This is a genomic window from Pseudoalteromonas sp. P1-11 (assembly GCF_001399995.1).
GTDB classification, from domain to species: domain Bacteria; phylum Pseudomonadota; class Gammaproteobacteria; order Enterobacterales; family Alteromonadaceae; genus Pseudoalteromonas; species Pseudoalteromonas atlantica.
Genome location: NZ_LJSP01000006.1, coordinates 161,047 through 214,706, shown reverse-complemented (window position 1 = coordinate 214,706; position 53,660 = coordinate 161,047). Strand labels below are relative to the sequence as shown.

Annotated in this window: 52 protein-coding genes and 1 riboswitch; of the genes, 35 read left to right on the top strand and 17 right to left on the bottom strand. The window is 41.5% G+C overall.

Features of this window, described 5'->3' with window-relative positions; translation table 11 throughout:
- Positions 1 to 207: 207 nt before the first annotated feature.
- The 3 genes from AN390_RS12680 to tolC all read right to left on the bottom strand — a co-directional run bounded on the left by AN390_RS12680 (position 208) and on the right by tolC (position 3,201).
- The gene (locus AN390_RS12680) at positions 208 to 780 is read right to left on the bottom strand and encodes a TcpQ domain-containing protein (RefSeq protein ID WP_004587959.1); all 573 of its coding nucleotides are present in this window, start codon (positions 778 to 780) and stop codon (positions 208 to 210) included.
- 38 nt (positions 781 to 818) lie between these two features.
- Positions 819 to 1,748: an LpxL/LpxP family Kdo(2)-lipid IV(A) lauroyl/palmitoleoyl acyltransferase gene (gene lpxL, locus AN390_RS12675; protein ID WP_054983765.1), complete on the bottom strand. Its 930-nt coding sequence runs from the start codon at positions 1,746 to 1,748 to the stop codon at positions 819 to 821.
- A gap of 97 nt (positions 1,749 to 1,845) precedes the next feature.
- Entirely contained in the window at positions 1,846 to 3,201 is a 1,356-nt protein-coding gene (gene tolC / locus AN390_RS12670; RefSeq protein ID WP_055254878.1) for an outer membrane channel protein TolC, read from the bottom strand.
- 150 nt (positions 3,202 to 3,351) lie between these two features.
- Between tolC and AN390_RS12665 the strand changes: the two genes are divergently transcribed.
- From AN390_RS12665 to AN390_RS12620, 10 genes are all read left to right on the top strand, one after another.
- Complete coding sequence (locus AN390_RS12665; protein WP_055254875.1) at positions 3,352 to 3,978, top strand: NUDIX domain-containing protein; 627 nt, start codon at positions 3,352 to 3,354, stop codon at positions 3,976 to 3,978.
- 26 nt (positions 3,979 to 4,004) lie between these two features.
- Entirely contained in the window at positions 4,005 to 4,463 is a 459-nt protein-coding gene (locus AN390_RS12660) for a DUF1249 domain-containing protein (RefSeq protein ID WP_024031550.1), read from the top strand.
- A complete protein-coding gene (locus AN390_RS12655) occupies positions 4,450 to 5,235 on the top strand; it encodes a metallophosphoesterase (RefSeq protein ID WP_055254873.1) in 786 nt (261 codons plus the stop codon). The genes AN390_RS12660 and AN390_RS12655 overlap by 14 nt, the downstream gene beginning before the upstream one ends.
- The gene (locus AN390_RS12650) at positions 5,220 to 5,789 is read left to right on the top strand and encodes a YqiA/YcfP family alpha/beta fold hydrolase (RefSeq protein ID WP_004587965.1); all 570 of its coding nucleotides are present in this window, start codon (positions 5,220 to 5,222) and stop codon (positions 5,787 to 5,789) included. The genes AN390_RS12655 and AN390_RS12650 overlap by 16 nt, the downstream gene beginning before the upstream one ends.
- 26 nt (positions 5,790 to 5,815) lie before the next feature.
- On the top strand, positions 5,816 to 7,705 hold the full coding sequence (parE, locus tag AN390_RS12645) for a DNA topoisomerase IV subunit B (RefSeq protein ID WP_055254871.1): 1,890 nt from the start codon (positions 5,816 to 5,818) through the stop codon (positions 7,703 to 7,705).
- Between the two features lie 30 nt (positions 7,706 to 7,735).
- Complete coding sequence (locus tag AN390_RS12640; protein ID WP_004587967.1) at positions 7,736 to 8,830, top strand: sorbosone dehydrogenase family protein; 1,095 nt, start codon at positions 7,736 to 7,738, stop codon at positions 8,828 to 8,830.
- Positions 8,831 to 8,840: 10 nt separating this feature from the next.
- Positions 8,841 to 11,135 carry a DNA topoisomerase IV subunit A gene (gene parC / locus AN390_RS12635; protein WP_054983759.1) on the top strand — a complete coding sequence of 765 codons (2,295 nt, stop codon included), beginning with the start codon at positions 8,841 to 8,843 and terminating at the stop codon, positions 11,133 to 11,135.
- Between the two features lie 169 nt (positions 11,136 to 11,304).
- Complete coding sequence (locus AN390_RS12630; RefSeq protein ID WP_029772377.1) at positions 11,305 to 12,018, top strand: 1-acylglycerol-3-phosphate O-acyltransferase; 714 nt, start codon at positions 11,305 to 11,307, stop codon at positions 12,016 to 12,018.
- Positions 12,018 to 12,353, top strand: coding sequence for a ribonuclease E inhibitor RraB (rraB, locus tag AN390_RS12625; RefSeq protein ID WP_004587970.1), 336 nt, complete (start codon positions 12,018 to 12,020; stop codon positions 12,351 to 12,353). Before AN390_RS12630 ends, rraB begins: the two co-directional genes overlap by 1 nt.
- A 681-nt stretch (positions 12,354 to 13,034) precedes the next feature.
- Complete coding sequence (locus tag AN390_RS12620; RefSeq protein WP_055254869.1) at positions 13,035 to 14,210, top strand: polysaccharide lyase family 7 protein; 1,176 nt, start codon at positions 13,035 to 13,037, stop codon at positions 14,208 to 14,210.
- A gap of 54 nt (positions 14,211 to 14,264) precedes the next feature.
- On the opposite strand, the gene AN390_RS12615 is transcribed toward AN390_RS12620, so the two are convergent.
- Positions 14,265 to 15,236 carry a zinc transporter ZntB gene (locus AN390_RS12615; protein ID WP_029772374.1) on the bottom strand — a complete coding sequence of 324 codons (972 nt, stop codon included), beginning with the start codon at positions 15,234 to 15,236 and terminating at the stop codon, positions 14,265 to 14,267.
- 278 nt (positions 15,237 to 15,514) lie between these two features.
- On the opposite strand from AN390_RS12615, the gene AN390_RS12610 reads away from it, so the two are divergent.
- From AN390_RS12610 to AN390_RS12600, 3 genes are read left to right on the top strand one after another with little or no spacing between them, the layout of a single operon-like run.
- Positions 15,515 to 15,943 carry an ATP-dependent zinc protease gene (locus AN390_RS12610; protein WP_024031556.1) on the top strand — a complete coding sequence of 143 codons (429 nt, stop codon included), beginning with the start codon at positions 15,515 to 15,517 and terminating at the stop codon, positions 15,941 to 15,943.
- A 10-nt stretch (positions 15,944 to 15,953) separates the two neighbouring features.
- Positions 15,954 to 16,859: a 30S ribosomal protein S6--L-glutamate ligase gene (gene rimK / locus AN390_RS12605; protein WP_004587974.1), complete on the top strand. Its 906-nt coding sequence runs from the start codon at positions 15,954 to 15,956 to the stop codon at positions 16,857 to 16,859.
- Positions 16,846 to 17,904, top strand: coding sequence for a succinylglutamate desuccinylase/aspartoacylase family protein (locus AN390_RS12600; protein WP_055254867.1), 1,059 nt, complete (start codon positions 16,846 to 16,848; stop codon positions 17,902 to 17,904). Before rimK ends, AN390_RS12600 begins: the two co-directional genes overlap by 14 nt.
- Positions 17,905 to 17,978: 74 nt before the next feature.
- On the opposite strand, the gene AN390_RS12595 is transcribed toward AN390_RS12600, so the two are convergent.
- The 4 genes from AN390_RS12595 to recQ form a co-directional block, all read right to left on the bottom strand.
- Positions 17,979 to 18,551, bottom strand: coding sequence for a mechanosensitive ion channel domain-containing protein (locus AN390_RS12595; protein WP_055254865.1), 573 nt, complete (start codon positions 18,549 to 18,551; stop codon positions 17,979 to 17,981).
- Positions 18,552 to 18,621: 70 nt separating this feature from the next.
- Positions 18,622 to 20,331 carry a ShlB/FhaC/HecB family hemolysin secretion/activation protein gene (locus AN390_RS12590; RefSeq protein WP_055254862.1) on the bottom strand — a complete coding sequence of 570 codons (1,710 nt, stop codon included), beginning with the start codon at positions 20,329 to 20,331 and terminating at the stop codon, positions 18,622 to 18,624.
- Positions 20,332 to 20,477: 146 nt separating this feature from the next.
- Complete coding sequence (locus AN390_RS12585) at positions 20,478 to 20,762, bottom strand: DUF3630 family protein (protein WP_029772370.1); 285 nt, start codon at positions 20,760 to 20,762, stop codon at positions 20,478 to 20,480.
- A gap of 7 nt (positions 20,763 to 20,769) precedes the next feature.
- The gene (gene recQ / locus AN390_RS12580; protein ID WP_054983758.1) at positions 20,770 to 22,593 is read right to left on the bottom strand and encodes a DNA helicase RecQ; all 1,824 of its coding nucleotides are present in this window, start codon (positions 22,591 to 22,593) and stop codon (positions 20,770 to 20,772) included.
- Between the two features lie 134 nt (positions 22,594 to 22,727).
- On the opposite strand from recQ, the gene AN390_RS12575 reads away from it, so the two are divergent.
- Both AN390_RS12575 and rarD read left to right on the top strand, forming a co-directional pair.
- A complete protein-coding gene (locus AN390_RS12575) occupies positions 22,728 to 23,183 on the top strand; it encodes a thioesterase family protein (protein ID WP_024031562.1) in 456 nt (151 codons plus the stop codon).
- 134 nt (positions 23,184 to 23,317) lie between these two features.
- Positions 23,318 to 24,235, top strand: a complete 918-nt coding sequence (rarD, locus tag AN390_RS12570) for an EamA family transporter RarD (RefSeq protein WP_004587981.1) — start codon at positions 23,318 to 23,320, stop codon at positions 24,233 to 24,235.
- 52 nt (positions 24,236 to 24,287) lie between these two features.
- Here the strand turns inward: rarD and AN390_RS12565 are convergent, their stop codons facing one another.
- Complete coding sequence (locus AN390_RS12565) at positions 24,288 to 25,523, bottom strand: response regulator (RefSeq protein WP_039972264.1); 1,236 nt, start codon at positions 25,521 to 25,523, stop codon at positions 24,288 to 24,290.
- An 87-nt stretch (positions 25,524 to 25,610) separates the two neighbouring features.
- Entirely contained in the window at positions 25,611 to 25,985 is a 375-nt protein-coding gene (locus AN390_RS12560; RefSeq protein WP_055254859.1) for a DUF413 domain-containing protein, read from the bottom strand.
- 90 nt (positions 25,986 to 26,075) lie between these two features.
- Here AN390_RS12560 and AN390_RS12555 point away from each other — a divergent pair, with 90 nt between their 5' ends.
- The 8 genes from AN390_RS12555 to ung all read left to right on the top strand — a co-directional run bounded on the left by AN390_RS12555 (position 26,076) and on the right by ung (position 33,791).
- Positions 26,076 to 26,945 carry a LysR family transcriptional regulator gene (locus AN390_RS12555; protein ID WP_004587984.1) on the top strand — a complete coding sequence of 290 codons (870 nt, stop codon included), beginning with the start codon at positions 26,076 to 26,078 and terminating at the stop codon, positions 26,943 to 26,945.
- Positions 26,946 to 27,143: 198 nt separating this feature from the next.
- Positions 27,144 to 28,076: a porin gene (locus AN390_RS12550; RefSeq protein WP_055254857.1), complete on the top strand. Its 933-nt coding sequence runs from the start codon at positions 27,144 to 27,146 to the stop codon at positions 28,074 to 28,076.
- A gap of 46 nt (positions 28,077 to 28,122) precedes the next feature.
- Positions 28,123 to 28,263, top strand: a riboswitch (cobalamin riboswitch).
- Between the two features lie 111 nt (positions 28,264 to 28,374).
- Entirely contained in the window at positions 28,375 to 29,184 is an 810-nt protein-coding gene (locus AN390_RS12545; protein ID WP_055254856.1) for an ABC transporter ATP-binding protein, read from the top strand.
- Positions 29,185 to 29,188: 4 nt separating this feature from the next.
- Complete coding sequence (locus tag AN390_RS12540) at positions 29,189 to 30,193, top strand: iron ABC transporter permease (RefSeq protein WP_055254854.1); 1,005 nt, start codon at positions 29,189 to 29,191, stop codon at positions 30,191 to 30,193.
- 5 nt (positions 30,194 to 30,198) lie between these two features.
- A complete protein-coding gene (locus AN390_RS12535; protein ID WP_055254852.1) occupies positions 30,199 to 31,689 on the top strand; it encodes a cobyric acid synthase in 1,491 nt (496 codons plus the stop codon).
- Positions 31,673 to 32,272, top strand: coding sequence for a cob(I)yrinic acid a,c-diamide adenosyltransferase (gene cobO / locus AN390_RS12530; RefSeq protein ID WP_055254850.1), 600 nt, complete (start codon positions 31,673 to 31,675; stop codon positions 32,270 to 32,272). Before AN390_RS12535 ends, cobO begins: the two co-directional genes overlap by 17 nt.
- Complete coding sequence (locus AN390_RS12525) at positions 32,272 to 33,132, top strand: cobalamin-binding protein (protein WP_055254848.1); 861 nt, start codon at positions 32,272 to 32,274, stop codon at positions 33,130 to 33,132. Before cobO ends, AN390_RS12525 begins: the two co-directional genes overlap by 1 nt.
- On the top strand, positions 33,129 to 33,791 hold the full coding sequence (gene ung, locus AN390_RS12520) for a uracil-DNA glycosylase (RefSeq protein ID WP_055254846.1): 663 nt from the start codon (positions 33,129 to 33,131) through the stop codon (positions 33,789 to 33,791). Before AN390_RS12525 ends, ung begins: the two co-directional genes overlap by 4 nt.
- A gap of 180 nt (positions 33,792 to 33,971) precedes the next feature.
- Here the strand turns inward: ung and AN390_RS12515 are convergent, their stop codons facing one another.
- Both AN390_RS12515 and tal read right to left on the bottom strand, forming a co-directional pair.
- A complete protein-coding gene (locus tag AN390_RS12515; RefSeq protein ID WP_004587992.1) occupies positions 33,972 to 34,160 on the bottom strand; it encodes a DUF3545 family protein in 189 nt (62 codons plus the stop codon).
- A 304-nt stretch (positions 34,161 to 34,464) separates the two neighbouring features.
- Positions 34,465 to 35,415, bottom strand: coding sequence for a transaldolase (gene tal, locus AN390_RS12510; protein ID WP_004587993.1), 951 nt, complete (start codon positions 35,413 to 35,415; stop codon positions 34,465 to 34,467).
- A 254-nt stretch (positions 35,416 to 35,669) separates the two neighbouring features.
- On the opposite strand from tal, the gene yaaA reads away from it, so the two are divergent.
- On the top strand, positions 35,670 to 36,449 hold the full coding sequence (gene yaaA / locus AN390_RS12505; protein ID WP_024031572.1) for a peroxide stress protein YaaA: 780 nt from the start codon (positions 35,670 to 35,672) through the stop codon (positions 36,447 to 36,449).
- Positions 36,450 to 36,572: 123 nt separating this feature from the next.
- Complete coding sequence (locus tag AN390_RS12500) at positions 36,573 to 37,529, top strand: mechanosensitive ion channel family protein (protein ID WP_029774207.1); 957 nt, start codon at positions 36,573 to 36,575, stop codon at positions 37,527 to 37,529.
- Between the two features lie 166 nt (positions 37,530 to 37,695).
- Here AN390_RS12500 and AN390_RS19740 read toward each other — a convergent pair whose 3' ends face one another.
- From AN390_RS19740 to srmB, 3 genes are all read right to left on the bottom strand, one after another.
- The gene (locus AN390_RS19740) at positions 37,696 to 37,872 is read right to left on the bottom strand and encodes a hypothetical protein (protein WP_157686047.1); all 177 of its coding nucleotides are present in this window, start codon (positions 37,870 to 37,872) and stop codon (positions 37,696 to 37,698) included.
- Between the two features lie 426 nt (positions 37,873 to 38,298).
- Positions 38,299 to 38,619: a BON domain-containing protein gene (locus AN390_RS12495; protein WP_004587996.1), complete on the bottom strand. Its 321-nt coding sequence runs from the start codon at positions 38,617 to 38,619 to the stop codon at positions 38,299 to 38,301.
- Between the two features lie 229 nt (positions 38,620 to 38,848).
- Entirely contained in the window at positions 38,849 to 40,078 is a 1,230-nt protein-coding gene (srmB, locus tag AN390_RS12490) for an ATP-dependent RNA helicase SrmB (RefSeq protein WP_055016341.1), read from the bottom strand.
- 76 nt (positions 40,079 to 40,154) lie between these two features.
- Between srmB and AN390_RS12485 the strand changes: the two genes are divergently transcribed.
- From AN390_RS12485 to AN390_RS12475, 3 genes are all read left to right on the top strand, one after another.
- A complete protein-coding gene (locus AN390_RS12485; protein ID WP_055254844.1) occupies positions 40,155 to 40,853 on the top strand; it encodes a tRNA1(Val) (adenine(37)-N6)-methyltransferase in 699 nt (232 codons plus the stop codon).
- A 155-nt stretch (positions 40,854 to 41,008) separates the two neighbouring features.
- Positions 41,009 to 43,015, top strand: a complete 2,007-nt coding sequence (locus tag AN390_RS12480) for an alpha-amylase family protein (protein WP_055254843.1) — start codon at positions 41,009 to 41,011, stop codon at positions 43,013 to 43,015.
- 179 nt (positions 43,016 to 43,194) lie between these two features.
- Entirely contained in the window at positions 43,195 to 43,641 is a 447-nt protein-coding gene (locus AN390_RS12475) for a DUF2147 domain-containing protein (protein WP_055254841.1), read from the top strand.
- A gap of 2 nt (positions 43,642 to 43,643) precedes the next feature.
- Here the strand turns inward: AN390_RS12475 and AN390_RS12470 are convergent, their stop codons facing one another.
- Positions 43,644 to 44,558 carry a LysR substrate-binding domain-containing protein gene (locus AN390_RS12470; RefSeq protein WP_055254839.1) on the bottom strand — a complete coding sequence of 305 codons (915 nt, stop codon included), beginning with the start codon at positions 44,556 to 44,558 and terminating at the stop codon, positions 43,644 to 43,646.
- Between the two features lie 192 nt (positions 44,559 to 44,750).
- Between AN390_RS12470 and AN390_RS12465 the strand changes: the two genes are divergently transcribed.
- Entirely contained in the window at positions 44,751 to 45,698 is a 948-nt protein-coding gene (locus AN390_RS12465; protein WP_055254837.1) for a DMT family transporter, read from the top strand.
- A gap of 34 nt (positions 45,699 to 45,732) precedes the next feature.
- Here the strand turns inward: AN390_RS12465 and fldB are convergent, their stop codons facing one another.
- A complete protein-coding gene (fldB, locus tag AN390_RS12460) occupies positions 45,733 to 46,254 on the bottom strand; it encodes a flavodoxin FldB (RefSeq protein ID WP_004588002.1) in 522 nt (173 codons plus the stop codon).
- A 106-nt stretch (positions 46,255 to 46,360) separates the two neighbouring features.
- Between fldB and xerD the strand changes: the two genes are divergently transcribed.
- The 6 genes from xerD (at position 46,361) to AN390_RS12430 (ending at position 53,484) form a co-directional block, all read left to right on the top strand.
- Positions 46,361 to 47,287 carry a site-specific tyrosine recombinase XerD gene (xerD, locus tag AN390_RS12455; protein WP_055254835.1) on the top strand — a complete coding sequence of 309 codons (927 nt, stop codon included), beginning with the start codon at positions 46,361 to 46,363 and terminating at the stop codon, positions 47,285 to 47,287.
- Positions 47,288 to 47,347: 60 nt separating this feature from the next.
- The gene (gene dsbC, locus AN390_RS12450) at positions 47,348 to 48,076 is read left to right on the top strand and encodes a bifunctional protein-disulfide isomerase/oxidoreductase DsbC (RefSeq protein ID WP_054983743.1); all 729 of its coding nucleotides are present in this window, start codon (positions 47,348 to 47,350) and stop codon (positions 48,074 to 48,076) included.
- A 302-nt stretch (positions 48,077 to 48,378) separates the two neighbouring features.
- Entirely contained in the window at positions 48,379 to 50,100 is a 1,722-nt protein-coding gene (gene recJ / locus AN390_RS12445; RefSeq protein WP_055254968.1) for a single-stranded-DNA-specific exonuclease RecJ, read from the top strand.
- A gap of 144 nt (positions 50,101 to 50,244) precedes the next feature.
- Positions 50,245 to 51,343 (top strand): peptide chain release factor 2 gene (gene prfB, locus AN390_RS12440; protein WP_096041210.1). Its coding sequence is split into 2 segments (ribosomal slippage): positions 50,245 to 50,319 and positions 50,321 to 51,343, totalling 1,098 coding nucleotides; the frame shifts between segments, so codons are not numbered across the junction.
- Between the two features lie 26 nt (positions 51,344 to 51,369).
- A complete protein-coding gene (gene lysS, locus AN390_RS12435; protein ID WP_004588007.1) occupies positions 51,370 to 52,905 on the top strand; it encodes a lysine--tRNA ligase in 1,536 nt (511 codons plus the stop codon).
- 396 nt (positions 52,906 to 53,301) lie between these two features.
- A complete protein-coding gene (locus tag AN390_RS12430) occupies positions 53,302 to 53,484 on the top strand; it encodes a hypothetical protein (RefSeq protein WP_024031585.1) in 183 nt (60 codons plus the stop codon).
- Positions 53,485 to 53,660 lie beyond the last annotated feature (176 nt).

The window sequence follows — 53,660 nt, the reverse complement described above, 5'->3', positions numbered from 1 at the left end:
AAGGGCAGCGCATGTTTGGCATTTATGCTGCGTTATCGCCTATTTATGTGGAATAACCACACTTCATAGGCTCTGTCTTGCCTAAAAACCAAACATTCTGCTGCAAATTCAACCATCAAAGTTCAACACGCCCTCGAAACATAAACACTAAAAACCCAAGCACAGGCTTGGGTTTTTATTATCTATGGGTTTGGTTTATTTACGCTGCTAAGTATTAAGCTTTAAACAATTGCTGCGCACAAATTCAGAAGGTAATTCAGTGATCACCGCTGCGCGCTGTCTGAAGCAAAAAAAAGTATAAACTTCATTTTCAAAGTCATCATTAATTGCACTACCAACTTGGTAAAGCGCTGAGGTAAAACTGCTATCAACCCTAAAATAATCTTTTACAACGTAGTCTTTACTCAAATACCAATATAATTGAATACCTTCGCTTTTAGCGTATTGGTCCAGTACGCCTTTTAACGTTGAGCCGTTTTCAAAGCGTCTTGGTTCACTTGTTCCTGTCCAGCTAGCAGGCATAGGGTCAACGGCTCTGCCGCGCTCTGCTAAAACACGATCAAGTGTTTGCTCTGGCTTTTTAAGCTGCAGTACAAACTTATCGCGCTCCTTATCGGATTTAACTTGGTTACGGATAGACGAATAAAAGCGAGAAAGCCCCTCGGCAGCTGCGTTTTTAGTCTCTTTTATGTCAAACAATGGTCCCGCTCCGACTAACACATAGATAGCCAGTAAAATTAATGCAACTGCTAGTATTAAATGCTTAACCCAAAACCACATAACTCATGCTCATTTATTATCATTATTTATTTATACCACTACTTTTTATAAAAAGAAGGAGTATTTTTATCTGGGCGTGTTTTAAAACGGCGGTGCAGCCACATGTATTGCTCAGGTGCAGCGTTAATTGATTGCTCAACGCGCTGATTTACACGTGTTACATCTGCTTTATCATCGCCGCTTGGGAAATTTTCAAGCTCAGGTACTATTTCTAAATGGTATTTACCGTGCTCATCACGACGACTAATTAGGCTCATGGTTTCGCAGTGTTTACTTGCTGCAAAAAGTAATGTGCCTGTGGTGGTGGCTGTATCTGGCACTGCGTAAAAAGGCACAAATTCACAGCGGTTACGGCCGTAGTCTTGGTCGGGTAGGTAATAACACACCTTTTTATTTTTTAGTGACTTTAACAAGCCTTTTACGTCCTTTCGTCCAATTAAATACTCGTTAGAACGAAGGCGGCCATTGGTTGTAAAGTATTCCATGAGTGCATTGTTATGTGGGCGGTAAAACCCCAGCCCTTGGCATTTGGTGCCCATAACACGACTCGCCATTTCTAAATGCAAAATATGCGGCACCAATAGCAGTACGCCTTTACCTTGAGCCTGCACGCGCTCAAAGTGCTCTAATCCTTTAATAGAGCCATACGCTTTTTTAACGCGCCACTGCGGCCACCACCAAGCCATGCCAGTTTCCACCATGGCAATTCCGGTGTTTTCCATATTTTTTAGCACAAGCTGTTGTTGCTCTGCTTCGCTCATATCAGGAAAACACAGCTTTATATTAACCTCGGCAATATGGCGACGACGTTTCATAAATTTATGTACTAAGCGCCCCAATAACTTACCTAAGCTAAGCTGAATTTTTTGTGGCAACCACGAAATCAAATACAAAAAGAAAACGCCAATCCACGTTAGCCAATAACGAGGGCCTAAAAACGAGGCTTTAAAAGGAGATGAGGTGACCACAAAATACTCTCTAAAATAAAAACGCTAGTTTAACGCTTAGTGTTATAAAATACAAAAAGCCAGCAATGGCTGGCTTTAAACGTTACTTTTTAACTTATTAGGCTTTTTTTAAGCCTTGGTTAATACCCAGTAAATCGGCAGTTGTTAGTGTACCTGCAGCTTGCTTTAAGCGAAGCGTAGATAACACGTAACGATAGCGTACATCAGCTAGGTTACGTTTTGCATCGTACAGGTTTTGCGTGCTTACAAGCACATCAACAATAGTACGCGTGCCTACTTCAAAGCCAGCTTCTGTTGCTTTAAGCGCACTTTGCGCTGATACCACAGCTTGCTCTAGAGCTTTGTAAGTTGCGATGTCTGATACAACCTGGTTGTATGAGGTAATAACGGTACGCGTTACGGCGCGGTAATTTGTTTCGTAATCTTGGCTGGCTGAAACATAAAACGCACGGGCTTGTTTAGTTGCAGCTACGGTTGCGCCGCCTGTGTACAGAGGAACACTTAAATTAACGGCAACCGATGTTGAGTCGGCACGTGGTTGGTCGTTAAAGCTTAAACCATTTATATTTTGGTCAGTTAAAGAATCACCGTAGCTGGCATCAAGTGTTAGCTTTGGGTAGTGGCCAGCTTTAGCAAGCGTGATCTGATCCTTAGCAATATCAACCGTGACTTTAGCCACTTGTAAGCTGATATTATTGTTCTCAGCTACTTTTACAAAGTCAGTCGATTTTTTAACCGGTTTTACTGTTGAAAATGTTTCGGTGTTTAAAAAATCAAGTTTTGCGTGGTATTTACCGGTTATTTCACGCAGTTGCTCGCGTGCGGTTTCAACGGCATTACTGGCAATAATTTCTTGTGCTACTGAGTTATCGTATTGTGCTTGCGCTTCGTGAACATCTGTAATTGCTGTAAGGCCAACTGCGTAACGCTGTTTTGTTTGCTCTAACTGGCGTTCAATGGCACGCTTTTCGGCTTGCACAAATTCAAGGTTATCAATGGCGCTTAATACGTTAAAATAGCCTTCAGCAACGCGCACAATTAAGTTTTGTTTTGCGTTATCGTATTGCGCATTGGCTTGCAGCGCTTGTTTTTCGGCAATATCAAGTGTATTCCATGCGCCTAAGTCGAATAAGGTTTGGCTTAAACTAACACCACGCGTGAATTGGTCGGTATCGCTGTTTATTTTAACTTGGTCAGCTAAGTCACCAACGCTCTGAAAAGAGGTAGAATCGCTTTTTTCATAGCCCATGCTTACGCCAATTTGCGGCAATAATGCACTCATTGCTAAATCGCTTTCGTAAGATTGCGCATCTGCTTGGGCTTTTGCTTTTAAAACAGTGGGATCGTTAGCAGTAGCAATTTCAAAAACTTGCATTAAATCTTCAGCACTTGCTGTGGTTGTGCCTAATGCGCACGACAAACTAACGAGCGCTGCAAGGATGTTCTTTTTCATGTTAGGTTCAGTCCTTAGACAAATTTTGTACTAAAAGCATGGTAACGTGTTTTGCTTAATAACTAAAAAAGAAATTAGTAAAACTGTATGTTCAAATGTAACAGAATATATTAACAAACTTTAATCGTTTAAATAAGCGGGATGTATAATATGGCAGATAAAAGCTTGGTTCAATTTACACATAAAGATGTGAGCTTAAAAGCAGTTAAAAGTCTGTATAATGGCTTTTTTAAGGTGGATATGTATGAGTTTGAGCATAGCCTGTTTAATGGTGGTACATCGCAACTTATAAAGCGCGAAATACTAGAGCGGGGCGATGCCATTGCTGTTCTACCTTATGATGTAACTACGCAAAGTGTACTTTTAATAGAGCAAATACGTATTGGCGCTATTAACAGCAAACACTCGCCCTGGCTGCTAGAATGTATAGCCGGTATGACCGATGGCAGTACCGATTACGAAGGGGTGGTAAAAAAAGAAGCCTATGAAGAGGCTGGACTTGAGCTTACTGACCTTGAATTTATGCTCTCTTACCTTTCAAGTCCGGGCGGTACCACTGAGCGCTTACATTTATACTTAGCGCGGGCAGATTTAAGCCAAGTACAAAGTGGTGTATATGGCCTTGAAAGCGAAGGTGAAGACATTAAAACCCATATTTTGAGCCTTGATGATGCGCTTTTGCGCCTCAATAACGGTGAAATAGATAATGCGGCAACGGTAATCTGTTTACAGTGGTTGGCGTTAAATCGTGAAAAAATAAGCAGTAAGTGGACATAATTTTAACTTTTTAATACGGCGGTACTTTGACAGCACTTTTAGCAACCCAACGATATATTCAGAGCCTCCCAAAGTACATGACGCTTTGCGAGCATAATTACGTACGTCTTTCAAAACTATTACCTAAAGAGCGCAGCGCTAATAGTGTGCGTAAAGTTAAATTAGGTCATAGTGAATTTGCCATTATCATTGACGATAGTGCTAAGTACACACTGGATATTTCTATCAAACAGCTAACAGGGATGGTTAAAGGCGTTTCTCCTTTGTATTTAACAGTCAGGCTTTATCAAGATGCAAAAGTGGCTGAAATTATTCACCACGATTACCATCAACGGATAAAGCCATCTTATGGTTATCCAAATCCTAAAATGCACCAAAAAGATGAAAAGTATCAACTTAATGCATTTTTATATGACTGGTTAGTAGCCTGTGTAGAGCATGGCCGAGCAGTACTAAACTGGGATATAAACAATGGCTTGGTTTGATGAGCATTATCACTTTAACCGCTCATCGCTGCGTGTTGCGCATATAACCGATAGCCATTTATTTGCCGACCCTAACGCTGAGTACTTTAACGTAAACACCGCCGCACATTTTGCACAAGCATTAGCGCACATGGCCACGCAGTCATTAGATGCGGTTATATTTGGTGGTGATTTAACACAAGATCATAGTTTTGAATCTTATTTATTATTTGCTGAGCTTATTAATAACGCTGATTTGACCTGCCCAGTATTCTGGGTACCAGGCAATCATGATGAGATTGCCATGCTTAATCGTATCAGTGGTGGGCAAATAGTGTCAGCTAAACGCATTATCGCACAAGGATTTGAGCTGCTACTTATAAACTCAAAAGGCCCTACACCTGCAGGGTGGGTGTCTAGTGAGCACTTAAATGAAATCACTGATTGTTTAGCAAGTTCGCAATCGCAGCATGTAGTGTTTTGTCATCACAACCCGCTTGCTATTAATGGCTATCTTGATAAACACATGCTTGAAAACGGCCCGCAGTTATTAAACGTGTTAGTTAATAGCGCTAATGTAGCGGCGTTGCTGCACGGTCATGTGCATAATCACTATACGCAAACTTTTAGAGAGCTGAGTATTTATGCAACGCCCGCCAGTTCGGTGCAATTTACAAAAAATTGCCCGCAATGGCAGCAAGAAAACCACGGCCCCGCTTATCGAATGTTGCATTTAACTACACAGGACAATGCTTTAACAGTTAAAACGGATGTTGTATGGTTAAACGCGTAATTTATATTCATGGCTTTAATAGTTCTGAAAAATCATATAAAGCTGTGCGCTTTGGCGAGCTTATGGCAAACTATGACGTTGACTATTGCGTACCGCGTTTAAATCACGAGCCCTTACAAGCTATTTTACAGCTTGAGCATTTATTAACGCCAGATACCGCGTTACTTGGGAGCTCACTAGGTGGATTTTATGCCACCTATTTGTCGCAGCGTTATAACCTGCGAGCAGCATTAATAAACCCAGCAGTAGCACCGTTTAACTTATTAGCGCCGCTTATTGGCCACAATTATAATCCGTACCAAGATTATCATTATGAGTTAAATACCAGCCACATGGATGCTTTAAAAGCATTGTATGTGCCTAAATTAACATCCCCCGAATTGCTCTATTTGTTGCAGCAAACGGGAGATGAAGTGTTAAATTATCAACACGCAGTAAATTATTTTTCACAATGCAAACAGTTAGTTGAGTTTGGTGGCGATCACAGCTTTGTTGGTTTTGAACGCACCTTAGATAGTATTGTAGAGTTTCTTAAATTACCTAAAACAAATTAGCCTAAGCGCATATAAAGATAAAAATTATGAGTCAGCAAAATTATAACGCCGAAGCCATTGAGGTTCTCAATGGATTAGAGCCGGTAAAACGCCGCCCTGGTATGTATACCGACACGGTACGTCCAAATCATTTAGGCCAAGAGGTTATCGATAACAGTGTCGATGAAGCCATGGCGGGCCATGCCACTAAAATTGATGTGATCTTACACGAAGATAACTCTCTTGAAGTTATAGACGATGGCCGTGGTATGCCTATAGATATTCACCCTGAGGAAGGTATTCCTGGGGTGGAGCTGATTTTTACCAAGCTGCATGCAGGTGGTAAATTCTCTAACAAAAACTATCAGTTTTCGGGCGGTTTACACGGGGTAGGTATTTCGGTTGTAAATGCGTTATCGCACCGTGTTGAAGTAACGGTAAGGCGCGACGCTCAACAATTTAGAATGGCCTTTGAAAACGGCGATAAAGTTGAAGACTTAAATGTCATTGGCACTGTTGGTAAGCGCAACACCGGTACAACCGTTCGATTTTGGCCCGATGCGAGTTACTTTGACTCAGCTAACTTTTCAATTACTAAATTAAACCACCTATTAAAAGCTAAAGCGGTTTTATGCCCAGGCTTGCGCATTAAGTTTGTTAATAAGCAAACTAAAGAAACGCAAGAATGGTTTTACGAAACAGGCTTAAAGGATTACTTAATTGAAGCTGTTAAAGGCTTTGAAGTACTGCCAAAAGACCCATTTGTAGGCGAGTTTTCAAGCTCGATTGAAGGGGCTGATTGGGCTGTTGTATGGCAACCTGAAGGCGGCGAGTCGATTGCGGAGAGCTATGTAAACCTTATTCCTACCGCACAAGGTGGTACTCACGTAAATGGTTTGCGCCAAGGCTTACTTGAAGCAATGCGCGAATTTTGTGAATTTAGAAACTTATTACCGCGTGGCGTAAAGCTTACCCCAGATGATATTTGGGAGCGCTGTAGCTATGTGTTATCGGTAAAAATGCAAGACCCACAATTTGCTGGTCAAACGAAAGAAAAGCTTTCTTCTCGCTCATGTGCAGCGTTTGTATCGGGTGTGGTTAAAGACTCATTTAGCTTATGGTTAAACGAGCACACAGACACTGCAGAATTGCTTGCTGAACTGTGTATTTCAAATGCACAGCGCCGATTGCGAGCGGCTAAAAAAGTAGTGCGTAAACGCGTTACCTCAGGCCCTGCGTTACCCGGTAAACTAACCGACTGTAGTGCCGCCGATAACGACCGTACAGAACTATTTTTGGTAGAGGGTGACTCAGCAGGTGGCTCGGCTAAGCAGGCACGCGATCGTGAGTTTCAGGCAATAATGCCACTGCGCGGTAAAATTTTGAATACGTGGGAAGTTGAATCAGGGCAAATATTAGCCTCGCAAGAGGTGCATGATATTTCGGTGGCGCTGGGTATTGACCCAGACTCAACTGATTTAACCGGCCTGCGTTATAATAAAATTTGTATATTAGCCGATGCTGACTCGGATGGACTACACATTGCCACCTTATTGTGTGCTTTGTTTGTGCGTCATTTTCCGCAATTGGTTAAAACAGGGCATGTATACGTGGCTATGCCACCACTGTTTAGAATCGACATTGGTAAAGAGGTGTATTACGCCCTCGATGAAGATGAAAAAACAGGTATTTTGGCCCGTATAGAAGCAGAGAAAAAACGCGGTAAAGTAAACGTGCAACGATTTAAAGGGCTGGGCGAAATGAACCCGCTGCAGCTGCGCGAAACGACAATGGACCCAAATACTCGCCGCTTAGTGCAACTCACGCTAGATGAAGAAGAGCAAACATTAGAAATGATGGATATGCTACTTGCTAAAAAGCGCTCGTCAGACAGACGCCAGTGGCTAGAAGATCACGGTAATAAAGCACAGGTATAATAAGCTTGTGTTTAACACTTGGAGAGGCAAATGAATAAAATACTAGGAAGTTTATTATTGCTTGGCTTAACAACAGCCCCAGCAATGGCAAAAGACATACTAGACAAACTCACCGTAGCACCTGGGTTTGAGGTAAGCTTATTTGCTGATGATGTTGAAAATGCACGCCAAATAGCAGTATCAAAAAAAGGCATTGTTTACGCAGGTTCGCGCAAAGCAGGAAATGTGTATGCGTTAATCGATCATAACAGTGATGGCGTAGCAGATAAAAAAATGGTGATTGCTGAGGGGCTAAACATGCCCTCTGGTTTAGCAATTAAAGATGGCGACTTATACGTAGGTGAAGTACACCGTATTATTCGCTTTAAAAACGTAGACACGCAGTTAAAAGACCCTAAATTTGACGTGGTTTACAACGCGTTGCCATCGGATCGTCACCACGGGTGGAAGTTTTTACGCTTTGCACCCACTGGCGAGCTTATTATTCCGGTTGGTGTTCCGTGTAATATATGCGCCGAAGATGAGCGTTACGGGCGTATTTTTGCACTTGATGTAGAAACCAAACAAATTAAAACAATAGCCCAAGGGGTACGCAACTCAGTGGGGTTTGACTTTCATCCAAGCACGCAAGCATTATGGTTTAGCGATAACGGCCGCGACATGATGGGTGATGATATTCCACCTGATGAAATTAATCGCGTAAGTAAAGAAAACGAGCATTTTGGTTTTCCTTATGTTCACGCCGGTGCCATTGTAGATCCTGAGTTTGGTAAAGGTAAAAACATTAGCGACTACAGCCCGCCAGCGCTTGCGCTAGGTGCTCACGTTGCGCCCCTTGGTATTCATTTTTATACCGGTAAACAGTTCCCGGGTTCTTACAAAGAGCAGCTATTTGTTGCTGAACATGGCTCGTGGAATCGTACTAAAAAATCAGGTTATAAAGTGGCTGTAGCTAATGTAGAGCAAGGGCGTATTACTAAATACACGCCATTTATTACCGGCTTTATGCATAACGAAACAACCTTTGGACGCCCAGTTGCATTTGCACAATTAAATGACGGCAGTCTTCTAATAAGCGACGATTACGCAAATGTGATCTACCGCGTAAGCTATAAGAAAAACTAGGTAAGCTTTAATGAGTGATACAGATACCTTGCTAATGCAAGGAATTGAACAACAAACAATGGGGCGTTTTACTGAAGACGCCTACTTAAATTACTCTATGTACGTAATTATGGACCGTGCATTACCGCATGTTGGTGATGGTTTAAAACCGGTTCAACGTCGTATTATTTATGCTATGAGTGAGCTGGGTTTATCGGCCGCTGCTAAATATAAAAAATCGGCTCGTACGGTAGGTGATGTATTAGGTAAATACCACCCGCATGGCGACAGTGCCTGTTACGAGGCTATGGTATTAATGGCGCAGCCGTTTTCTTACCGTTACCCATTAGTCGATGGGCAAGGTAACTGGGGGGCAGCAGATGACCCTAAATCGTTTGCGGCAATGCGTTATACCGAAGCACGCTTATCAAAGTTCTCTGAGGTATTACTTAAAGAGCTAGGCCAAGGCACCGTTGATTGGACGCCAAACTTTGACGGCACTATGGACGAGCCATTAGTGTTACCGGCGCGCTTACCGCATATTTTGTTAAATGGCGTAACGGGTATTGCAGTAGGTATGGCAACCGATATTCCACCACATAATGTGCGTGAAGTAGCCAGTGCCTGTTGTTTATTACTTGATAAGCCTAAAACCGAGCTTGATGAGTTACTTGAGCTTGTGCACGCACCTGATTATCCAACCGACGCTGAAATAATTACCCCAAAAGCCGATATTCATAAAATATACAAAACCGGCCGAGGCTCAATTAAAATGCGCGCGGTGTATACTGAAGAGCATGGCGATATTGTTATTACGGCGCTACCGCATCAGTGTTCAGGGGCTAAAGTGCTTGAGCAAATAGCAGCGCAAATGAATGCTAAAAAGCTGCCAATGGTCGCTGATTTACGAGATGAGTCTGATCACGAAAATCCAACCCGTATTGTGATTGTACCGCGTTCAAACCGCATTAAAGCTGAGCCGTTAATGGCGCACCTATTTGCCACCACCGACCTTGAAAAAAACTACCGTGTAAACTTAAACATGCTAGGCCTTGATGGCCGCCCGCAAGTAAAAGACCTACGCAGTATTTTATCTGAGTGGCTAACGTTTAGACGCGAAACAGTACGCAGGCGCTTACAGCACCGTTTAGATAAAGTACTGGCACGATTGCATATTTTAGAAGGTTTACTTGCTGCCTTTTTAAATATTGATGAAGTAATTGAAATTATTCGCACAGAAGATAAACCAAAACCTGTGTTGATGGAGCGCTTTGATTTAACCGATACTCAAGCCGAAGCCATTTTAGAGTTAAAACTTCGTCATTTAGCAAAACTAGAAGAATTTAAAATACGTGGCGAGCAAGATGAGCTGGCCAAAGAACGTGACAAGTTAGAGCAAACGCTTGGCTCAGACCGTCGTATGTCAACGCTTCTTAAAAAAGAAATTCAAGAAGCGGCCGACATGTATGGCGACGATCGCCGCTCACCTGTTATTGAGCGCGTAGAAGCTAAAGCACTGAGTGAAAAAGATTTAATTCCTTCAGAGTCGGTAACAGTCGTGCTTTCTGATAAAGGCTGGGCACGTGTTGGTAAAGGCCATGACATTGACGTAGAAGGGCTTAATTACCGTGCTGGCGATGAGTACAAAGCCTCCGCTAAGGGTAAGAGTAATCAGCCTGCGGTATTTTTAGACTCAGCAGGGCGTGCATTTGCAACCGATGCGCACAGCTTGCCATCAGCACGTAGCCAAGGCGAGCCAATGACTGGGCGCTTTAACCTCACCACTGGGGCTAATTTTGAGCACGTGGTAATGGGTGAAGACAATCAAGTGCTACTTATGGCCTCTGACGCGGGTTATGGTTTTATTACTGACTTTAAAGACCTAGTAAGTAAAAATAAAAACGGTAAAGCCTTGGTGAGCGTGCCTAAGGGCGGAATTTTACTCTCACCAATCAGAGTAAACGATGTAGCAACCGATTACTGCATGGCCATTTCGAACGAAGGGCGCATGCTGTTATTCCCACTGCGCGACTTACCAAAACTGGGTAAAGGTAAAGGTAATAAAATTATCTCTATTCCAGGGGCTAAAGTGCAAGCACGTGAAGAGTTTGTCAAAGTGCTGGCGGTGGTACCACAAGGCAGTAGCGTTACCCTTCATGCTGGTAAACGAAAGCTAACGCTTAAACCGAGCGACTTGGAGCATTATCATGGTGAGCGCGGGCGTAGAGGTAATAAGTTACCGCGAGGCTTACAGCGTGTTGATGAAGCTGTGGTGGAATTTACGCCGGCAGATGAGCAAAGTGATGACACATTAGCCGAAGAATAAGCCCGAAATATATACCTCTAACGGCCTGCTTTTGCAGGCCGTTTTTGTTTATGCTGTATTTTTCAGCTTACAGCTGTTCGCTATTGTCTCGTGATCGTCATAAAATCACGTTATAATAGTGAAATATGCGTGGCTTATAGCGCATTGCACACACATTTTGGAGAGAAGTTTGTTAGCTGTTATACGTGTTTTAATTATGGTGCTGTTTATATTTTTCAGCTGCGTGTTTGGGTTGTTATTGTCGATTGTGAGACCGTTTCACCCTAATAATGTGCATGTGATAGCCGGCTGGTTTGGCTCAATGGCTAAAATGTTAGGGGTTAAACTTGTCCTTAAACGCCACCCTGATGCGCTCAATATTGGCCCTGCGGTTTACCTATCAAACCATCAAAACAATTACGATTTATTTACTGTATCGGCTATGGTGCCTGAAAACTGTGTTAGCTTAGGCAAAAAAAGCTTAAAGTGGATCCCATTTTTTGGACAACTTTACTGGTTGTCGGGCAACATATTGATTGATAGAGCTAATCGCTCAAAAGCGGCAGGTACAATTTCAAAAGCCGCTGAAAAAATTAAACAAAAAGGCCTATCTATTTGGGTATTTCCCGAAGGCACAAGAAGCTATGGCCGCGGTTTACTGCCATTTAAAACCGGTGCATTTCACACCGCTTTAAGCGCAGATGTACCCATAGTACCGGTATGTATGAGCACAACTGATAAAACTATTAAGCTAAACCGCTGGGATAATGGTACAATTTACATTGAAATGTTAGCGCCTATATCACTTGATAAAAAAGTGAGTGCCCGTGAACAGGCCACCCAAGTGCATAGTATTATGGCTGCTAAAATAACTGAATTAGATGCTCAAGCGAGAGATAAATAATGGAAAACTGGCGTGAAATAAGTGAAGACATCGTAAGTTCACTACTTGAAGATGGCTCTGATCCTGAAATACTTTATGAAGTTGAGCATCATTTTGTATGCGAAGATTTTAGCAAATTAGAGCAAGCGGCACTGGCTGCCTTTAAATTAGGCTACGATGTTGAAGAACCGGCAGAGCTTGAGCTAGAAGATGGCAGCAAAATTTGGAGCTTTGATATTGTAGTCGAAGCTGAGCTAGACGTTGAAGTTATAATGGAAGACGTTGATAAACTTGCAGCGTTAGCTGTTGAGTGTGACGTTGAATACGACGGTTGGGGCACTTACTTTCAAGAGTAGGGCGTTAGCTAGTTGATAAAGGCGAGCATTTATATATGCTCGCTTTTTTTGTGCACAGAGTAAACATGACTCTTTAAACCGCAGCCTATTTTCAGATATTAATTCATTTTTAGTGTAATGGCACATTAATACCCCCTTTATATTGCCTTATTTAACGGCAAAAATTTAATACTTTTCGTGTTACCAATTTCATTTTTGTTATAACCAATTATTATCTTTCATATAAAAAACTTAATTCTCCTTAATTTATTCATTAAAAGTTAAGCTTGTTCATATTCCTGTTGGTAATAGAGCTTGTTTCGACGTACTACTTATTCATTAAATTGAAAAAATATTTTTATTTATTGCTAACCTGTCCCTAATATATAACCTGTTGAATAGTTATAACTATTTACAAGTTGTAAATGCGATATTTAATAAAACTAATACTTATTTGCTATTACATCCTCTGTTGACATATTGGTAACAAAAAATATAGCCTTTAGCTCGCCATATGGTATTAATATTGGTAAGGCCAATTCAAGGGTTTTAGATTGATTTTTGTAACCCGAGTGTTCTTGCCAAATCTATTCATACACAAAAATAGAAACCTGTTTACACAGGGTGATCTAAGTTTTAGTGACTGACACAAAACTAGGTAGTTAGGTTATTTTTATATTCAGGTTTAAAGGAATAAAGATAATGATTAACCATAAAAAACTGTTTTTTTACAGCGCAATTGCGACAAGTTCAGCGCTATCTCATGCTGCAACAATTAATAATTCAGGCTTTGAAAGTGGCTTTAGTAATTGGAACGAAACCGACCCAGCCGCTATTTCTTCAGATGCTTACAGTGGCTCAAAATCGTTAAAAATTCAGGGCAGTCCAGCACGGGTTTATCAAGTGGTAGATATACAGCCTAACACTGAATACACCCTAAGTGCTTATGTGCTGGGTAAAGGGCAAATTGGTGTAAACGATTTAAATGGTTTATTTAAAAACCAAACCTTTAATGTTTCTTCGTGGACTAAAGTAACAAAAACATTTACCTCAGCAAACACCAATTCACTTCAGGTTTTTGCTAAACATTACAACAACACCAGCGATGTAAGGTTTGATAATTTTGCCTTGGTTGAGGGCAGCGGCAGTAATGATGGTGGCTCAGATGGCGGCAGCGATAACTCAAATGGTTCAACAATTCCTAGCAGCATAACCAGTGGTAGCATTTTTGATTTAGAAGGTGATAACCCAAATCCTCTCGTTGACGATAGCACCTTAGTGTTTGTGCCGTTAGAGGCACAACATATTACGCCTAATGGTAATGGCTGGCGTCATGAGTATAAGGTTAAAGAAAGTTTACGCGTTGCTATGACTCAAACCTATGAAGTGTTCGAAGCTACGGTTAAAGTTGAGATGTCTGATGGCGGAAAAACAATTATATCGCAGCACCATGCTAGTGATACCGGCACTATATCTAAAGTGTATGTGTCGGATACTGATGAATCGGGCTTTAATGATAGCGTAGCGAACAACGGAATTTTTGATGTGTACGTACGTTTACGTAATACCAGCGGTAATGAAGAAAAATTTGCTTTGGGTACAATGACCAGCGGTGAGACATTTAACTTGCGGGTAGTTAATAACTACGGCGATGTAGAGGTTACGGCATTCGGTAACTCGTTCGGTATACCAGTAGAGGATGATTCGCAGTCATACTTTAAGTTTGGTAACTACCTGCAATCGCAAGACCCATACACATTAGATAAATGTGGTGAGGCCGGAAACTCTAACTCGTTTAAAAACTGTTTTGAGGATTTAGGCATTACAGAGTCAAAAGTGACGATGACCAATGTGAGTTATACGCGCGAAACTAATTAATTAGTGACTTATTATGGCCACTCAATTGAGTGGCCATAATAAAAAAACTTTATTTTATAACCATTTTTTATTTTTAAAGTACACGCCAATACCGCCAGTAAGCACAATTAAAAAAATCACAAATGCACTAAATGCATAAGGGTTTTCGGTACCAGGTATGCCACCTACATTTACCCCTAAAAGGCCAGTTAAAAAGCCCAGTGGTAAAAAAAGCGCAGCCACAACTGACATTACATACATGCGTTGATTTAATTGCTCAGACACTTGGTTAGTAATGGTTTGCTGAATGATTTGCGCACGCTCTATGGCGCTATCTAGCTCTTCTAAATAACGAATAAGTAAGTTAGTGGTTTCGTTTAGCTTTGCTTTATCTTCATCTAAAAGCCAGGGGTAATGGTTATTTACCATTAAACTTAACGCTTCCTTTTGCGGTTTTAAGTAACGCTTTAAGGCAATAGTTTGACGGCGCAGTTGAGATAAACCTTGGTTATCAAACTTTTTACTTGGCTCGTCTATTTCTTCTTCAAATTCATCCAGGGTTTCATCAAGCGTATCAATGACACTTTGCATGCGTGATGTCAGTTTTTGCGTAATAGAGCCGACCAACTCTGATATTGAGCATGGGCCGTGGCCAGCATTAAGCTCTGCTAATATATCTTGAATCGAAAGTAAGCGACGTTTGCGCGTTGTGATAACCACAGATTCGCTAATAAATAAACGAATTGACACCATGTCCTCAGGGCTTTGCGCTGGGTTTAAATTTACACCACGTAAAAACAGCATATGGCCATTGGTACTAGGTGTTAAGCGAGGGCGAGTTTCATCAGCAATAAGCGAATCAAGCTCAAAGTCGGTAAGGTGAGCCTGGCTTTTAAGCCACGTTACTGCCTCGCTTTGGCTGTAGTCCATATGTATCCACAGTTTACCTTGGCTAGGGTGCCAGTTATTTAAATCGCGGGTGTTTTCTATGGCGTGCGCGCCGCCTTTTTCATCAAGCACCAGTGCATGCAGTAAACCATTAATCATATTTTAAACTCATATAATAGTGTATTTTTAATACAGTTAACTATAGTGTATCTGCATAGTGCTTTACAAACTTACTTTAACTTTTAATAAGTTAGCGTTAAGGTAAAACCTATATGCAGGCTTTAATTGCTAAATAAGGCACTAAACAGCAAGGCGCGCATTGTGTGATTAGTTCCTATAAAAGATCAATTTAATTTACTCATCGACTAGATAAATTTATTTCGCTGGTGTTTTTTGCGCCGTAGCGTATAAGTCACTTTTTTATTAAGGGCACATTTATGACAGCAAAGTTAACTGTTGGTTGGCGTGAGTGGTTAAGTTTACCCGAGCTTGGCATCGAAAAGATAAAAGCAAAAGTTGATACTGGCGCCCGCACTTCATGTATTCATGCAATTAACATTGAAGAGTACAAAGAAGGCGAAGAAAAGTGGGTAAAATTTATAGTCCAACCATTGCAAGATGACGAACACACTCAGGTTGCTTGCACTGCAAAGGTTAAAAAAATTAAGGCGGTAACCAGCTCAAGTGGGCAAAAAGAGTTACGCTACTTTATAGAAACAACATTGCATGCAGGGCAGCACAGCTGGCCAATAGAAGTTACTTTAACGAGTCGGGCAACCATGAAGTTTAGAATGTTATTAGGGCGTACAGCCATGGAAAATCGTATAGTCGTTGATCCGGCTTTATCTCATTTATTAGATAGTTAAGGTTTTAACTATGAAAATTGGTATTTTATCTCGCAACAGAAATTTGTATTCAACGCGTCGCTTAATTGAAGCGGCAGAGGCACGCGGTCACGAGGTAAAGGTGATTGATGCGCTTCGTTGCTATATGAATATAAACTCAGAACAGCCAGAAATTCACTACCGTGGTGAAAATTTAAAAGATTTTGACGCCATTGTTCCACGTATTGGTGCATCGGTGACGTTTTATGGTTGCTCTGTTTTACGTCAGTTCGAAATGATGGGGGTTTATCCTGTTAACGAATCGGTGGCTATTTCTCGTTCGCGCGATAAATTACGCTCACTTCAGCTGTTATCACGTAAAGGGGTAGGCATGCCGGTAACCGGTTTTGCCAGCAAACCAGATGACGTTAAAGACTTACTAGAAATGGTAGGCGGTGCTCCGGTTGTTATTAAATTACTTGAAGGTACACAAGGCATCGGTGTTGTACTTGCTGAAACACGCAAAGCGGCTGAAAGTGTTATTGAAGCGTTTATGGGTTTAAAAGCCAATATTATGGTTCAAGAATACATTAAAGAAGCTGGCGGAGCCGACATTCGTTGTTTTGTATTAGGTGATAAAGTAATAGCGGCCATGAAGCGCCAAGCGCAAGAAGGCGAGTTTCGCTCAAACCTTCACCGTGGTGGTAGCGCTACATTAGTACGCATTACTCCAGAAGAGCGTAAAACCGCCGTTGCTGCAGCAAAAGCCATGGGCTTAAATGTAGCGGGCGTTGATTTACTTCGCTCATCTCGTGGGCCTTTGGTAATGGAAGTAAACTCTTCTCCAGGCCTTGAAGGGATTGAAGTGGCAACAGGTAAAGATATTGCCGGTATGGTGATTGATTTCATCGAAAAAAATGCTGCTATTAAAGGAACCGCAACCCGTGGCAAAGGTTAAAATTAATCGTCCTTTTACCTTATTAGGTGAAAGTGTTGGCGTGGGCGAGCGTAAAACCCTTGCCTTAGAGGCTGCTAAACTTTACACCCATTCACCGCTCAATATTCCTATTGAGGTGGTTAATGGTGTAATGGAAGGCCCAGTGCTAATGGTGTGTGCCGCTATTCATGGGGATGAGCTAAATGGTGTAGAAGTTGTACGCCAGCTGCTCTCTAAAATAGATGCAAGCCAACTGCGCGGAACCATAATTGCTGTGCCAATTGTTAATGTGTTTGGCTTTATTCATAAATCACGTTATTTACCCGATAGGCGTGATATGAACCGCAGCTTTCCGGGCTCTGAGCGTGGATCGCTAGCGGGGCGTATGGCACATATGTTTTTTAATCAGGTGGCGGTACATTGTACCCACATTATTGATTTACATACGGGGGCGATTCACCGTACTAACTTACCGCAAATACGCGCTAACTTAGATGATGAAGCAACCGCTGAGATGGCCAAAGCATTTGGTACGCCAGCGGTTATAAATGCATCCCTTCGTAATGGCTCATTACGTAGTGAAGCCGCTAATTTAGGTATACCGGTTATTACTTACGAAGCCGGTGAAGCCCTACGCTTTGACCCCATTGCAATTGCAGCAGGTGTGCAGGGTGTGGATTATGTGATGCGGCATTTAAAAATGATCCGCGGCAAGCGTCCTAAAAAGCTGCCCGAACCTATTATTGCAGGGTCTACAAGTTGGATACGCGCTGAGGTAGATGGCATTGTACGTGCGCAAGTATCGCTAGGTGAACACGTAGAAAAAGGCCAAGTGTTGGCGTACATAAGTAGCCCATTAGGTGATACCGAACTTGAGCTTTTAGCGCCTAAAGGCGGTATTGTGATAGGCCAGCAAACTATGCCATTAGTAAACGAAGGGGATGCGGTATTCCACCTTGCTTACTTTGCAAATGATAACAGCTTAGTAGAGCAGCAATTAGAGCATTTTATTGACGAAATAAATGATTTAGATGAAGAGCTTAAAACAGCTGAGCTAAATAATTAGCATTGTGTTAGCTAGTAAAAAGCCGCAGTGAGGTTTGCCTTACTGCGGTTTTTTTGCGGATATGACTTTTAAAACTATGTCTTTTTAGGGCCAATAATCCGTTTTATTACCGGTGCCTTTGTAGGCTTAGGTTCTTTATTTAATACCATAACCGGGCGTATCACAAACAGGTTATTAGGGTAAACAACTCGGTGCCCATCCACATGCTCAAGTAGCACGTTCATTAAACCTAATTCGACAATGCGCCCTTCTATATGGTTTGCGCCATCAACAATACGCACCCAATTTCCCACATGAAAACCATTTTGAATAAACATGAGTAAAAAAGCGGTAAGGTTACTAAGCAGCGACCAAGCGGCAAATAAAGCGACCCCGAGCATAGCAAATAATGATGAGCCCAAAACTAATAGCCCGCGCAGCTCTATACCCCAAAATATAAGCACTAAGCACAGCACTACAAACGCTAAAATGATTTTTAATAACAGCTCAGCTCTAAATTTACGATGAACATCTACTTTTCCTTTTATGGCTTTTTCGAGCAACTTTTTAGTGACTTTTAATAAAAGAGGAAAAAGTAAAATGGCCATAAGGGTAACAATCAATTTATATTGCGTACCCATTAGCTCTAAAAGCGCAAACAATTCCAAAGTGTGATCCCGTACTGTTTTTAGGAAAATTTAAAGCGCTAGTGTAACGCTTTCGTTTATTGCTCGCTATTTAAAAGGTGTTTTTAACACTCACGAGCCACTGCACCGAATCAACATCGTCGTAGCTATCAAGCGGGGCGGCAATATCAAGGTGGATCATGGTGCCAGAGTTTGCTCTGCTAGGTGCTAAACGCAAACCCACCCCAACATTTTTTAAAACATGGTCGTTCTCGCCGTTGTCTTCATCGTTAAACCAAGCGCGGCCAACATCAACAAAGCCCGCTGCACCGACTTTAAATAGCTGCAGTAAATCGTACTCCCAGTAATAGCGTTTTTCTAGGCTGACTAAAAAGCTTCGGTCGCCATGCTGGTAATCCATAGGATAGCCACGAAGGCCCGTTTCGCCGCCAAGTGTTAGCTGCTTATCGGCGGTTAGGTTTTTAGCATACTGGGCACGGGCTTTAACAAACCAAGATTGGTTTTCGCTGGTATTTAAGTAGTACTGCACTTCGCTGGTGGCTAAAAAGTTTTCTAGTTGTTTTTGCTCTTTATTCCAATAACCATCCACTTGAGCACTAAAACGCCACAGCGTTCTGTCGGTAGTAAAGTGCGCTTTTTTAGTTTTTAACGAATACACGGCTCTGCTGTCATCATTACTTAGTGATTCATCTGAGTAGCCTAATAGGGCTTTAATATTCCACCCTAAATTTAAATCTTCGGTGCGCGAAATACTGTCAAAATTACGCACTTTTATATAACTGTCTTCAAACCAATGACCACTCACATAGGGGTAACTTAGTTGTCTGTTTTTGGCCAAGGGAGCAAAGGTTGTTTCTATTTCTGCAAAGCTGTCTTCTTGCTTTACATAGCCAAGCGTTAAGCGCTGTGTCCAGCTATCAGATAATGCTTTAGAGTGGCCTAAAAAAGCGCTAAAAAAATCGGTTGTTTGATCAAACTCACTGTATTCATCACCACGGCGATACAACGACTCTTCTCGCTGTTCAGAAAAGCTTTTAATACCATAGCTATAAGGTGTATCTATGGCGTAAAACGGATAGGTTAGCTCTAATAAGTGGCGCTTACCGTCGCTGTTGTCGGCATACTCTAAGCGCCCGCGATACCGGCTAGATAATATATTAGGATCGTCATAAACAAATAAATAACCATTACGATCGCTGTCGGTGGTGCGTGAAAACGACAAACGCTTGCCCCAACCCAGTAAATTTGATTCGCGAAAGCCAATGCTCGATTTATTTTCGCCACCGCTGCGGCTAAAGCTTATTTCAGGTAGTAAGGTCCATAAATCGCGAGTTACCACCGCTACATCTACGTTGCCGTCGCAGTTTTCAACCGCGCTTATTTGCGCATCATATAAATAGTTTTGTTGGCGTAATAAACGCTCTGACTCAGCGAGTTTTCTGGCATTGTAATTATCGCCTTGTTTAAATAACAGAATATTACTAATAACGTCTGGCTCGGTTTGAATATGCGCGCGGTTGGCAAAACGAAAAAGCGCGTTATTTTCCTCCTCCAACTCGGTATTAAAAACGTTAAGTTGTTTAAGGGTAATTGAGGTTATTTGGGCGTCGCGGCGACTATTAATCAGTGTGGTTTTATCTTCAACCTCACGGCGTAAATTATTGCTTTTGTCTGAGTGAGTTTGCACAGCGGAGCAGGCGTTAGTTTTATTGGGCGGTTGTTGTGCAAAGGCCTTAGGCGCACTAAAGCTTACAAGGGCTAAGCTTATACAACAGTGTGCAATCCATTTTCTATTCACCATTCAACCTCTTCAATACTACTGCAAATATGAGTCGTAATATCAGCTTACATCATTGTTATTACAATGTAAGTAAAAGGTATGGATTTTGAAACTAATTAATTGTTACCGTTACGCACCTTTGTTAATTAGTGCATATGCGAAGTGTTTTAGCTTAAGTAAAAAGCAAGGGCTGCTAATAAATGCTCGGCTTCTTGGCCTTCGCCATTAATCCAAATACTTTCGCTGTAGTGTTCAAAATTTAAATTAAAGGTTTGCTGTTGATAGCTAAAGCGCAATTGATGACGGTCAGCACCCCCAGCATAGTCAATAATTGTTATTTCATCGGCGTGTAAAAACAGCGTGCTCCACAGCTCAAAGTCTTCATCGTGTGGGGCTTCTACCGGGCTTATAACAATGCATTTATGGGCGTGATTGTATTCAATTTGGGTCATAGTTTACTTAATTGCTAGCAAGGTAATTACGAATGGCCGTTAAAAATTCGCCGCCATATTTATTGAGTTTGGTAAAGCCAACGCCCGATACCTTTAAAAATTCGCTGTCGTTGGTGGGCATTAACTGCGCCATTTCGGCTAAGGTTTTATCGTTAAATACAACGTACGGCGGTACATCGTCGGCATCAGCGAGTTCTTTACGCAGAGCCCGTAAGCGGGCAAATAGTTTTTTGTCGTAGTTAAACTGCGCCAGTTTATCTTGGTATACGTGCTTAGCTTGTAAGCGCGGCTCGGCAAGCTGTAGAGCGTATTCACTTTTAAGTACAGCGCGTGCTGCTTCGGTTAAGCGCAGTGAGGCACCTTGGGTAATATCTTGGCTTAACAAGCCTTGGTGTATAAGTTGGCGTAATATACTGAGCCAAAATTCACTGCTTTTGTCTTTGCCTATGCCATAGGTGCTGAGTTCGTGGTGGTTGTTGTCGCGTATGCGGCTGGTATTAGCCCCGCGTAATAATTCTACAATATAGCCTAAGCCAAAACGCTGCCCAGCTCGGTACACACACGAAAGTGCTTGTTGCGCTACTAATGTGCCATCAAAGCTTTTTGGCGGGTTAATGCAAATATCGCAGTTGCCACATTGCTCGCGTTTATACTCGCTAAAGTAGTTTAATAGTATTTGCCGGCGGCATGTTTGCGCCTCGGCAAAGCTGGCCATGGCATTAAAACGCTGCTCTTCTACGCGGCGGCGTTGTTCATCGTCTATGTCTTCAAAAAAGCGCCTAACGCGGCCTATATCGGCGGGATCAAAATACATAATGGCTTCTGCGGCTAAGCCATCACGTCCAGCGCGGCCGGTTTCTTGATAGTAGGCTTCAATACTTTTTGGAATATCGTAATGCAGAACAAAACGCACATTTGGTTTATTTATGCCCATACCAAAGGCAACGGTCGCAACGACTATTTGAATGTCGTCACGGGCAAACCCGGTTTGCACAAATTGGCGCTGCTCGTTGCTCATGCCAGCATGGTACGCGGCGGCATTTAAACCTGCATCAGCGAGTTTTTCGGCAATGTCATCAACACGCTTACGGCTAGTGCAGTAAATAATGCCACTTTGATTTTTTTGCTCTTTTAAATAGCGCAGTAGTTGCGCCATGGGCTTAAACTTTTCTTCGATGGTGTAACGAATATTCGGTCTGTCGAAGCTGCCGGTATGTATATAGGGCTGTTGTAATTTTAATTGCTCAACTATATCAAAGCGGGTCGCTTTATCGGCTGTGGCGGTCAGTGCCATCATAGGTACATGGGAAAAGCGCTGCTTAAGCTCATTTAATCTAAAGTAATGAGGTCTAAAGTCATGCCCCCAATGCGATACACAATGTGCTTCGTCAATTGCAAATAAGCTGATATTTAAGTGGCTGAGTCGCTCGGTAAATTCATGCTGAAGCACTTTTTCAGGGGCAACATACAGTAATTTTATTAGCCCTTGGTGCAATTGTTGGTACACTAATTGTTGCTCTTCGCGAGCCAGGCTATTATTAATGTAAGCGGCTTTAACACCTAATGCTTGCAGTTGCGTTACTTGGTCTTGCATGAGCGAGATAAGCGGTGAAATTACCACAGTAACCCCTTCGAGCACTAACGCTGGTACTTGGTAACACACTGATTTACCGCCGCCTGTAGGCAGAAGTACCAAAGAGTCTTGGCCATTAATGGCCGCGTCGATCACCGCTTTTTGGCCATCACGAAACTCGCTGTAGCCAAACACTTGTTTAAGAACCGTGTCGGGCTTGCGGACCAATGTGCTAGGTGTAGGGGTTAGAGTATTCATCGGCGGCTATTTTAGTGTTTTTTTAATAGGATGTCTTTAGCTTAGAGGTAAATGATTTAATTAGTGCCTCGTGGTTTTGCTTCAGGTATGCTTAACTCATCGTACCAGTGTTAATTTAAACATAGAGAATAATAATGAATAAAGAAATGTTAATTGAACAAGTTGGCGCATTGTTTGTAAATGGCATGCCATTTAATCAGTTTTTAAATATCTCGGTAGAGTCGCTCAGCCCTGAGCAAGCTAAAATTACCTTTCCCTGGCAGGATGTATTTATAGGCAATCCTGCACAAAAAATTCTTCATGGCGGTATTATATCGGCGGTGCTCGATAATGTGGGCGGCATGCTTGCAGCAGCCAGTGTTATTGATAAATTAACCGACCTTGATATCCCTAGCGTACAGCAAAAGCTGGCTACCTTAGGCACTATTGATTTGCGCACAGATTATTTGCGCCCTGGCAAAGGGGAAGCATTTACAGCCAGTGCTACTTTGATCCGCTCTGGTAATAAAGTGTGTGTATGTAGAATGGAGCTACACAATGAAAAGGCAATCCAAATCGCCTTTGGTACAGGTACGTATTTAGTAGGGTAAAGCTGCTAATTACGTACAGCTAAAATAAAAAGCTTTGCCCTGCGCTGAGCTTTACTTTCCGCAAAATAAATCACTTAATAGCACAAATTGGTATAAACTGTCGGCCTTTTAGTATGAATAAGTAGTATGTATGTATGTCGATTGCAAACGAGCAGCGTAAAGGCGGTATTTTTGCCTGTTTAGCTTTTTTAATGTGGGGCTTAGCGCCTATTTATTTCAAACAAATACAGCATGTTTCTGCTTTTGAAATTTTAACTCACCGTGTTGTCTGGTCTGTGGTTTTTTTAGTGCTTGTGGTCAGTGTGCTTAAATACTGGGATAAGGTTAAGCGCATAGTTGCCCAGCCCAAAATTATTTTAATGTTAGTACTTACATCTTCTATATTGGGCTTTAATTGGGGGCTGTTTATTTGGGCGGTTAATAATAACCATATGCTCGATGCCAGTTTAGGGTATTACATAAACCCATTACTTAATGTGCTGTTGGGAATGCTATTTTTAGGCGAGCGGCTGCGAAAGTTACAAGGGTTTGCAGTGTTTTTAGCCTTTGCGGGCGTAGTATTGCAATTGGTAAGTTTTGGCTCGTTTCCGGTGGTGGCGTTTTCGCTTGCCACGTCTTTTGCTATTTATGGCTTACTGCGTAAAAAGTTACCTGTTGAAGCGCTGCCAGGCATTTTACTCGAAGCCCTAATTTTACTGCCGGTTGCATTAATTTACTGGTGGGTAATGGCACCAACGCCTACTTCCGATTTAGCCCTGAACGATTGGCATACCAATGCGCTGTTAATTAGTGCCGGTATTATTACTACGTTGCCGCTGCTTTGCTTTACCGGAGCGGCCAAGCGTTTGCAGTACACAACATTGGGATTTTTTCAGTACATAGGACCAAGTTTAATGTTTATGCTTGCTGTGGTGTTTTACGATGAAGTATTTGATGCAGAGCGGGTGATTACGTTTGCCTGTATTTGGAGTGCGCTGGCTATATTTACCTGGGACTCTTATCATCAATCGCGTAAGCGCAAAAAAGCGGCTGTAACCGCCGCCGAAGTTTAATACCTATGCGCAATAATAGTTTAAGTAAGTTGCTATAAAGCAGCGTTGAGGTTTAGCTTATTACTTTATTACGGCCGGTTTCTTTTGCATCATACAGCTTTAAATCGGCCTGTTTAAGTAACTCATCTATTTGGTAAATAGGGCCGCTTGCAAAACCAATAGAAATTGTAAATTTAATTTTTTCTTGGCTAAACTCTTGGCTATTGAGTTCTATAAATTGCCTAAACCCTTCAAGGCGTTTTAGCGCTTGCGCTGTGGTTGCATCAGTAAAGTAAACGGCAAATTCTTCACCACCTAAGCGAGCGACTAGCTGCTTTTCAAAGTACTTTTTAAAACACACCGCCAACCCTTTGAGAACTTCATCGCCTGAATCGTGACCGTATGTATCGTTAATCGATTTAAAGTGGTCTATATCAAGCATGGCGAGTGCGCCATCTTGATTTGATTTTTTTAAATACTTGAGAGACTTGCTCGACTCTTCAAAAAAGTAACGTCGATTAGGCAGGTTAGTTAAGTAGTCAGTATTTGCTTGGCGTTTGATTGTTGCGATTTGCTCAAGCATGTCGACGTTTTGACTTAGTCGGCAGTAAAACTCTTCGCTGTTGAAGGGTTTATGGAGGTAGTCGTTGGCACCATTTTTTAAAAATAGGCTCGATAATGCTGACGAGTCAGCACCCGAAATACCGATAATGGCTTTTTCATCATTACTGTAAAGCCGGCGAATTTCGGCGCATAGCTCATCACCATTCATGTTTGGCATTTCGTTATCGGTAATAATAACAGACACATCTTTTTGGCTTTCAAGTACCTCTAGCGCATCTTTGCCGTCCTTTGCTTCGAGTATTTGATACTTATGGCGCTTTAGTAAACTGCAAATGTATCTACGGGTAGAGGTTGAGTCGTCGACGACCAACACTTTTACGTTCTCGTTACGTGGTAAACGGCTTAGTTGTTTTTCTAGGTATTGGTAAGCTTGTTTGTTTTCTTTGATTATGTAATCAATTATTGGGTATTTTTCTACCGTGTCGCGAGTTTGTTTATCTATGTTGCCTGTCATTACTATGGTGGGAATGTCGGCATTAATAGTATACGGAATCGCCTCACCGGCAGGAGCATCGGGAAGGATAAAATCAACAACAGCGCAAAAGTAGCTATTGTGTTTTATTAGCTCTTTTGTTGCCGCTAAAGACTCGGCTATATCTACTTCGTAACCTGCTTTAAGCGCGATATGCTTTTGCACACGCGCTATAGTAGGCGTATCTTCAACTATGAGTATTTTTCGCGTCACGTAACAACCTTGTTTGATATTTTGCAAAAGTATTTGCTTATACAAGTTGTAACTGTTAAAACGCAAAAAAGCAAATATCTTAGAGGCTTATACGCTATCTGATTCGGTATAATCGTCTTGGCTTATTGGTACCGGCCCTGACATTTTTGAACGGCCAAAAAGTGTATGAAACTTGGTTTTACAGGTTGTTAGTTTTAAATATTTAACCCAGGCTTTTTCGATTGGGTTTGTAGGTTCTTTACTGCCACAAACTACGTCAACAAATTGCTCTTGTAGCGTATTTTGGGGTGCTAAAGTTTTATTATAAAGGCCTTTTAGTACAACGCCGTGTTGCTCTAATATGCTGGCTTCTAATAAGGTGAAGTTTCCGCTGCGGCTAAACCCGCGAGGAAAGTTTTGATCATCATAAAATTGACGTTGGCTAACAAACGCTTGGCGAAGTAGTGAAATATCGTTGCTCATAACTGTATCCTCATACCCTGTTTATTGCTGGAGTATGATGCAAGTTTGACAATTTATTAAACAAGTTATTTTTATCGTGAGGATAAAAAATTGGATATAGATTTATTAAAAACATTTGTAGAGGTTGTGCGCACGCGTCACTTTGGTAAAGCGGCTGAAAACCTGTATATCACTCAATCGGCAGTAAGCTTTCGGATTCGCCAGTTAGAGCAGGGGTTGGGTGTAAACTTGTTTATTCGCCAGCGTAACAATATTCAATTAACGGCGCCAGGAGAGCGATTGCTTCCGCACGCTAAAATGATCATTACCGGCATGCAGCGTGCCAAAGTGGATGTGGCACTTGCCGATAACATGCACAAGCAAATAAGTTTAGCGGGTACACCTAATATATGGGATGCGTTTTTACAATTTGGCATTACTAATATTGTGTCGGCTATGCCTGGGGTCTCGTTGGTCGCAGAGGTTAAAGCCCAACAAGAAAGCACGCGGTTATTATTAGAGCGTACGCTTGATTTAGCCATTTTATTTGACCCCCCTAAAGTAGACGAGCTTGTGGTTGAGCGAATTTGCGAGCTGCCAATTATTCCGGTTAGTGGCTATGACACGGCCACTAACGAGAACTTTTTTGATAACCAATATGTATACGTTGATTGGGGTACTACGTTTTCGCTATGGCATGCGCGCCAATTTACCGGTAAAACGCCGCCTTATTTTAGAACCAGTACGGGGCGTATTGCCCTTGATTTAATTCTTCAGTGTGGCGGCAGTGCGTTTATCCCCGAGGTACTTGTTGAATCTCACCTAGAAAAGGGTGAGCTGTTTCATGTAAAAGACGTAGAACATACTTCGCGTGATATTTTTGTGGCCTACCACAGAGACAACGAACAAAAAGAGCTAATAGAAACCCTGATTAACTTATTACCTAAAATAAATGCTTATCAGCCTGTTGATGAACACTAAATACCGACTATGATTTTTAATGAGGTTGAATAGGTACAATTTTGTTTATTAAATATTCATGTCGGTTTGTTTTCAGAATTTAGACACTTTTATTAAAATAAAAAGACAAAAATGTTTCCTTTGTAATATATCTGTCATTTAACGGTGACAAACTGCAGCTGTTTTAAAAATTAGTCTTGTGATTATCGAGGAAATAACATGAATTTTGTAAAATCGAGCTTATGTGTTGCACTAGTAAGTGGTTTATCTTTTAGCGCGTTTGCAGACGTTGATGTATACGGTAAAGCGAATGTTACTGTGCAATCGTCTGATGATGGCGAAGGGTCTTTCACTGAAATTAAAAGTAATGCATCTCGCTTTGGCCTAAAAGGGTCTGAAAAGATTACTGATGGATTAGAAGCGGTTTATAAGTTTGAGTTTCAAGTTGATGTATCTGATGCTGACTCTAAAGGTGATAACGACGACAATATTTCTGCACGTAACCAGTACGTAGGTTTAAAAGGTGCATATGGTCAAGTTGTTGTGGGTCGTAACGATACAGCGCTTAAACAATCGCAAGGTAAGTTAGATTTATTTAATGACCTTGAAGGCGATATTAAAAATGTCTTTAAAGGTGAAAACCGCTTAGGTGATTCAATCACTTATACATCTAAAAGCTACGAAGGCTTTAAAGTACTTGCTACATTTATTGCCGAAGATGACGTAGCTGCAGATAACGGCTATTCAATGGCGGTTACCTACGGTGACTCTGCACTTAAAAAGAGTGCGGTTTACGCCTCGGTTGCAGCCGATAGCGAAGTAAATGGCTACGATGTAGTGCGTGCGTCAATTCAAGGTAAAGTAGAGAGCTTTAAATTAGGCGCTATGTACCAAACTCAAGAAAAAGTAGACGGTAGCGCAGAAGCTGACGGCTATTTATTAAACGCAGCCTACAGCATGGGTAAAAACACGTTTAAAGTGCAATACCAAGCAATGGACTTTGATGACAGCGACGACAAAACGGCAGTTTCTGTAGGTGTTGATCATAAGTTTAATAAAAACATTAAAGTATTTGGTTTTTACTCAAGCTTCGATATGGACAACAATGTTGACCAAGACTACGTTGGCCTAGGTATGGAATACAAGTTTTAAGCGTTGCTTAAACACTCCCTTTATTAACCGCGCTCTAATGAGCGCGGTTTTTTTTGCTTTAAATTATTTACTTACCCGCCCATAATAGATCCTCATTTGGAATGGGGTGAAATTCCTCAACTATTCCCGTAACTGTAATTAGCATCACGCTTTAAGTCAGATACAAATGATACATATCAATCAGCATGAGAAGTTCTAGATTGGTATACTTTTTTAACGAGCGGGTAAACTCATTTTTATTGATGCACTAGTCTTTTAGCTGTGTGTTAGTGAGTGCACGCTTTCCAAGGACTCACTTTTGCAAACTACATTAGCGCCAAATACACCCTTATTAAACGTTCAAAATGTGTCGTGGGAAGTTGATGAACACGCCATTTTAAACAATATTAATTTACACATAGCTAAGGGTAAGTTTATTGGGTTAATTGGCCCAAATGGGGCGGGTAAGTCGAGCTTACTGCGCTGTTTGTATCGCTTTAATAAACCCACCGCTGGTAACGTTACCTTTAATCAGCAGGATATTTGGCAGCTTAAAAGTGAAGACTACGCAAAATATGTTGCTGTAGTTCTACAAGAAACGCCTGCGCAATTTAACCTAACATTATTTGATGTGGTTGCCCTTGGGCTTACACCTCATAAATCATTATTTAGCGCCACCACCCACAGCGACAAACAAAAAATTACACAGGCAATAAAAACCGTAGGGCTTGAGCAACAGTGTAAGCAAAATTTTGAATCGCTTTCGGGGGGCGAAAAGCAACGTGCATTAATTGCCCGCGCTATAGTGCAGCAACCGCAATTACTCATCATGGATGAGCCAACTAGCCATTTAGATGTTAAATATCAAATACAAGTGATGGAACTGGCAAAATCGCTAGGGGTCACTGTGTTTGCCTCATTTCATGATTTAAATTTAGCAGCCGCTATGTGCGATGAGCTGGTGGTTATTAATAAAGGTAAAATAACACATACAGGTTCGCCTGCGCAGGTACTTAGTGAGGACATGCTAGCGGATGTTTTTGGGGTATGTGCGCGCGTAACTAGCCACCCTCAGCGCACAGAAAATGGCCAAACTATTCCTCATATTACTTACTTTTATGGCTATTAATTAAATGGATATAACAAAAATAAACCAGTGGACAATATTTATAGCAGCCGTATTAATTGCACTGGGTAGCCTTTTTAGCGCACTGAGTTTTGGCGCCGCAGATACGCCGTTAAGTGATGTGCTCACAGGGATTTTATCAGCAGGGGAGGGCTCGTTTAACGCGCGTATTATTTATGAGCTTAGGTTACCTCGTACCTTACTTGCCTTTATGGCGGGTGCAGGTTTGGCTATTGCAGGGCTTATTTTACAAACGGTTACTCGTAACCCGCTCGCTGATCCGTATTTATTTGGCATATCGTCAGGCGCGTCGTTTGGGGTAGTACTGCTTATGGCTGTTGCGGGTATTAGTGCAGGGTTTATGTTATCGGCTGCTGCCTTATTAGGGAGTTTTTTAGCAATGGGCTTATTGATACTTATTGCTGGGCGGCAAAAAAGGTCGCAAGTAGAGTCTATGTTGCTAGCGGGGGTGGCGCTGTCATTTTTATTTAGCGCATTTACAAGTTTATTGCTGTATTGGAGTGACCCGCAAGCAGTGGCTGGTATTTTGTTTTGGACGTTAGGTAGTTTTGCCCGCGCACAATGGGCCACGTTATGGTTGCCATGCGTGGTTATAGTGGTGTGTATTAGCTTTATGTTGAGCTTTAAAAGGCAGTTAAATGCGCTGCTTCTTGGCGATGAAAGCGCGATAACGCTTGGGGTCCGTGTGCACCGTTTTAGAATTTTAATGTTGGTATTGAGCTCGTTAATAACGGCCGTGCTGGTGGCCCTATGTGGCGGTATTGGTTTTGTAGGTTTAATGGTGCCGCACATAGTGCGCTTTTTTATATCTCAGGGCAGTACTGCTGGCTTATTAATTACCAGCTTAGTGGGCGGCACGTTTATGGTGTGGGTCGATGTGCTTTCGCGCTCATTACTTAAAAACCAAGAGCTCCCTGTAGGGGTAATTACAGCAGCCATGGGTAGCGTATTTTTTTTAAGCTTACTCTTTTTTAGAAAAACAAAGGCATAGTGCTGATGAAAACCTTAATGATTCAAGGCACTACCTCAGATGCCGGAAAAAGCACCTTAGTTGCTGCGCTTTGTAGAGTGTTTGCAAAGCGAGGTGTAAAGGTCGCGCCTTTTAAACCGCAAAATATGGCGCTTAATAGCGCGGTTACAAAAGAGGGGGGCGAAATAGGCCGTGCGCAAGCTTTGCAAGCTATAGCCGCTAAAGTAGAGCCTCAAAACGACTTTAACCCTATATTGCTCAAACCCAATAGTGATACGGGGGCACAAGTCATTGTACATGGAAAAGCCATTAGTAATATGGAGGCAGGGGCGTATCATAACTATAAACAAGTTGCGATGGATGCAGTGCTTGCCTCGCATAAACGCCTAGCAAAGCAGTTTGATTTATTATTGGTTGAGGGCGCAGGCAGCCCCGCAGAAATAAACCTACGCGAGAACGACATTGCCAATATGGGTTACGCAGAAGCGGTAGATTGCCCTGTCATTATTATTGCCGATATAGACAAAGGCGGTGTGTTTGCGCATTTAGTGGGCACACTTGCGTTATTAAGCGAATCCGAGCAAGCGCGCGTAAAAGGCTTTGTTATAAACCGCTTTAGAGGCGATATAAGCTTGCTACAAAGTGGGCTAGATTGGCTTGAGCGCTACACAAAAAAACCAGTGCTTGGAGTGCTGCCTTATTTGCATGATTTAGCACTTGATGCCGAAGATGCTGTAGCAATAGATAACACGGTGACGACTGCCACCATTAATATAGCCGTGCTTTTATTGCCGCATATTAGTAACCATACCGATTTTGATGCATTGCGGCTGCACCCAAATATTAATATAAATTATGTACGCCACACACACGCGATCCCACCGGTTGATCTGATTATTATTCCTGGCAGTAAAAACGTGCTGGGTGATTTAAGTTTTGTAAAAAATGAAGGCTGGGATACACAAATAAAGCGGCACTTACGCTATGGTGGCAAAGTATTGGGTATCTGTGGTGGTATGCAAATGTTGGGGTATACCATAAATGATCCCAACGGAGTCGAGTCGTCATTAAAGCAAGTAACGGGGCTTGCCCTATGCGCTTTTGAAACCACACTTAGCACGCAAAAAGTACTCACTAAAGTAACGGCGGCTATGCAGTTAAATGATTTGCAAACACCGTGTAGCGGCTACGAAATTCATGCCGGCATTAGTGAAGGCGCAGCACTTAATAAGCCATTTTTAACGTTTAACGCGCACCCTCATGGGTTTGAAAACGATGGCTTTATTAGTGACGACAATGCCATTGCTGGTACTTATTTACACGGCTTGTTTGATGAACCCGCTGCCACACTGCAAATTTTAAAGTGGGTAAAAAGCGATGCAACCATACAACCTGTGAGTATTGTATCGCACCGCGAGCAACAACTTGAGCGCTTAGCCACTATGTGCGAGGCGCATTTGAATATACAACACATTATATCGATTTATGAAGGAGATAATAATGACGGATACAAATAACGATAAGCACCAGCAGCGCCAACAAAAAGTAAAAGAGCAGGTAGATGCACGCGTGGCTGCTGCGCAAGATGTTAAAGGGATATTTCAGGTAATTACGGGTAATGGTAAAGGTAAATCTACCTCAGGCTTTGGTGTGGTTGCTCGCTGCGTAGGGCATGGTAAAAAAGCCGCTGTTTGTCAGTTTATTAAAGGCACATGGGAGTGTGGAGAGCGTAATTTATTACAAGGTGCAGGGGTTGAATTTGCCGTTATGAATACCGGTTTTACATGGGATACGCAAAACAAAAAAGCCGACACCGCAGCCGCGCAAGCAACGTGGCAAGAGTCAAAGCGTATGCTTGCAGATAGCAGTATTGATTTAGTATTACTTGATGAGCTTACCTACATGGTGACTTACGGTTATATTGATTTAGATGAGGTAGTAAACGCGCTAAATAATCGCCCTCCCATGCAATCGGTTATTATTACAGGTCGCGCAGCGCACCGCACGTTAACAGACCTTGCCGATACAGTAAGCGAAGTGCGCAATGTTAAACACGCCTTCGACTCGGGTATAAAAGCACTAGAAGGGTTTGATTACTAATGTATAAAGCGTTTTTTACTGCACTGCTGTTATTGAGTTCAGGGGGCAGTGCCGTGGCCAGTGATACAGCTGCGCCAGATAAACTGCGCGTTGTAGCACTTGCACCGCATATAGTAGAAAACCTATTTGCTATAGGTGCGGGAAGTAATATTGTTGGCACTGTTGATTACGCTGATTACCCAAATGAAGCTAAAAGTATTGAACGCATTGGTGGTTACTATGGTATTTCCCTTGAAAAATTATTAGCGCTAAAACCCGATTTAGTGATTGGTTGGAAAAGCGGTAATCAAAGTGAAGATTTAGAACAAATTAAACGCCTTGGTATAAAAGTACATTTAAGTGATCCCAAAAAAATAGAAGAAGTTGCAAACGAGCTGATTGCTTTTGGAAAATTTACAGGGCGTATTGAGCAAAGCAAGCAAGTAGCAAACGCATTTATTACTAAGCTCAAAAAAATTAAAAAGCAGCAGCAAAGCAAAAAAATATTAACTGGTTTTTATCAATTATGGCCAGAGCCAATGATGACGGTAAGTGAAAATACATGGATAAACCAGCTTATAGAAACATGTCATGTAAGCAATGTATTTGCACACAGCCCAACCGACTACCCACAAATAAGTATTGAAAACGTGGTGATTAAAAAACCACAGATTATTATTGTTCCTGATGAACAAGCCGATAAGCCACAACCTAAAATTAATTGGCAAAAATGGCCAGAAGTCCCCGCTGTAAAACAGAACCAATTTATACGTGTAAATGCCGATTTATTACATCGTTTTACGCCGCGCATGCTAGATGGACTGGCAAATATGTGTGATAAAATAGACGCATCACGCAAACAAATTAAGAGTATACAATGAGCGATTGGCCAGCCTTTTTAGAATATGAATTACAGCAACCTTATATGCAGCAAACATTAGATTATGTAGCAAAACGCCGTGTCGAAGGTGTTGCTGTGTACCCACCCAAAGAGCAAGTATTTAGTGCCTTTGAAGCGACAGCCCTTAACAATATTCGCGTGGTTATTTTAGGTCAAGACCCATACCACGGAGAAGGCCAAGCCCATGGCTTATGTTTTTCTGTGTTGCCAGAGGTTAAAAAGTTACCGCCGTCGCTAAAAAATATGTACAAAGAATTGGCAACGGATATTCCCGGTTTTGAAATACCAGACCATGGCTACTTACAAAGCTGGGCAGAGCAGGGCGTGTTTTTACTCAATACAGTACTCACGGTTGAGCAAGGCCAAGCGCACTCGCATAAGCATTTAGGGTGGGAGCAATTTACCGATAACGTGATAGCTCATATAAATGCACACTGCAAAGGGGTAGTGTTTATTTTATGGGGCGCTCATGCGCAAAAAAAAGGTAAAAATATTAATAGCGCTCGCCATCATATTTTAAAAGGGCCGCACCCATCGCCGCTTTCTGCGCATCGTGGTTTTTTTGGCTGTAAGCACTTTTCACAAACAAATGAATTGTTACAAGCCCAAGGCGATACGCCCATTAACTGGCAGGTTTAATTGATATATTAAAAAAGGCTTTCGTATCATGAAAGCCTTTTGCTTAGTTATTGAGTATTAATGCCCATGCGCAATAATTATCAATTATTTTGAAGGGGTAAAACCTAGCGTTAGCTTTACTATCGATACGGTTTTCCTGCCGCAAAATAAATTGCCTAATTGAGCGCAATGAGTTTGAAATTAAAAATCTAGCTCATCAATTTCAATGCTGTCTGTAAAAAAGTCTAACTCCTGTAGTTCTTTACGTAACCGTTGTTTGTCTTTTATGGCCTCAATCTCGCGCCACTTTCTTTTTTTATTCTTTTGAGAGGTTTTTCTTGTTGTATCAGGACCTTCTAATATCTCTAATATATCGTTTAGGCTATCCATGACTATCTCCTATTGATTTTAGTGAACCTCGAGAATACCTATACCACAGGCCTAGCTAAAATAGAATAAAAAAGTGACGAATTTGTTACAGGTATGTGATGCGTTGATGAAGTTTAATACTAACTAGCTTTATTGAGCGCGTTATTTTTAAATAAAAAAATAAATAAAAAAATACTAAAAGTTAGCTATTTAGCTGTGTAGGCAATGGTACATGCTGTGGCAGGTTAGTATAAAGCGGTGCGGATTATATTAAGGGCATAAAAAAACGCCGCAGGTGCGGCGTTTAATACATAACTAGCGCGTATTACATTGCTTTAAAACGTGCTTCTAGCTGCTCTTGTGCATCTGCGAATGAGCGGATACCTTCAGCTAGTTTTTCAGTGGCCATTGCATCTTGGTTATGTAACCAACGGAACTGCGACTCAGTAAGTGGAGCAGGCTTTGGCTCTTTAGGAATATCACTTTGTAGTAAGTATTCTTCTGCGCCTTCTAAATTGCCTAAGTCTTCTAGTAGGTTAGGGCTAATCGTTAGCTTGTCACAACCTGTAAGCGCAATAATTTCGCCGGTGTTACGGAAGCTTGCGCCCATAACAACGGTTTTGTAATCGTGGCGTTTATAAAACTCAAAAATGCTACGTACAGATTGAACACCTGGATCTTGTAGCGGATCGGTTGGTTTTTCCATACCATTTGCTACGTGCCAATCTAAAATACGGCCAACAAATGGCGAGATTAAAAATACATTTGCATCGGCACATGCACGCGCTTGAGCATCGCTAAATAATAAAGTTAGGTTACATTTAGTCCCTTCTTTTTCTAGCTGTTCGGCCGCTTTAATGCCTTCCCATGTAGACGCAACTTTGATTAAAATTTTGTCTTTGCTTACACCTTCTTTTTCATAAAGGCTAAGCAGGGTATGTGCTTTATCAATAGTTGCTTGGGTGTCGAATGATAAACGAGCATCTACTTCAGTAGAAATATAACCAGGTACAATTTCGCTAATTTCTTTACCAAGTAATACGGCAAAGTAGTCACATGCAAGTTCAAGCTGTTTAGCTGCATCTTGCTCTGTTTCTTTTGCATAGCTCCAAGCTTTATCTAAATAAGGCTTGTAAGCTTCAATCTCGCTCGCTTTTAATAAAAGCGACGGGTTTGTGGTTGCATCTTCAGGTTGATGCTTTTTGATCGCTTCAATATCGCCAGTGTCGGCTACGATAGATGAATGTTGTTTTAGCCTTTGTAGAGCGCTAGTCATTTGCCTTCCTCATTCCAAGCAAGTTAAAAGAAAATCTAAACTACCTTAATATAAGTATTCAATACTGCAACAGTGTGACAATGCTTGATAGGTCTTATGTCCTTATCAATAGAAAAACGACGATGCATGATTTATTAAGGTAGGATTTAGGCCATTGCGATTAATTTTCAATGGTATTTTATAAACAAAACGTGCTTTTCGTCTCATTTAATGTTGAAATTGACATTAAATAAATTACAAGTCAATAGCTAACTATGATCACTGTTATTTCACCAGCAAAAAATCTTGATTACGAAACGCCACCCGCAACAGATAAGTTCACTCAACCTGAATTACTAGAGCACAGCGAAGAGCTCATGAAAGTATGCCGTGAACTAACTCCAGCGCAAATTGGCAGCCTAATGAAAATTAGCGATAAGCTTGCAGGGCTTAACGCTGCGCGCTTTAGCGAATGGTCGCAACCATTTACACAAAGTAATGCTAAACAAGCGGTACTAGCCTTTAACGGCGATGTGTACGGTGGTTTAGATGCCGCAACACTCACTGCCGCTAACCTCGATTATGCGCAAAGCCATTTACGAATACTTTCAGGTTTATACGGCTTATTAAAGCCGCTTGATTTAATGCAAGCCTACCGCCTAGAAATGGGTACTAAGCTTGATAACCCTCGCGGGAAAAATTTGTATGAATTTTGGGGCAGCATTATTGCTAATAAATTAAATGAGGAATTAAAAGCGCAAGACGCACAATACCTCGTTAATCTTGCTTCAAACGAGTACTTTAAAGCAGTAGATAAAAAAGCACTCAATGCGCAAATTATTACCCCGCATTTTAAAGACTGCAAAAATGGCCAATATAAGGTAATTAGCTTTTACGCTAAAAAAGCGCGCGGCATGATGGCCCGTTACATTATAGAAAACCAGGTAACACAGCTTAGCCAATTAAAAGAGTTTACTGTGGCGGGTTATTACTTTAGCCCTGAAGCAACAGCAAAAGAGCTTGAGCCAGTATTTATGCGCGACGAGCAAAACTGAGCATTTATACTCAGCAAACAATGAGTTAAAAAGCCATGCATTGCATGGCTTTTTTTATGCTGGCGCTAAACTTGCTAACTTCACCTACTATTAATGAGATAAAAAATAGATAGGTGTAAAAATATGATCAGCATACCTTCAGTAGCCGAAGCCGAAAAACTCATCGAAGAAAAACTCGGAGGGTGGTTTGATGTAGTAATAAGCCACATCCCAAACTTTATTGTGGCAGTGGTAATAGCCATTGTATTTTCAATAATAGCGCGCTTTGCCGGCCAGCTAATGAAAAACCTATTAAGGCGCTCACTCGACTCTAAGCAAATTGCTGATTTAATGGCGTCTATTTTTAAGGTTATTGTGTTATGTGTGGGCCTATTTATCGCTTTAGATTTTATGGGGTTAAAAGGCACAGTCACATCGTTACTAGCGGGTGCGGGTATTGTAGGTTTAGCCATTGGCTTTGCTTTTCAAGACATGACCGAGAACTTAATTGCCGGTATTGCTATGGGAATACGCAAGCCATTTAAAGCGGGTGATGTAATTGAAACCGACGATGTATTTGGCTCTGTACATTCTATAAACCTGCGTAACACGCTAATAGAGAGCTTTTACGGGCAGTTAATACTGGTACCTAACAAGGTATTATTTAGAAACGTGTTAAAAAATTACACCACGTTAGGCGTTAGACGAATAGAAGTACCGGTGGGTATTTCATACGGCGACGACATTGAAAAAGCCAAAGAAGTTATCGTTGATAAAATTAACGAGTTTGACTTTGTAATACGTAAAGATGAAACCGCTGTGTACGCAGAAGGTTTTGGCGACAGTAGTATTAATTTACTGGTGTGGTTTTGGATAAAATACCCAGGCGAGCCAGACTTTATGACAGTACGCCATAAAGGCGTAGTCGCTGTTAAACAAGCGCTTGATGCTGCAGATATAAGTATTCCATTCCCAATACGTACGTTAGATTTTGGCATTAAAGGCGGTGAAAAGCTCGATGCCATGATAAGCGATAAAATAAACCAACAGTCACCCAAACAACAAGGCGGGAGTAATACGGGTTCAAATCAAAGCGAATGAGCGACTAATACTGCTTTAAACTAGCCCAGTAATAGTTACCCACTAGCAGCGCATTTTTACATAAAAAGTGCGCTGCTAGTAATTTCAAAGCGCTAAGTCGGGTTAAATTTAACTATACTTTTAATAAATTTATTTTAAATTAATACTTATGTGTTTTTCCCTGTCATCAAGTTTTTGCAACTTTAGCAGGGCAATCTGGAATAGTGCAGCTATCTAACTCTATTACCTTGTCGCCTACTTTTAATTCTGCCAGATCAGCAACAGAATCTGCATAGACTTTTATAATATCTATTTCACTAATTTCTGGGCTAAAAAAAGCCGGATACAGACACATCTGCAGCAAAGCCAAAAGTACCTTCCTCTGCATGGCCAATAAGAGGGATTAGCAGTAGTAAATAAATCGTTTCATGTATTAGCTTCCTTGTGTAAGTGATGGGGCATTTGCATGCGTTAAGCCATATATTATTAACTGCTATTCATGGTGAGGTTGATTAGCAAACACTTGTAGGTTGCCAACGGTATTAAAAATGCGCTGATTAGATGAACTTTACAGCCTTGTTATAGCATTCTTTTATCAAAGCTGTAGTAAGTCACTAATTTAAAAGAGTGGGAAAGGGCGGCTAAGTGTTTGCTCTATTTTTAATAGGGGAGCTAAAGCTAGAAGTTTAGATACTAAAGTGTGCTGTTAAGCATAAAAAAGCGCGGCTTGTGTTGGAGAAACAAGCCACGCAGAGGAATAAGTTATATAAACAAAAATTGTAATGCGGTATCAGATAACACTAATTTTATTACGGATAATTTTAACGCCATCCATATTTTCTAAAAACTTTTGCGCAAGTGCACGCTGAAAACCTGTTTGCGCTTCACCGTATAGGTCAACTTCACCGTCTTCAACCTGCACGCGAATATCGCTTAATGCTAAGTTTGGGTTAGTGCGTAACGTATTGGTGATTGTTTGTTGTAAGTTAGGTTGAGTAGCCACACTGCTTACTACGGCTAAGTTAGTTGCTGCACTTACTTTTGTAGCGCAAGCTAATAAAAATAAACAACAAAATGATACTAAAGCGATAGTTAACTTAAAGCGGTTCATAACTTCATCCTTACATTACGGTTAATCGTGCAGCTATTCTTAGCTGAGTTACTTTCTCAGTTACAATTTCGATGCCAGTTTTAATTTGTTGAAATATAAGGTTATTTTATTAAGTGGGAATTCAGGTGGGCAATAATTACATTTTAATGGGAATGAGTTACATGCTTGGGTTACATTTGTAACGGGTACAAAAAAGCCGGCAACTGCCGGCTTGTTTATTTATGGTGTGCTATTTCTTTTTATTTTTAGCTTTGGCTTTTTTCTTAGCTTTCATTTTTACCGGATCTTTACGCTTTTTAGCGGGTGGCTTAGCTTCTTTATGCTGTGGCTCAAGCCCTTTAATTATACGGCGCTTAAGCTTTTGCTCTGTGTATCGCTCAACCTTGTATAAAATGCCAATGTCGTGCGCTTCAACTAATGATATAGCAATCCCTTTTTTACCTGCACGGCCAGTACGGCCAATACGGTGTACATAGACATCGGCAGTGCGCGGCATATCAAAGTTAATTACGTGGCTAATGTCAGAAACATCAATACCGCGGGCCGCAACATCGGTTGCTATTAATATGCGCGTTTTACCACTGTGGAAATTTTCCATCGCTTTCATGCGCTTATCTTGCGGCATTTCGCCACGCAGCCACGCGGCTTTTACGCCATTGTTAGTTAGCTCACCAATTAGCGTTTCTAGGCGCTCACGGGTTTTTACAAACACAATGGCTTTACTTACATCTGGGCCGTTTAAGGTATTAACCAACAGCTCAAGCTTGTGGTGGTAGTCATCAGCAAGGTGAACCCATTGATGAATTTTTGCTTTTTCTTTGCGTGACGATTCGGCTTCAAGTAAAGCTGGGTCGTTTAAAATACGCTCTGCAAATAACTCAACGCTATCGCCTTCTAACGTCGCAGAGAATAAAAAGCACTGACGACGGTTTTTAGCTTCGTCACATATGCGCAGCATTTCTTTTCTAAAGCCCATGTCTAACATGCGGTCGGCTTCATCAAGAATAAGCATTTCTACGTTTTCAGCATGGAAATTTTCGGTTTCAAGGTATTCCATTAAACGCCCTGGTGTGGCGATTAAAATATCGTTATTGTTTTCAAAAATTTCTTTATGGGTGCCGTAGTTTATACCACCTGTTACTACACCAATTTTAAGGTGAGTGCCTTTAGCAAGCAGTTCACATTGCTCATGAATTTGATAAGCCAGTTCACGGGTTGGGGTCATTATTAACACACGTGCAAAACCTGGGTCGCGACGCGGAAAATCCATTAAGTATTGAATAGCCGGAATTAAAAATGCCGCCGTTTTACCTGTGCCAGTAGGTGCTGATGCTAAAATATCGCGACCTTGCAGCGCTTCAGGAATAGCTTGTTGTTGAATGCTGGTTGGTGTCTCGTAGCCCATTTTATCAATGGCGTTGAGTAGTTTAGTATCAAGATCAAATTCAGAAAATTGCATAGAGTGTCTAAAATAAGGGACAATTACCTGCAATTATACGCGCTATACGCCAGTTGGTGAATGAAAAGGTGAAAAAATGTCAGGGTTTACGTTTAAACAATTTAAGGTTGAGCACGATAGCTGTGCTATGAAGGTCTCAACCGATGGCATTTTACTTGGCGCATGGACGTATTTAAAAGGTGCCAATACATTACTCGATATAGGCACAGGCACCGGTTTACTTGCGCTTATGTGTAAACAGCGCCAACCAGCACTTAGCATAACCGCTGTTGAAATTGATGAAGCTGCTTACAAGCAAGCGCAGCAAAATATAGCCTCTAGCCCGTGGCCAAATATCACAGTAAAGCACACCACTATACAAGCGTTTAAACAGGCGGCGCCATTTGATGTTGTGATTTCTAACCCCCCTTATTTTAACCGTAGTTTAAAAGGGCTAAGCGATGCCCGTAACACCGCACGCCATACCGATGGTTTAAGTTTTGACGAACTAATACATGCCTATATGCGTTTAAGTCATGAGCATTCGTGCTTTAACGTAATTTTACCCACCACAGAGGCGGGCTTATTCGTTGAATTGGCAAAACAAAGCGGGCTTTATTTAAACGCGCATTGCCAAGTAAAAACCACACCAAGTAAAGCATTTAGCCGCAGTTTGATGCGCTTTAGCTTAATCAACACTTTGCCTGAGCTTACCTCCCTATGCATAAAAGATGAAAAAAACCGCTACAGCGATGATTATATTGCGTTATGTAAAGCGTTTTACTTGAAAATGTAATTTTTAAGGCAGGTAATTATCTAGTAATAAAGGATAGTTTACCCATTATGCATACGTATTCAGTTTTTATTTGAGCAACTCTCAAACTAGTGTTAACCACTTGTAAATAACGTCGAGTATGTTGTTTAACTCGCCCAACACTGGAAACACACACTATGAAACTGAATAAAATGATCACCACTGCAGGTTTTAGCTTAGGTTTAACCTTACCAAGTTTAGTATCGGCTGCACCTACAACATTTGTGCATTTATTTGAATGGAATTGGCAAGATGTAGCCCAAGAATGTGAGCAGTTTTTAGGACCAAAAGGGTATGCTGCGGTACAGGTGTCTCCGCCTAACGAGCATATTACAGGTAGCCAATGGTGGACTCGCTATCAACCTGTGAGCTACCAACTACAAAGCCGAGGCGGTAACCGTTCGCAATTTATAGATATGGTTAATCGCTGTAACGCCGCAGGCGTCGATATATATGTTGATACATTAATAAACCATATGGCGGCCGGCAGTGGTACGGGCACTGCTGGTAACACTTTTGGTAATAAACAATACCCTATTTATAGCCCACAAGATTTTCACGAAAGTTGCTCTATTAACCCAGAAGATTACGGTAATAACCGTTATCGCGTGCAAAACTGTGAGCTAGTAGGGCTGGCCGATTTAAACACTTCTTCAAATTATGTGCAAAATACATTAGCGGCATATATTAATGACCTTCAAGCTATGGGTGTTAAAGGTTTTAGGTTTGATGCTGCTAAGCATGTTGCTGCAAGTGATATTCAAAGTTTAATGGCAAAAATAAATGGCTCGCCAGTGGTGTTTCATGAGGTGATAGATCAAGGTACTGAAGCGGTTGCAGCCTCAGAGTATTTAAGTACAGGGCTAGTTACCGAGTTTAAATACAGTACGCAGCTTGGTAATACCTTTAGAAATGGCTCGCTTGCATGGTTAAGTAATTTTGGTGAAGGCTGGGGCTTTATGCCAAGTTCATCAGCTGTGGTATTTGTAGATAACCACGACAATCAGCGCGGCCATGGTGGTGCGGGTAATGTAATTACCTTTGAAGATGGCCGTTTATACGACCTAGCCAACGTATTTATGTTGGCATACCCGTATGGGTATCCAAAAGTAATGTCGAGTTATGATTTTCACGGCGATACAGATGCGGGTGGGCCAAGTGTACCGGTGCACAATAATGGTAATTTAGAATGTTTTGCAAGTAACTGGAAGTGCGAGCATCGCTGGTCTTATATTGCGGGTGGTGTCGATTTTAGAAATAACACAGCAGATAACTGGGTAGTAACAAATTGGTGGGATAACACCCATAACCAGATTGCATTTGGACGTGGTAGCTCTGGTCATATGGCAATTAATAAAGAAGACTCAACGCTTAATACAACAATTCAAACAGATATGGCGCCTGGACAGTACTGTAATGTGTTAAAAGGCGAGCTTTTGGGTAATGCTACTAGTTGTAGCGGTGAAGTAATAACAGTTAATAGCAACGGCACCATCAATTTAAATGTAGCGCCATGGGATGCAATAGCAATTCATAAAAATGCTAAATTAACTCAAGGAACAGTGCCTAATAATAGCGACTGGCAAAGAACCGTTATTTTTATTAATGCTCAAACACAAAGCGGACAAGACATGTTTGTACGCGGTGGTATAGATCACAACTATGCAAATACAAACCTTGCTAGAAACTGCCAAACAACAAATGTTGAATGTGCTATGCCAATTCGCCATAACAATCTAAAAAACAACACCACAACACCTTGGAAAGCAAACGATAACTACCTAGATTGGTATGGAATTGAACAAGGCCAAAACAGTGAAGCGCAAGGTACTGCCATGGATTGGACTACAAATATTTGGCCAAGTGAATATGGCGCCCAAAAATCGGTAACAGTAGATGGCTTTGGTGTTACACCCCTTAATATATGGGGCGAACACTATTGGATGCTGGATGTTGATATGGATTGCAGTAAAGCTGTTAACGGATGGTTTGAATTAAAAGCATTTATAAAAAATGGCCAAGAGTGGGAAGGCGATATAAGCCAAGCAAATACCCCCTATACAAGTACTAACCATATGGCACAGTGTGGAAAAATTAATATGTTTGAATTTAACAGCTCAAATGTGGAGATACGTGACTTTTAAATACGTACTTTAAAACGCGTACGTTAAAAAACTATCAGCCAATTTAAAAACCAAGTGGGTTAACGCGCACTTGGTTTTTTACTTTTATATGTACCTAAATAGCAGTTTAATTTAATAGTGCGTTTATAAATCAGCTGGTATTATCGTTTTATTCGCCATTTTTTAATTTAGGCAACACAATGAAAAAGTTAAACAAATTACCGTTACTAACTACACTCGCTGCGGCTTTATTTATAAGCCAAGGTGCGCTTGCAAACATGACTCCTGTTGGGCTTTGGAAAACCATAGATGAAGACACCAACGAGGCTAAATCGTACGTACGCATTACTCAAAATGATAAGGTGCTCAGTGGTAAAGTTGAGACTATTTTAGACCCAGCTAAACAAACCGGTATTTGTAAAGAGTGTGATGGGGCATTAAAAAATCAGCCTATTTTAGGAATGACCATAATCACTGATGTAAAACCAGAAGATGATGGCGTGTGGGGCGATGGTGAAATACTTGACCCTACAAATGGTAAAACTTATACCGTGCAACTAACGCCACAAAACGACGGTAAAACATTGGAAGTACGTGGCTATATAGGCTTTTTTTACCGTAACCAATATTGGCAACGTGTGGAGTAGCACTACTCGTTTGCTGTTTTTAAAAACTCGCGTTTAAGCCATGCTCGTAATGCGCTCACCTGTGGGTGATTAAGCATGGCGTGGCTCGTTGCAAAATAAAACTGCTGATGCGGATTTACAATGCTTTGGCCAATTTGCGTGAGCATGCCGTGCTTTATATCGTCGCGTACAAATTGTTTGTGGGTGACCAAAACGCCAAGCTGGCGCATCGCGGCTTGCGTTGCTTGCACTGAAATATTAAAGGTTAAATTATTATGCTGCTTAGGCTGCGCTAAATTATTAGCCTCGCACCACGTTTGCCAATCGTTTTGCCTACGTGGGTTGGTAACGTAGATTGCTTTAAAACGCTGCAGCAAATTTTGCGCGGTTAACTCATCTTTATTTAAGCCAACTAAAAGCTGTGGGTTACAGACTAAAATTAACTGATCGTCGGCTAGTTTTTCACAGTGATATTTTTGCCACTTATCGGGCTGGCCATGAATAATCGCTGCATCAATCCCTTCGCGCTCTAAATCAAATTCTCCCACCAAGTTAGAAATACGAATGTCACTGTTTGGCGAAATTCGCTGAAAATCAGCCACCCTTGGGATCCACCAGTGCAGAGCTAGCGAGTTAACCATATTGAGTGTTAAATAAGTTGGCTCATTCGCTGTGTTACTAGCCTCTTGGCTGGCTGCTAAAATTTCAGCCATGGCCGGGGCTATGCGTTTGTAATAGCGCTCACCCACAGGGTTGAGCTCAACGCGGCGACCAATGCGATTAAAAAGCGGTGTATTAAGTTGTAACTCTAACGCTTTAATAGACTGACTTACCGCCGAGTGACTAATATTTAGCTGCTCAGCTGCGAGCACCATGCTGCCAGTTTCGGCAACAGCTATAAACGTATAGAGAGATTTTAACGGCGCTGATTTGATCATAGGTTATTTATTAACAGTTAAGTTTTACTTACAGGTTAGTTTAATATTATTCGCTTTTAAATTTATAAAGTACACGTAAAATTAGCGCCATAAAAGCCAATGCCAATTTTTTGAAAAATAATAAATAGATTAAAAAAATTAAGCCTTTAATTTTGCTTTTTACATTCATTTTTTATTCAAAGGATAACTGCGGTGACGTTAAATTTTCGTGCTAGTGTGTTTATGCTGCTCTCTACATTTACCTTGGCGTTAAATAGCTTTATAGCCAAGTTACTTACCGATTACTTTAGCACCAGCGAAGTGGTTTTTTTACGGGTGTTTTTACCCGCGATTATTATGCTGGCATTGGCGGCAGGTATTAAATGGCAGCTACCTAATAAATCAGCATGGCGAACCTTTGCTATTCGCGCAATTTTTATAGTGCTGTGCCAAAACTGCTTTTTAGTGGCGCTAAATACTTTAACGCTGGTGGAAGCGGTTATTTTATTTAGCACTGGGCCATTATTTATACCGCTAATAGAACGGGTGCTTTTTAAAACTAAATTAAATTGGTTATTGTTACCTACAATGGCGCTGATGTTTGCGGGTGTGATTATTCAAAATATTCATAGCGACGGCATACAATGGCGCTGGAGCTTATTAATTGGCTTAGGGGCTGGGATTTTTAATGCCTGCTCGCAAATCACCTTGTTTCGAGCCAGTAAAATTAAGCTTCCGATGATGGTTATTAACGGTTGGAGTTTTACACTGGCTGCTATTTTTATGGTGCCAGTGTTAATGTTTACCAGCGAAGGTGAGCGCTTTTACCAAGGTTTTGCAATCGATATAAGCAATTACAGTTTATTACTGATGGTGGCATTAATTGGGTTTTCGACCGCTGCAACGCAGTTTTTTAGAGGAAAGGCGTACCGATTAGCCAGTTCTAACTCGCAGTTAGCACCACTTATTTATTCTAACTTATTATTTGCGTTGTTATTTCAGCTAATTTTTTACGATACAACATTAAGTTTATCGCAAGTAATAGGCTCAGCGCTTATTGTACTGGCATGTATTATTAATACCTTTGCGCCTAATTGGCTATTGCAAAGGAAAGCAAAAATACGTGAAAAAAAGTGCGCTAAAAAACTTAGTTATTTGTAATGCGTTGGCCTAAACATGGTTTAGGCCAAACTCGTTATAGCGTTTCGCTATACTCTGTCATTATTTGTTCAACCCAACTGGCTATGCGCTCATCGCTTAGCTCGTATTGGCTGTCTTCATCAAGCGCTAGGCCAACAAAATGTTTGCCATCGGGGGTAAGTGCTTTTGACGCTTCAAACTCGTAGTTTTCATCGTTTGGCCAAAAACCAAGTTGCGTAAACGACTGGGTATTTATTTCATCGTGAAGCATACCAAGGGCGTCTTGAAACCATTGTCCGTAACCTTGTTGGTCGCCCATGCCAAATAAAGCAATGGTTTTACCATTTAGGTTTACATCTTTAATGTCGTCCCACTTAGACTCCCAGTCTTCTTGTATTTCTCCAAAATCCCATGTTGAAATACCAAAGATGATAAAGTCGTACTGCTCTGCATTTTTAAGTGGTTCGTCTTTAATATTGTGTAAGGTCACTACATCGGCGCCAATAAGGTCGCGAATTTTTTCTGCTGCCATCTCTGTGTAGCATGTAGTAGAGCCAAAAAATAAACCAATCTGCATCGTATTTATCACTGTGTAATTGCCTGTTATGATAGGGCGCAGTTTACCGTAAGGTATTTTTAATTGATACCTTCTACCGTGGGTATTACCAACATGAGATCACAACGTGACAACGCTACCTGACGATTTACCTGAACCAAATACCGAGCTAAACAGCAACAGCGACTTTTTAGAAACCTTTTTAGATAGCTTGTACTTAGAGCAAGGTGTAAGCGAAAACACCCTTAGCGCGTATCGCAGTGACCTAGATAAGTTTTGTCAGTTTTTAAAAGGCGAAAGCTTAATGACGGTAACCAGCTTAGATATAGAAAGCTACCTAGCGTATCGCGTAGATTTAGGGTTGAAACCACGTAGCACGGCACGCAGCATAAGTGCGTTAAAGCGGTTTTATCAGTATTTTGTACGTGAAAAACGTATCGCAAGCTCACCGCTTGAAAACATTGCGCAACCAAAAGCGGGTCAATCGTTACCTAAAACGCTCTCAGAAGCCGAGGTAGAGGCATTATTAAGTGCGCCCAATATTGAAGAACCAATGGGGCTGCGCGATAAAGCCATGCTAGAGCTACTTTATGCTACGGGCTTGCGTGTAACCGAGCTTGTAGGGCTGCGTATGGAGCAAATTAACTTGCGCCAGTCGGTTGTGTTTGTAAAAGGTAAGGGCAACAAAGAGCGCTTAGTACCTTTAGGCGAAGAAGCCATGTACTGGCTTGAGCAGTTTTTAAAAGGGGGGCGTGCACAAATGATAAAACACGCCACCGATTTTGTGTTTCCTTCAAAACGCGGTGTAGGTATGACCCGACAAACCTTTTGGCATCGTATTAAACACTATGCTATTTTGGCGTCTATTGAGTCAGATTTATCGCCGCATACATTGCGTCATGCCTTTGCAACACATTTACTTAATCATGGTGCCGACTTAAGAGTGGTGCAGATGATGTTAGGGCACAGCGACTTATCGACTACACAAATTTATACCCATGTTGCCAATGAGCGATTAAAATCGGTACACTCAGAGCATCATCCGCGCGCGTAATATGAAATTTAATATCAGCTTAGCGGTCAATTTAGTACGTATTATTAGATAGAGAAAATTATGAAAAAATTAATGTTAGCAGGTGCAATGTTGTGCACAAGTATTAGTGCATTTGCAAATGGCGTAGCCACAACGCCAGATGCTAATGATCCTATTGTTACTAAATTTGCCACGTTAGGTGTAACAGTTAAGCAAATAAACCCAAGCCCCGTTGCCGGTTTAAAAGAGCTTATTACAAATAAAGGTGTACTTTACGCCAGCCCAGACGGCCAGTTTTTAATGCAAGGCACGCTAATTGATTTAAACAACCGCAGCAACTTAACCGAGCAAGCGTTAAATGGTGTCCGTGTTGAAGGTATTAAAGAATACCAAGATTCAATGATTGTTTATAAAGCGCCTAACGAAAAACACCAAATTACGGTATTTACCGATATTAGTTGTGGCTATTGTCGTAAATTACACCGCGAACTAGACGACTTGCTTGATGCAGGCATTACTGTTCGTTATTTAGCATTTCCGCGTGGTGGACTGCAAGGTTCGGGCTACGCCGATTTAATGAACGTATGGTGTGCACGCGACCAACAAGAAGCACTAACAGAAGCTAAATCAGGCGAAGACACAACAGTTGTTGCCGGTTGTAGCGCACCAGTAGCTGAGCATTACCAGCTAGGCCAAAGTTTTGGTATTAGCGGTACGCCAGCCATTATTTTAGAAGACGGTACAATGATCCCTGGCTACCAGCCAGCCGCCGCATTAAGTGCAGCGCTTGAGGCGAACAAAGCAGGTTAATTAAAAATCTGAATAACTGTTTAATACCAATCCGCGATAATACTTAATCATTTTGCGGGGCTAAACGTGTTGCTACCGGCGTTAAAAAAACTTATTTATGACTGCATGGATGCAGAAAGTAGAGCAATGCAGGAGCTATTGCCGAGAACAACTAAATAGCGAATTTATTGCCTAGCTATCAACACGTTTTTTCAGCCTCAAAATAGATCACTTAATTAAGCGAATTGGTTTAAAAAGGCCTTTATGGCCTTTATGGCCTTTTTTTGTCTTTTTATTATGAACACCATAAGTTAAAAACCAGCATGAAAAAACTGATCATTGCGCGCGAAAATGTAGACGATTCTTACCTGCCAAGCGATCTGCACCCTGTTATTAAGCAAATTTATGCCACGCGTAACGTGCAAAATGCACACGAGCTAAATAATAGTGCAGCCACGCTAATCGACTTTAAACTGTTTAAAGACATCGACAAAGCCACCGAGCTATTAATTGATGCGCTGAATGCGCAAAGCCGCATTTTAATTGTTGGCGACTTCGATGCCGATGGCGCAACCAGTACAGCCACCTTAATGCAAGGCTTGGCAATGTTTGGCTTTAATAACTTAGACTACCTTGTACCGGATAGGTTTAGCTTAGGCTATGGTTTAAGCCCAGCGCTTGCTGAGCAAATTGTTGATATAAAACCAGAGCTGGTTATTACGGTAGATAACGGTATTTCATGTATTGCAGGCATAGACATACTAAAAAAAGTGGGCATTAAAGTACTGGTTACTGATCACCACTTGCAAGGGGAGCAGCTCCCTAATGCCGATGCAATTGTTAACCCAAATCGCCATGATTGCCGTTTTCCTTCAAAATCAATTGCGGGTGTCGGCGTTGCCTTTTACTTGCTTATAGCTCTTAGAAGCACGTTACGAGAGCAAGGTTATTTTGAACGCCATGCTATGCCAAATTTAGCCGACTTGCTTGATATAGTTGCCCTAGGCACCGTGGCCGATGTAGTCGCGCTTGATGCAAATAACCGCACTTTAGTATACCAAGGGTTGGCGCGTATTCGCAGCGGTAAAACACGCCCAGGTATTACTGCGCTTATCGAAGTGGCTAATCGTAATGCCGCGCGTTTAAGCGCCAGTGACTTTGGTTTTTCGTTGGCCCCGCGTTTAAACGCAGCAGGGAGACTAGATGACATGAGTTTGGGTATAGCGTGCTTATTAAGTACCGATATAAACCAAGCAAGGCGGATTGCCAGCGAGTTAGATAGCTTAAACCATGCACGGCGCGAAATAGAGCAGGGCATGCAAGCCGAGGCGCAAGCTGTGCTAGATAGGCTTGCGTTTAGTGACGACAACATTCCCGATGCCATTTGTTTATACCAAGAAGATTGGCACCAAGGTGTTATTGGTATTTTGGCGGGTCGCTTAAAAGAAAAATACCACCGCCCAACCGTTATTTTTGCCGGTGGCGAAAACGGTGAAATAAAAGGCTCGTGCCGCTCTATTGAAGGGCTGCACATGCGCGATTTACTCGAAGGGCTAAATACCGCCGACCCGCACTTAATTAATAAATTTGGCGGCCATGCCATGGCGGCAGGGCTAAGTATTGATGAGCAAAATTTTAATGACTTTAAAAACGCGTTTGATGCAGCTGTAAGCGCGCAGTTAAGCGAAGAAAGTAAACGCTGCATTGTGTTTACCGATGGCGAGCTGCCAAACGAGTGCTTTACAATGGACTTTGCTCAGCTATTAAAGCAATCAGGCCCATGGGGGCAGCAATTTCCTGAGCCGGTATTTGAGCACACCTTTGAAGTTATCCAGCAGCGTATAGTAGGCGAAAAACACTTAAAGCTGGTGCTTAAACATCAATCTGGGCGCTTAGTTGACGCCATTGCATTTGGAATAGATGTAAAAGCATGGCCCGACACCGAGGCCCGTTATGTCAAAGTGGCTTATCAGCTCGACATAAACGAATTTAGAGGTAAGTTTAGCCTGCAATTAATTGTTCGCGAGCTTGAAAAAGTGCATTAAAAAATATGCACAATGCATGCATAAAAGGCTAATAAAGCGCGCGGTTTTTTGTTAAAATCGGGCGTTTTTATCTTTTGACGATAATTTATTGCGTTTAGTGCTAATTTTAGCGCGCAATAATCTAGCCATTTTGGAGTAATGTACATGTTTGAAGTGAATCCTGTGATTAATCAAATCAAGGAAATTCGCGAACGTACTGAACTGCTTCGGGGGTACCTTTGACTACGCTCACAAACAAGAGCGCCTAGAAGAAGTAAACGCCGAACTTGAAGATTCAGCCGTATGGAATGAACCTGAGCGCGCACAAGCACTTGGTCGTGAAAAATCAGCCTTAGAAGCCGTTGTTGAAACAATCGACAACTTAGTAGCAGGTGCTGACGACGTAGAAGGTTTATTAGAGCTTGCAGTAGAAGCAGAAGACGAAGACACGTTTGTTGAAGCGCAAACTGAACTTGAAGGCTTAAATAAACAGCTTGAGGGTTTAGAGTTTCGCCGTATGTTTTCGGGCTCTCACGATGCAAACGATGCTTACCTTGATTTACAGTCTGGGTCTGGCGGTACTGAAGCACAAGACTGGTGTAACATGTTATTACGCATGTATTTACGCTGGGGCGAAGCGAAAGGCTTTAAAGTTGAGCTAGTAGAAGCAACCGATGGCGATGTAGCCGGTATTAAAGGTGCAACAGTGCGCTTTGTAGGCGAATACGCATATGGTTGGCTGCGCACAGAAACAGGTGTACACCGCTTAGTACGTAAAAGCCCATTTGATTCAAGTGGTCGTCGTCATACCTCGTTTGCCTCTGCGTTTGTTTACCCAGAAGTAGATGACAATATTGAAATTGATATTAATCCGGCTGACTTACGTATAGACGTTTACCGTGCATCGGGCGCGGGTGGTCAGCACGTTAATACCACCGAATCGGCAGTACGTATTACTCACGTACCTACCAACACGGTTGTTCAGTGTCAAAACGAGCGTTCACAACACAAAAATAAAGCCCAAGCAATGAAGCAGTTAAAAGCAAAATTATTTGAGCTTGAACTTCAGCAGCAAAATGCTGAAAAGCAATCGCAAGAAGACGCAAAGTCGGATATTGGCTGGGGAAGTCAAATTCGTTCTTACGTACTTGACGATGCACGTATTAAAGATTTACGAACTGGCGTTGAAAACCGTAATACGCAATCGGTACTTGACGGCAACCTAGACAAATTTATTGAAGCCAGCCTAAAATCTGGCCTATAACCACCAAGCTAAAAAAGAGCTAAAAAATGACTGATCAAATCCAAGACGAAAATAAGTTAATCGCTGAGCGTCGCGGCAAATTAGACGCTATTCGCGAAAATTGCCCAGCCAACGGTCATCCTAATCAGTTCCGTCGTGAACATTACACGGCTGATTTACAGGCTGAGTTTGGTGATAAGAGTAAAGAAGAATTAGTAGAGCTTAAGCACGTTGTATCAATTGCTGGCCGTATTTTAGCTAAGCGTGGTCCTTTTATGGCCATTCAAGACATGAAAGGCCGTGTACAAGCTTACGCATCTAAAGATGTGCAAAAAGACTTAAAAGCAAAATATGGCCAACTAGATATTGGCGATATTATTGGTGTTAAAGGTGCGCTTAATAAATCAGGTAAAGGCGATTTATACGTAGAAATGACCGAGTACGAACTACTTACTAAGTCACTACGCCCATTACCAGAGAAGTTTCATGGTTTATCAGATCAAGAAACCAAGTACCGTCAACGTTATGTTGATTTAATTACTAACGAAGCGACGCGCGAAACATTCCGCATTCGCTCACAAGTAGTTGAAGGTATTCGTCGCTTTTTAGCAGAGCGCGACTTTATGGAAGTAGAAACGCCAATGCTACAGGTTATTCCTGGCGGTGCGTCTGCGCGTCCATTTGTGACTCACCATAACGCACTTGATATAGACATGTACTTACGTATAGCGCCTGAGCTTTACCTTAAGCGTTTAGTAGTAGGTGGTTTTGACCGCGTATTTGAGATTAACCGTAACTTCCGTAACGAAGGGTTATCAACGCGTCACAACCCAGAATTCACTATGATTGAATTTTACCAAGCCTACGCTGATTACATCGACCTGATGAATATTACCGAAGACATGCTACGTACAGTTGCAACAAACGTTTTAGGTAGCCCAATTGTTGTTAATACCACTAAAGATGAAAACGGCGAAGTTATCGACTCAGTAGAGTACGACTTTGGCCAACCGTTTGAGCGCCTAAGCATGGCTGATGCTATCTTAAAATATAACCCTGAGTTTGATGCTGCGGTATTTAATGACCCAGAAAACCACTTTGAAGAATTAAAAGCGTACGCTAAACAAGTGCACGTTAAAATTCCTGAAAATTGTGTATGGGGCCCAGGTAAGTTTTTATGTGAAATATTTGAAGAGACGGCTGAGCATATGCTTATCCAACCTACATTTATTACAGGCTACCCGTGGGAAGTATCGCCGCTTGCGCGCCGTAACGACGAAAACCCATTTGTTACCGACCGCTTTGAGTTTTTTGTTGGCGGACGTGAGCTTGCAAATGGCTTCTCGGAGCTTAACGATGCGCAAGATCAAGCAGAGCGCTTTACTCGCCAAGTTGAAGAAAAAGACGCCGGCGATGATGAAGCAATGCATTACGATGAAGACTACATACGCGCACTAGAGTACGGCTTACCGCCTACTGCCGGTGAAGGTATTGGTATTGACCGCTTAGTAATGTTATTTACTGATTCACCAACCATTAAAGATGTTATTTTGTTCCCGCATATGCGCCCACAAGCTGACTAAGCTTTAACAAAATAAATGTGATAAACGCCGCTAAATTTTAGCGGCGTTTTTGTGTGAGTACAAAAATAAGCGCCAATGCAGGAAAAGTTGGAGAGTAAATTGCTTTATAAAAACAGACGAAAGAGAGGATAAGATTGTTCGCTTTTTAATTAATTAGTACTAAACTAAATTTTAAAGCTAGTTATTAGTACTTATTAATAGTTAATTCAGATTGGGTTATTTAATGTAGCCTTGTTTTAAATGACCTTAATAACAGTGCTATAACGTAATTTTATGACTGTTTTTTAAACATTATGTTGTATTTATGTAAAAAACTTAGCTAAAATACGCCAAAATTTTGAGCTGGGTTAAAATAGCACTCTAAATATGAATTCTCAAATGGACTTAGAATATAATATGAAAGACAACCGAGTTGAAGAATCGCCAGAAACTGACACCACAGAGCAAAAGCGACAAGCTTATTACCGAGCCTGTATTGCTGAGTTTCAGCAATTAGGTTACCAAGAGCAATATTTAGCGCAGCTCAAAGATGATTTAGTGCCTTTAATGGGCGTTAACCCACAAGACAAAAACATTTAAATCGTTTACTTTTCAAACCAATTATACAATTAAAGCTGACTTATGTGCGTTCTGTAACCAGATAGTCATTTTTGGCATAAAAGTGTTTGACATATTTTCTGAAATCTTTATTATACGCCCCACAAGACGGAGAGGTGTCCGAGTGGCCGAAGGAGCTCCCCTGCTAAGGGAGTATA

What these genes read in the sequence shown, in the direction of transcription:
- AN390_RS12680 (WP_004587959.1), bottom strand. Translation starts at nt 780, where the DNA reads ATGTGGTTTTGGGTTAAGCATTTAATACTAGCAGTTGCATTAATTTTA.
- tolC (WP_055254878.1), bottom strand. Translation starts at nt 3,201, where the DNA reads ATGAAAAAGAACATCCTTGCAGCGCTCGTTAGTTTGTCGTGCGCATTA.
- AN390_RS12665 (WP_055254875.1), top strand. Translation starts at nt 3,352, where the DNA reads ATGGCAGATAAAAGCTTGGTTCAATTTACACATAAAGATGTGAGCTTA.
- AN390_RS12655 (WP_055254873.1), top strand. Translation starts at nt 4,450, where the DNA reads ATGGCTTGGTTTGATGAGCATTATCACTTTAACCGCTCATCGCTGCGT.
- AN390_RS12650 (WP_004587965.1), top strand. Translation starts at nt 5,220, where the DNA reads ATGGTTAAACGCGTAATTTATATTCATGGCTTTAATAGTTCTGAAAAA.
- parE (WP_055254871.1), top strand. Translation starts at nt 5,816, where the DNA reads ATGAGTCAGCAAAATTATAACGCCGAAGCCATTGAGGTTCTCAATGGA.
- AN390_RS12640 (WP_004587967.1), top strand. Translation starts at nt 7,736, where the DNA reads ATGAATAAAATACTAGGAAGTTTATTATTGCTTGGCTTAACAACAGCC.
- parC (WP_054983759.1), top strand. Translation starts at nt 8,841, where the DNA reads ATGAGTGATACAGATACCTTGCTAATGCAAGGAATTGAACAACAAACA.
- rraB (WP_004587970.1), top strand. Translation starts at nt 12,018, where the DNA reads ATGGAAAACTGGCGTGAAATAAGTGAAGACATCGTAAGTTCACTACTT.
- AN390_RS12620 (WP_055254869.1), top strand. Translation starts at nt 13,035, where the DNA reads ATGATTAACCATAAAAAACTGTTTTTTTACAGCGCAATTGCGACAAGT.
- AN390_RS12615 (WP_029772374.1), bottom strand. Translation starts at nt 15,236, where the DNA reads ATGATTAATGGTTTACTGCATGCACTGGTGCTTGATGAAAAAGGCGGC.
- AN390_RS12610 (WP_024031556.1), top strand. Translation starts at nt 15,515, where the DNA reads ATGACAGCAAAGTTAACTGTTGGTTGGCGTGAGTGGTTAAGTTTACCC.
- rimK (WP_004587974.1), top strand. Translation starts at nt 15,954, where the DNA reads ATGAAAATTGGTATTTTATCTCGCAACAGAAATTTGTATTCAACGCGT.
- AN390_RS12590 (WP_055254862.1), bottom strand. Translation starts at nt 20,331, where the DNA reads ATGGTGAATAGAAAATGGATTGCACACTGTTGTATAAGCTTAGCCCTT.
- AN390_RS12585 (WP_029772370.1), bottom strand. Translation starts at nt 20,762, where the DNA reads ATGACCCAAATTGAATACAATCACGCCCATAAATGCATTGTTATAAGC.
- recQ (WP_054983758.1), bottom strand. Translation starts at nt 22,593, where the DNA reads ATGAATACTCTAACCCCTACACCTAGCACATTGGTCCGCAAGCCCGAC.
- AN390_RS12575 (WP_024031562.1), top strand. Translation starts at nt 22,728, where the DNA reads ATGAATAAAGAAATGTTAATTGAACAAGTTGGCGCATTGTTTGTAAAT.
- rarD (WP_004587981.1), top strand. Translation starts at nt 23,318, where the DNA reads ATGTCGATTGCAAACGAGCAGCGTAAAGGCGGTATTTTTGCCTGTTTA.
- AN390_RS12560 (WP_055254859.1), bottom strand. Translation starts at nt 25,985, where the DNA reads ATGAGCAACGATATTTCACTACTTCGCCAAGCGTTTGTTAGCCAACGT.
- AN390_RS12550 (WP_055254857.1), top strand. Translation starts at nt 27,144, where the DNA reads ATGAATTTTGTAAAATCGAGCTTATGTGTTGCACTAGTAAGTGGTTTA.
- AN390_RS12540 (WP_055254854.1), top strand. Translation starts at nt 29,189, where the DNA reads ATGGATATAACAAAAATAAACCAGTGGACAATATTTATAGCAGCCGTA.
- AN390_RS12535 (WP_055254852.1), top strand. Translation starts at nt 30,199, where the DNA reads ATGAAAACCTTAATGATTCAAGGCACTACCTCAGATGCCGGAAAAAGC.
- cobO (WP_055254850.1), top strand. Translation starts at nt 31,673, where the DNA reads ATGACGGATACAAATAACGATAAGCACCAGCAGCGCCAACAAAAAGTA.
- AN390_RS12525 (WP_055254848.1), top strand. Translation starts at nt 32,272, where the DNA reads ATGTATAAAGCGTTTTTTACTGCACTGCTGTTATTGAGTTCAGGGGGC.
- ung (WP_055254846.1), top strand. Translation starts at nt 33,129, where the DNA reads ATGAGCGATTGGCCAGCCTTTTTAGAATATGAATTACAGCAACCTTAT.
- AN390_RS12515 (WP_004587992.1), bottom strand. Translation starts at nt 34,160, where the DNA reads ATGGATAGCCTAAACGATATATTAGAGATATTAGAAGGTCCTGATACA.
- tal (WP_004587993.1), bottom strand. Translation starts at nt 35,415, where the DNA reads ATGACTAGCGCTCTACAAAGGCTAAAACAACATTCATCTATCGTAGCC.
- yaaA (WP_024031572.1), top strand. Translation starts at nt 35,670, where the DNA reads ATGATCACTGTTATTTCACCAGCAAAAAATCTTGATTACGAAACGCCA.
- AN390_RS12500 (WP_029774207.1), top strand. Translation starts at nt 36,573, where the DNA reads ATGATCAGCATACCTTCAGTAGCCGAAGCCGAAAAACTCATCGAAGAA.
- AN390_RS12495 (WP_004587996.1), bottom strand. Translation starts at nt 38,619, where the DNA reads ATGAACCGCTTTAAGTTAACTATCGCTTTAGTATCATTTTGTTGTTTA.
- srmB (WP_055016341.1), bottom strand. Translation starts at nt 40,078, where the DNA reads ATGCAATTTTCTGAATTTGATCTTGATACTAAACTACTCAACGCCATT.
- AN390_RS12485 (WP_055254844.1), top strand. Translation starts at nt 40,155, where the DNA reads ATGTCAGGGTTTACGTTTAAACAATTTAAGGTTGAGCACGATAGCTGT.
- AN390_RS12480 (WP_055254843.1), top strand. Translation starts at nt 41,009, where the DNA reads ATGAAACTGAATAAAATGATCACCACTGCAGGTTTTAGCTTAGGTTTA.
- AN390_RS12475 (WP_055254841.1), top strand. Translation starts at nt 43,195, where the DNA reads ATGAAAAAGTTAAACAAATTACCGTTACTAACTACACTCGCTGCGGCT.
- AN390_RS12470 (WP_055254839.1), bottom strand. Translation starts at nt 44,558, where the DNA reads ATGATCAAATCAGCGCCGTTAAAATCTCTCTATACGTTTATAGCTGTT.
- fldB (WP_004588002.1), bottom strand. Translation starts at nt 46,254, where the DNA reads ATGCAGATTGGTTTATTTTTTGGCTCTACTACATGCTACACAGAGATG.
- dsbC (WP_054983743.1), top strand. Translation starts at nt 47,348, where the DNA reads ATGAAAAAATTAATGTTAGCAGGTGCAATGTTGTGCACAAGTATTAGT.
- recJ (WP_055254968.1), top strand. Translation starts at nt 48,379, where the DNA reads ATGAAAAAACTGATCATTGCGCGCGAAAATGTAGACGATTCTTACCTG.
- lysS (WP_004588007.1), top strand. Translation starts at nt 51,370, where the DNA reads ATGACTGATCAAATCCAAGACGAAAATAAGTTAATCGCTGAGCGTCGC.
- AN390_RS12430 (WP_024031585.1), top strand. Translation starts at nt 53,302, where the DNA reads ATGAAAGACAACCGAGTTGAAGAATCGCCAGAAACTGACACCACAGAG.